47 protein-coding genes and 1 tRNA gene are annotated in these 49,987 nt (G+C 60.1%); 28 read left to right on the top strand and 20 right to left on the bottom strand.

Features of this window, described 5'->3' with window-relative positions; translation table 11 throughout:
- Positions 1 to 20: 20 nt before the first annotated feature.
- Positions 21 to 2,213 carry a phosphoketolase gene (locus tag NW807_RS02600; protein ID WP_414425215.1) on the bottom strand — a complete coding sequence of 731 codons (2,193 nt, stop codon included), beginning with the start codon at positions 2,211 to 2,213 and terminating at the stop codon, positions 21 to 23.
- 519 nt (positions 2,214 to 2,732) lie between these two features.
- On the opposite strand from NW807_RS02600, the gene NW807_RS02595 reads away from it, so the two are divergent.
- Positions 2,733 to 3,203, top strand: a complete 471-nt coding sequence (locus NW807_RS02595; RefSeq protein WP_414396037.1) for a hypothetical protein — start codon at positions 2,733 to 2,735, stop codon at positions 3,201 to 3,203.
- Between the two features lie 70 nt (positions 3,204 to 3,273).
- Here the strand turns inward: NW807_RS02595 and hemE are convergent, their stop codons facing one another.
- On the bottom strand, positions 3,274 to 4,374 hold the full coding sequence (gene hemE / locus NW807_RS02590; protein WP_414425214.1) for a uroporphyrinogen decarboxylase: 1,101 nt from the start codon (positions 4,372 to 4,374) through the stop codon (positions 3,274 to 3,276).
- 230 nt (positions 4,375 to 4,604) lie between these two features.
- Between hemE and crtE the strand changes: the two genes are divergently transcribed.
- From crtE to NW807_RS02570, 4 genes are all read left to right on the top strand, one after another.
- Positions 4,605 to 5,498 (top strand): geranylgeranyl diphosphate synthase CrtE, encoded by an 894-nt coding sequence (gene crtE / locus NW807_RS02585; RefSeq protein ID WP_414405190.1) that lies wholly within the window; start codon positions 4,605 to 4,607, stop codon positions 5,496 to 5,498.
- A 50-nt stretch (positions 5,499 to 5,548) separates the two neighbouring features.
- A complete protein-coding gene (locus NW807_RS02580) occupies positions 5,549 to 6,010 on the top strand; it encodes a divergent PAP2 family protein (RefSeq protein ID WP_414396042.1) in 462 nt (153 codons plus the stop codon).
- 39 nt (positions 6,011 to 6,049) lie between these two features.
- Positions 6,050 to 6,646, top strand: a complete 597-nt coding sequence (locus NW807_RS02575) for a hypothetical protein (RefSeq protein ID WP_414425213.1) — start codon at positions 6,050 to 6,052, stop codon at positions 6,644 to 6,646.
- 280 nt (positions 6,647 to 6,926) lie between these two features.
- Positions 6,927 to 7,754: a DUF1350 family protein gene (locus tag NW807_RS02570; protein WP_414425212.1), complete on the top strand. Its 828-nt coding sequence runs from the start codon at positions 6,927 to 6,929 to the stop codon at positions 7,752 to 7,754.
- Here the strand turns inward: NW807_RS02570 and NW807_RS02565 are convergent.
- The gene (locus tag NW807_RS02565) at positions 7,751 to 7,996 is read right to left on the bottom strand and encodes a hypothetical protein (RefSeq protein WP_414425211.1); all 246 of its coding nucleotides are present in this window, start codon (positions 7,994 to 7,996) and stop codon (positions 7,751 to 7,753) included. The two genes, NW807_RS02570 and NW807_RS02565, sit on opposite strands and share 4 nt — an antisense overlap.
- A gap of 79 nt (positions 7,997 to 8,075) precedes the next feature.
- Positions 8,076 to 9,197 (bottom strand): bifunctional diaminohydroxyphosphoribosylaminopyrimidine deaminase/5-amino-6-(5-phosphoribosylamino)uracil reductase RibD, encoded by a 1,122-nt coding sequence (gene ribD, locus NW807_RS02560; RefSeq protein WP_414396116.1) that lies wholly within the window; start codon positions 9,195 to 9,197, stop codon positions 8,076 to 8,078.
- 127 nt (positions 9,198 to 9,324) lie between these two features.
- Here ribD and NW807_RS02555 point away from each other — a divergent pair, with 127 nt between their 5' ends.
- On the top strand, positions 9,325 to 10,923 hold the full coding sequence (locus NW807_RS02555) for a glucose-6-phosphate isomerase (protein WP_414425210.1): 1,599 nt from the start codon (positions 9,325 to 9,327) through the stop codon (positions 10,921 to 10,923).
- A 96-nt stretch (positions 10,924 to 11,019) separates the two neighbouring features.
- Complete coding sequence (locus NW807_RS02550) at positions 11,020 to 12,171, top strand: glucose-6-phosphate dehydrogenase assembly protein OpcA (RefSeq protein WP_414405194.1); 1,152 nt, start codon at positions 11,020 to 11,022, stop codon at positions 12,169 to 12,171.
- Between the two features lie 147 nt (positions 12,172 to 12,318).
- On the opposite strand, the gene psb35 is transcribed toward NW807_RS02550, so the two are convergent.
- Together psb35 and NW807_RS02540 are read right to left on the bottom strand one after the other, a co-directional pair.
- Complete coding sequence (gene psb35, locus NW807_RS02545) at positions 12,319 to 12,624, bottom strand: photosystem II assembly protein Psb35 (protein WP_414425209.1); 306 nt, start codon at positions 12,622 to 12,624, stop codon at positions 12,319 to 12,321.
- A 98-nt stretch (positions 12,625 to 12,722) separates the two neighbouring features.
- Positions 12,723 to 12,941: a chlorophyll a/b-binding protein gene (locus NW807_RS02540; protein WP_414425208.1), complete on the bottom strand. Its 219-nt coding sequence runs from the start codon at positions 12,939 to 12,941 to the stop codon at positions 12,723 to 12,725.
- Between the two features lie 142 nt (positions 12,942 to 13,083).
- Here NW807_RS02540 and NW807_RS02535 point away from each other — a divergent pair, with 142 nt between their 5' ends.
- The 5 genes from NW807_RS02535 to tpiA all read left to right on the top strand — a co-directional run bounded on the left by NW807_RS02535 (position 13,084) and on the right by tpiA (position 17,811).
- Positions 13,084 to 14,373 carry a cysteine desulfurase gene (locus tag NW807_RS02535; protein WP_414405196.1) on the top strand — a complete coding sequence of 430 codons (1,290 nt, stop codon included), beginning with the start codon at positions 13,084 to 13,086 and terminating at the stop codon, positions 14,371 to 14,373.
- Entirely contained in the window at positions 14,374 to 15,489 is a 1,116-nt protein-coding gene (locus NW807_RS02530; RefSeq protein ID WP_414425207.1) for an aldo/keto reductase, read from the top strand. It abuts the gene before it with no gap.
- Between the two features lie 98 nt (positions 15,490 to 15,587).
- Complete coding sequence (locus NW807_RS02525) at positions 15,588 to 16,265, top strand: hypothetical protein (protein ID WP_414425206.1); 678 nt, start codon at positions 15,588 to 15,590, stop codon at positions 16,263 to 16,265.
- Between the two features lie 3 nt (positions 16,266 to 16,268).
- A complete protein-coding gene (locus NW807_RS02520) occupies positions 16,269 to 16,988 on the top strand; it encodes a hypothetical protein (RefSeq protein WP_414425205.1) in 720 nt (239 codons plus the stop codon).
- Positions 16,989 to 17,046: 58 nt separating this feature from the next.
- On the top strand, positions 17,047 to 17,811 hold the full coding sequence (tpiA, locus tag NW807_RS02515; protein ID WP_414425204.1) for a triose-phosphate isomerase: 765 nt from the start codon (positions 17,047 to 17,049) through the stop codon (positions 17,809 to 17,811).
- Between the two features lie 5 nt (positions 17,812 to 17,816).
- On the opposite strand, the gene treY is transcribed toward tpiA, so the two are convergent.
- Positions 17,817 to 20,618 (bottom strand): malto-oligosyltrehalose synthase, encoded by a 2,802-nt coding sequence (gene treY / locus NW807_RS02510; RefSeq protein WP_414425203.1) that lies wholly within the window; start codon positions 20,616 to 20,618, stop codon positions 17,817 to 17,819.
- Between the two features lie 446 nt (positions 20,619 to 21,064).
- Between treY and NW807_RS02505 the strand changes: the two genes are divergently transcribed.
- From NW807_RS02505 to NW807_RS02495, 3 genes are all read left to right on the top strand, one after another.
- Positions 21,065 to 21,703, top strand: a complete 639-nt coding sequence (locus NW807_RS02505) for an HD domain-containing protein (RefSeq protein WP_414396067.1) — start codon at positions 21,065 to 21,067, stop codon at positions 21,701 to 21,703.
- Between the two features lie 37 nt (positions 21,704 to 21,740).
- On the top strand, positions 21,741 to 22,178 hold the full coding sequence (locus NW807_RS02500; protein WP_414405202.1) for a peroxiredoxin: 438 nt from the start codon (positions 21,741 to 21,743) through the stop codon (positions 22,176 to 22,178).
- A 174-nt stretch (positions 22,179 to 22,352) separates the two neighbouring features.
- Positions 22,353 to 22,940, top strand: a complete 588-nt coding sequence (locus tag NW807_RS02495) for a D-alanyl-D-alanine carboxypeptidase family protein (protein WP_414425216.1) — start codon at positions 22,353 to 22,355, stop codon at positions 22,938 to 22,940.
- A 47-nt stretch (positions 22,941 to 22,987) separates the two neighbouring features.
- On the opposite strand, the gene NW807_RS02490 is transcribed toward NW807_RS02495, so the two are convergent.
- A tRNA-Gly gene (locus NW807_RS02490) sits at positions 22,988 to 23,059 on the bottom strand.
- 137 nt (positions 23,060 to 23,196) lie between these two features.
- On the opposite strand from NW807_RS02490, the gene zds reads away from it, so the two are divergent.
- The 3 genes from zds (at position 23,197) to NW807_RS02475 (ending at position 26,930) form a co-directional block, all read left to right on the top strand.
- Positions 23,197 to 24,654: a 9,9'-di-cis-zeta-carotene desaturase gene (zds, locus tag NW807_RS02485; RefSeq protein ID WP_414425202.1), complete on the top strand. Its 1,458-nt coding sequence runs from the start codon at positions 23,197 to 23,199 to the stop codon at positions 24,652 to 24,654.
- Positions 24,655 to 24,784: 130 nt separating this feature from the next.
- Entirely contained in the window at positions 24,785 to 25,732 is a 948-nt protein-coding gene (locus NW807_RS02480; protein WP_414405204.1) for a sugar phosphate nucleotidyltransferase, read from the top strand.
- Between the two features lie 67 nt (positions 25,733 to 25,799).
- Entirely contained in the window at positions 25,800 to 26,930 is a 1,131-nt protein-coding gene (locus NW807_RS02475; protein ID WP_414396075.1) for a citrate synthase, read from the top strand.
- Positions 26,931 to 27,155: 225 nt separating this feature from the next.
- On the opposite strand, the gene NW807_RS02470 is transcribed toward NW807_RS02475, so the two are convergent.
- From NW807_RS02470 to NW807_RS02460, 3 genes are all read right to left on the bottom strand, one after another.
- On the bottom strand, positions 27,156 to 28,133 hold the full coding sequence (locus NW807_RS02470; RefSeq protein WP_414405205.1) for a protochlorophyllide reductase: 978 nt from the start codon (positions 28,131 to 28,133) through the stop codon (positions 27,156 to 27,158).
- A gap of 535 nt (positions 28,134 to 28,668) precedes the next feature.
- On the bottom strand, positions 28,669 to 29,958 hold the full coding sequence (locus NW807_RS02465; protein WP_414425201.1) for a recombinase family protein: 1,290 nt from the start codon (positions 29,956 to 29,958) through the stop codon (positions 28,669 to 28,671).
- A gap of 104 nt (positions 29,959 to 30,062) precedes the next feature.
- Positions 30,063 to 31,043, bottom strand: coding sequence for a 30S ribosomal protein S1 (locus tag NW807_RS02460; RefSeq protein ID WP_414396080.1), 981 nt, complete (start codon positions 31,041 to 31,043; stop codon positions 30,063 to 30,065).
- Between the two features lie 210 nt (positions 31,044 to 31,253).
- Between NW807_RS02460 and obgE the strand changes: the two genes are divergently transcribed.
- From obgE to NW807_RS02440, 4 genes are all read left to right on the top strand, one after another.
- Positions 31,254 to 32,393, top strand: coding sequence for a GTPase ObgE (gene obgE / locus NW807_RS02455; RefSeq protein ID WP_414405207.1), 1,140 nt, complete (start codon positions 31,254 to 31,256; stop codon positions 32,391 to 32,393).
- Positions 32,347 to 32,703, top strand: a complete 357-nt coding sequence (locus NW807_RS02450) for a hypothetical protein (RefSeq protein WP_414396082.1) — start codon at positions 32,347 to 32,349, stop codon at positions 32,701 to 32,703. Before obgE ends, NW807_RS02450 begins: the two co-directional genes overlap by 47 nt.
- 9 nt (positions 32,704 to 32,712) lie before the next feature.
- On the top strand, positions 32,713 to 33,408 hold the full coding sequence (locus NW807_RS02445) for an L-threonylcarbamoyladenylate synthase (RefSeq protein WP_414396083.1): 696 nt from the start codon (positions 32,713 to 32,715) through the stop codon (positions 33,406 to 33,408).
- A gap of 69 nt (positions 33,409 to 33,477) precedes the next feature.
- The gene (locus NW807_RS02440) at positions 33,478 to 34,095 is read left to right on the top strand and encodes a PAP/fibrillin family protein (protein WP_414405208.1); all 618 of its coding nucleotides are present in this window, start codon (positions 33,478 to 33,480) and stop codon (positions 34,093 to 34,095) included.
- 22 nt (positions 34,096 to 34,117) lie between these two features.
- Here NW807_RS02440 and NW807_RS02435 read toward each other — a convergent pair whose 3' ends face one another.
- The 6 genes from NW807_RS02435 to trpC all read right to left on the bottom strand — a co-directional run bounded on the left by NW807_RS02435 (position 34,118) and on the right by trpC (position 39,902).
- Positions 34,118 to 34,747, bottom strand: coding sequence for a hypothetical protein (locus NW807_RS02435; RefSeq protein ID WP_414405209.1), 630 nt, complete (start codon positions 34,745 to 34,747; stop codon positions 34,118 to 34,120).
- Positions 34,748 to 34,821: 74 nt separating this feature from the next.
- A complete protein-coding gene (locus NW807_RS02430) occupies positions 34,822 to 35,850 on the bottom strand; it encodes a sirohydrochlorin chelatase (protein WP_414425200.1) in 1,029 nt (342 codons plus the stop codon).
- Between the two features lie 195 nt (positions 35,851 to 36,045).
- Entirely contained in the window at positions 36,046 to 38,361 is a 2,316-nt protein-coding gene (locus NW807_RS02425; RefSeq protein WP_414425199.1) for a heavy metal translocating P-type ATPase, read from the bottom strand.
- A 90-nt stretch (positions 38,362 to 38,451) separates the two neighbouring features.
- A complete protein-coding gene (locus tag NW807_RS02420; protein ID WP_414425198.1) occupies positions 38,452 to 38,646 on the bottom strand; it encodes a heavy-metal-associated domain-containing protein in 195 nt (64 codons plus the stop codon).
- Between the two features lie 58 nt (positions 38,647 to 38,704).
- Positions 38,705 to 38,944, bottom strand: a complete 240-nt coding sequence (locus tag NW807_RS02415) for a DUF5340 domain-containing protein (protein WP_414396092.1) — start codon at positions 38,942 to 38,944, stop codon at positions 38,705 to 38,707.
- A gap of 40 nt (positions 38,945 to 38,984) precedes the next feature.
- The gene (gene trpC / locus NW807_RS02410) at positions 38,985 to 39,902 is read right to left on the bottom strand and encodes an indole-3-glycerol phosphate synthase TrpC (protein WP_414396094.1); all 918 of its coding nucleotides are present in this window, start codon (positions 39,900 to 39,902) and stop codon (positions 38,985 to 38,987) included.
- A gap of 228 nt (positions 39,903 to 40,130) precedes the next feature.
- Here trpC and hmpF point away from each other — a divergent pair, with 228 nt between their 5' ends.
- On the top strand, positions 40,131 to 41,861 hold the full coding sequence (hmpF, locus tag NW807_RS02405; RefSeq protein WP_414425197.1) for a pilus motility taxis protein HmpF: 1,731 nt from the start codon (positions 40,131 to 40,133) through the stop codon (positions 41,859 to 41,861).
- Positions 41,862 to 41,958: 97 nt separating this feature from the next.
- Positions 41,959 to 43,497 carry a lysine--tRNA ligase gene (gene lysS / locus NW807_RS02400; RefSeq protein ID WP_414396097.1) on the top strand — a complete coding sequence of 513 codons (1,539 nt, stop codon included), beginning with the start codon at positions 41,959 to 41,961 and terminating at the stop codon, positions 43,495 to 43,497.
- Positions 43,498 to 43,528: 31 nt separating this feature from the next.
- Here lysS and groL read toward each other — a convergent pair whose 3' ends face one another.
- Both groL and NW807_RS02390 read right to left on the bottom strand, forming a co-directional pair.
- On the bottom strand, positions 43,529 to 45,151 hold the full coding sequence (gene groL, locus NW807_RS02395; RefSeq protein WP_414425196.1) for a chaperonin GroEL: 1,623 nt from the start codon (positions 45,149 to 45,151) through the stop codon (positions 43,529 to 43,531).
- 214 nt (positions 45,152 to 45,365) lie between these two features.
- Positions 45,366 to 45,695 carry a 30S ribosomal protein PSRP-3 gene (locus NW807_RS02390; RefSeq protein ID WP_414396119.1) on the bottom strand — a complete coding sequence of 110 codons (330 nt, stop codon included), beginning with the start codon at positions 45,693 to 45,695 and terminating at the stop codon, positions 45,366 to 45,368.
- Positions 45,696 to 45,868: 173 nt separating this feature from the next.
- Here NW807_RS02390 and cutA point away from each other — a divergent pair, with 173 nt between their 5' ends.
- Both cutA and coaD read left to right on the top strand, forming a co-directional pair.
- Positions 45,869 to 46,204 (top strand): divalent-cation tolerance protein CutA, encoded by a 336-nt coding sequence (gene cutA, locus NW807_RS02385; protein ID WP_414425195.1) that lies wholly within the window; start codon positions 45,869 to 45,871, stop codon positions 46,202 to 46,204.
- 22 nt (positions 46,205 to 46,226) lie between these two features.
- Positions 46,227 to 46,706: a pantetheine-phosphate adenylyltransferase gene (coaD, locus tag NW807_RS02380; protein WP_414390724.1), complete on the top strand. Its 480-nt coding sequence runs from the start codon at positions 46,227 to 46,229 to the stop codon at positions 46,704 to 46,706.
- Between the two features lie 16 nt (positions 46,707 to 46,722).
- Here the strand turns inward: coaD and psbQ are convergent, their stop codons facing one another.
- Positions 46,723 to 47,121 (bottom strand): photosystem II protein PsbQ, encoded by a 399-nt coding sequence (psbQ, locus tag NW807_RS02375; protein WP_414425194.1) that lies wholly within the window; start codon positions 47,119 to 47,121, stop codon positions 46,723 to 46,725.
- Positions 47,122 to 47,282: 161 nt separating this feature from the next.
- Here psbQ and NW807_RS02370 point away from each other — a divergent pair, with 161 nt between their 5' ends.
- Together NW807_RS02370 and trmFO are read left to right on the top strand one after the other, a co-directional pair.
- Positions 47,283 to 48,461, top strand: a complete 1,179-nt coding sequence (locus NW807_RS02370; protein ID WP_414425193.1) for a TRC40/GET3/ArsA family transport-energizing ATPase — start codon at positions 47,283 to 47,285, stop codon at positions 48,459 to 48,461.
- Between the two features lie 55 nt (positions 48,462 to 48,516).
- Positions 48,517 to 49,872, top strand: a complete 1,356-nt coding sequence (trmFO, locus tag NW807_RS02365) for an FADH(2)-oxidizing methylenetetrahydrofolate--tRNA-(uracil(54)-C(5))-methyltransferase TrmFO (RefSeq protein WP_414396104.1) — start codon at positions 48,517 to 48,519, stop codon at positions 49,870 to 49,872.
- The last annotated feature ends 115 nt before the right edge of the window (positions 49,873 to 49,987 follow it).

Genomic DNA, 49,987 nt, shown 5'->3' with positions numbered 1-49,987 from the left:
ACCAAGCTAAAAGCTCGCCCTTAGCCTAGCAATTGCTTTGCCCTCTCTGCCAGCGCCTGGGCTGTCAGGCCGTTGTAGTCCATGAGCTCAGTAGGGGTGGCGGTGGTTTCGCCACGTTTCCAGGCAAAGATGTCGCGCGGGCCAGTGTAGCGCAGCAACAGGGGCTCCAACATCAGGCTGGATCCGCCGGTTACGCCAATAAGGGCCTCGCCAGCAAACCAGGCAGCAAACTCCTGGTCAGACATGAACTCCCCATCAGCTTGGGCACAGGTGGACCAGGCCACGTCGACGGGGCGATAGAGGCGGCGGGGGTTGACCACAGAGACAATTTTGCTGCCGATCCCCTGGGCCTTGAGCTGTTCAGCGGCGGCAAAGACGGGCAGGAGGATCATATCTCCCACCACGGCAAAGACCACGGTGCGGGAGCCAGGTAGTTCCTGCAGCACAGTGCAACCCTGCTCCACTGCCTGGCGGGCTTGTTCTAGGGTGGTGCGGATGGGCAGGGGGGTTTTGCTGGCAAAGATCGGGATCCCTTTGTTGAAGGTCGATAAGGCCCACTCGTAGGCAGCTTGGGCGCAGTTGGCGTCGGGGGGAAAGAGGGGGAAGATGTTGCCGTTGCGCATCATGGCCGCTAGGTAGGCCTCAATTTCCGGCCGCTGGTGGGTCCAGCCGTTGCGTCCCTGTTCCAACGCTCCAGCCGTGAAGAGGGCAACAGCGGAAGGGGTGGGGCGGCGCAGCTCCGCCATCGCCTGGGTTACCGTCTGCCAGATGGGCAAGCCGTTGACGGCAAAGGCTTCGTAGGAGCACCAGAGGGAGCGCCCGCCAAAGAGCGCCAGGCCCCCTGTCAAGCCAGCGCAGGCATCTTCGCTCAGGGGTTCGTAGACCCGCCCTTGGGGCTGTTGGTTGTAGAGAGGATCCACCGTGGGGTGGATGACTTTCAGGCCCTGGTTGACATTGGCAAGACCAGAGGCCTCGTTGCCATCGGCATTGGCCACCAGAAAGTCAGGGTCTTTCTGCCCCACCTGCACCACCAAGGCGCCGATGGCAGTGGTGGAGACTTGCTTATCGCCGAGGGGGAACTCGGTTAAGTTCAGGGATCCCAAAGGCGGCAAGGGCCGGACGGACTCCGTGACAACTACCTTGGCGGCTGGTCCACCGGCTGCCCGCTCGCAGTTTTGGCGCACCAAAGCCCAAGCGGCTGGGTGCAGGGCCCGTGCCTGCAGAGCGGCCACGATGTCGGGGTGATCCAAGGTGTGGTGGGCATAGAGGTTGTGGGATTTGGATCCCTTGGCGTGTACGCCCGCTCCTTTGAGTTGTTTGAGGATGAAAACTGTCAGATGTCCGCTCAGCGCTGACTGGATGGCCCGCTCCATCTCGGTCAGTACCCTCTGGGCAAAGGCCAGACGGGCTTCCAGAGAAAATTGGGTGCTATCCACATAGGGACCGGGCTGCTGGGCATCGTCGAAGTCTTTGGCGTCGACTAGCACCACTTCCTCAAAGCCATTGCCCCGCCAGTACTCGACCATCTGAGCGTTGGTGAAGGTCGAGATCATGCTGTGGTGCTCTTGGCTATAGCCGTTCCAGACCAGCACCGGCAGGAAGTTGGTGCGCTGCGGGAAGGCGGTGTGAAAGTGGAGCATAGAGCTCATCACGTAGGGCTCCCCCAAGCCCCCATCGCCGATGGTGACGGGGAAGAGCCGATCCGGGTAGAGCAAGGCTGCGGCCATGGCAAAATGCTGCCCCTGCCCGAGGGGCCCTGCTGGCGCTAGCAGGCCGGGGATGTAGCCAGAGAGGTGACCCAGCAGCCCTTCCCGTTCCCGAAAGCGAGCCTGCAAGTCGGAGACAGTGTGGATGCCCATCTCCGCCAGCGATCCATCCAAGAACATGGCGGCATAGAAGCCGGGCGCGTGGTGGCCCACCTCGGTAGGGATGTTCTTTTGGCCCAGGTACACCAAAGCGGCATAGGCTTCCGCTTGGCTGGCAAATCCGCCCGGGTGGCCCGAGGCTTTGCTGGCGGTCATCTGCAGGGTGAGGTAGCGCAGCGCATCGGCATAGAGCAAGGTCTGGTAGGCGGCCATACGGCTGCCGGGATCCCGCAGCTTGCCTGTGGCAGCATCCACTGCAGGTTCCTGGCCCAGGCGGTCGAATTCCGGCCAGGGATCGCCAAAGTAGCGGATCCCTTGGCAGAAGGCGGGAATTGGGGCAGTTGTCATCGGCCAAGCCTCACTCTTGTCAGGTCAATCCTCACTTTAAACCGGATAAGGCTTTTCGGAGGTTTTAAGCCGAACTCTTCTAGCCGCCACTCTCCCTTGCGCCTCTGGCTTGGGCAGGCAAAAGGTTGCGCGGTCTATCTTCCTCATCGACGACAGAGACTGGGGCAGAGATGGGCTGTTCTTGCTGTTGCCTACAACATCTAGTGTCTCAAACTCCTTGGCCGCTTATTTTTCCACAATATGTAGATCAAAGACGGCAGATGCTCAACCAGTTTGCTTGACCTTATATCGTGGAGACATCTTGAAAGCGAAGACCCATGTCCCTTTTGGAAAAGCTGTGATACATTCAAGGGAGGCTAGAGCGGGATCTTTAAGGAGCCTGCAGCCCTTGGCGAACAAAGGGAGAGTTCATCCTGCGGTAGCTTGAGTTTCGCAAAGTCTTTGGATTTTCTTTGCCCTAATTGAGGATTCAACACAACTTCCCGGCCCACCTATTTGTGCCTCAAGACTAGCTGCCCTATGACCGAGAGTCGTCCTTGTGCCCCCTGCATTGTCGACAGCGGAATTTTGGTTAACAAGCGGGATATTTACCGTCTTTTGGCGGATTTGGGGCGGGTTCGCTACTTCGATATCGTCGAAGGTCAGGTGCAAAGGCAGGGGGAGGGCTATGTGATGGAGGTATTTCAGGATGCAACAGCGGCCACCTTGGTGGCCAATCGCAGCCTCTACCTAAACCTAAACAGCTTCGACTACGCCTGCTTGCGGGATCCCTCCCCCGCTGAGGTGGCAGAGGTGGGCACGGAACGGCCTAGCGTGGTGATCGATCTGGTGCAGGAGCACCGCATCTTGCGTTTGGTTCCCCTGTCGGATCCGCTGTCGGATCCCGCGCAACTGTGGGCAGATACTCGCGCGCTGCGGGCGGCAATGGCGGACGCCTTGGCAGCAAGCTGGAGCCTAGAAGAAGAGGACGGCTCTTTCGAGCCTGATTGAGAGTGAGGACCCTCGCGCAGCGTTTCGGCAGGCTGGAGAGAAAAGGGCACCGGAGCCTGCTGGGCTTCAGTCAGGAAGCTGGGGAAGCGGCCCTCAGGAGTTCCGGCGACTGGCGCACCGTCTCGAAGAAGTAGTGGACATTGGCCTCAGGGGTGGCAGGGTGAACCCCATGCCCCAGGTTCATGATGTGCCCCCGCGAGCCCGCCTTCTGAATCACCTCCAGGGTGCGCTGGCGGATCAACTCCCGCGATCCCAGCAAGACCATTGGATCGAGGTTGCCCTGGACAGCCAGGGATCCCAGACGGGCCCTGGCTTCTGCCATGTCACTCATCCAGTCAAGGCTGAACACGTCGATACCAGCTTTACCCACCCGCTCTAGCAAGCCGGCGCTGCCGTTGATGTAGAGGATCAGCGGCACTTGGGGATACCGAGCCTTGACCTGATCCACAATCTGCTTTTGGTAGGGCAAAGCCCAGGTCTCGTAGTCGCTGGGGCTGAGCTGGCCAGCCCACGTATCAAACAACTGCACCGCTTGGGCACCGCTCTCAATTTGGTAGATCACGTAGCGGGCAATGCTATCGGCCAGCTTGCCCAGCAGCTGGTGCAAGAGCTGCGGCTGGGTGAAAGCCAAACTCTTGATGTAGGCATAGTCTTTGGAGCTGCGCCCCTCGACAGCGTAACAGGCCAAGGTCCAAGGTGAGCCAACAAAGCCCAGCAGGGTCGCCTTCCCTTCCACCTCACGGCGCAAGGTCGTGAGAATGGTTTTGATGAAGGGCAAGCTTTCTTCTGGCTCTAACAGTCGGATTTGCTCAATCTGGGCTTGGGAGCGAATTGGCGGGTCGATAATCGGCCCCTGGTTCTCCACCAGCTCAAAGGTAATGCCCATGCCCTCGAGAGGAGTGAGGATGTCGCTGAACAGGATCACGGCGTCGGGGGCAAAGGCGCGAAAGGGTTGCAAGGAGATCTCGATGGCTAGCTCCGGGATCTCGCAGCGCTGCTTGAAGGTGTACTTGCTCTGCAACTCGCGGTAGGCCGCCATGTAGCGGCCCGCCTGGCGCATCATCCAAACTGGGGGGCGATCCACCACTTCCCCGCGGGCTGCCCGTAGCAGGCGGTTGCCATCGCCATCGGGAGGAGGAGAAGCGCTGAGGTAGGCAGGTGAGTGGGACATGAAAAACTCAGCCAGTGAAGACCCTTAGTGCATCCTGACATCGAGATGACAAACGGCGCAAGCTTGCACTCCAAAGATCCCAGTACTTGCAATCCTCGCCATAAGCCAAAGCAAGCCTTGGCAGGAGGGATCCGGAGCTCGGGCGAACATGCGATAATGTCAGCCTGTGGGCCTTGTTGTAGAGCTGCCCGCCAGGGATCCTCTGGGGCTGAGTTGAGAGGAAAACCAGCTTGGTTGCCCAAACTTTCGACCTAGAAACCTACCTAAGCCAGCGGCAGCAACAGGTGGAGGAAGCCCTCTCTGCCGCGGTTAGGCCTGCTTATCCAGAACGCCTCTATGAGGCAATGCGCTATAGCCTCCTGGCAGGGGGGAAGCGCCTCAGGCCCATCCTCTGTCTAGCAGCCTGTGAGTTGGCCGGCGGCTCGGTGGAGCAGGCCATGCCTACGGCCTGTGCGCTGGAGATGATCCACACCATGTCGTTGATCCACGACGATCTGCCGGCCATGGACAACGACGATTTTCGCCGCGGCAAGCCCACCAATCATAAGGTGTTTGGTGAGGATATCGCCATTTTGGCAGGCGATGCCCTGCTGGCCTACGCTTTTGAGCATATCGCCAGCCAAACGCGGGGGGTGCCGCCGCAGCGGATCCTGGAGGTGATTGCCCGCATTGGCCACGCGGCTGCGGCAACTGGCTTGGTGGGAGGCCAGGTGGTGGATCTGGAGTCGGAGGGCAAGGCCATTTCCCTGGAAACCCTGGAGTACATCCACCGCCACAAAACCGGCGCCCTGCTAGAGGCCTCAGTGGTCTCAGGAGCGATCCTGGCCGGGGCCGATGAGGAGCTGCTGGGGCGGTTGAGCCACTATGCCCAGGATATTGGCCTAGCCTTCCAGATTGTCGACGATATTTTGGATGTCACTGCCACTAGCGAACAGTTGGGCAAAACAGCAGGCAAAGATCAAGTGGTTGCCAAAGCCACTTACCCCAGCCTGCTGGGTCTAGAGGCCTCTCGGCAGAAGGCCGAAGAGCTGATCCAATCGGCTAAGCAGGCGCTGCGCCCCTATGGATCCCAGGCTGAGCCCCTGTTGGCCCTGGCAGATTTCATCGCCCGCCGCCAGCATTAACCTGCCCCCCTTGGAGGCCTTGCTCCCCCCTTCCTCTGCCGGAGAGCCCTATGCTGCAACAGTTGATGGCTAACCACGTTCTCTGGGTTGCCCTGCTGGCCAGTGGGTTAGCCCAGGCCATCAAGCTCATCCTGGCCTATGTGCGCTCGGGCAAGCTCAACCTGCGGGTCTTGCTGGAGATGGGGGGGATGCCCAGCTCCCATGCGGCCCTGGTGACTGCTTTGGCCGTGGGCGTGGGGTTAGAGGAAGGTTGGGATAGCCTCCTGTTTGCAGCAACGGTGGTCTTTGCCCTGGTGGTGATGTATGATGCTGCCGGGATCCGCCAGGCTGCTGGCAAGCAGGCGCAGGTGTTGAACCGCCTCCTAGAAGAATGGTTGGAAGAGAAAGGCGCCGATCGCTTCCAGGAGCCCTACCTGCGAGAGCTGCTGGGCCATACGCCCATCCAGGTGCTCGCCGGGGCAGCCCTAGGGGCGGCCTGTATTACCCTCTCGTTTGCTTTGGGCATTAGCTAAAGCTTGAGGCATCCTGGAGCAGCCGCATCAGGGATAACCATGGCCTCCAATTCCCAACCTCGTCTCCAACGCTGCCCGGCCTGTGGTAAGCCCATCCCAGCCTACCGGTACAAGTCTCCCTACTGTGACCACTGCGGTTGGCGAGCTGGGGCAAAGCCGATCCCTCGAGAAGGCGGATCTGGGGGCAAGAGAGTTGAAGCCCGGGGGAGTATTCAGAGCCTCAACCTACCCCCCCTGCTGCGGCCACTGCTGAACTTCAACTTTTACCTCTATCTGGGCTGGGGGATCAGCCCTCTGTTTCCCCTGGTGGTGGATCGGCCGCTGCTGGCCGAGTCCAACTATCTGATGCTGATCCCGCTTCTATTGAGCTGGGGGCTGCTCTATCTGGCGGTGCGCGATCGGCCGCTACCCCAGGATCTGCGGCTGCCGCGTCTATTGCTGGATGTGGCATTTATCCTGCTGCCTTTCTTTCAAAGAATTAACGTCTCCAAAGCCCCTAACCGACCCTACTGGAATGCCCTGCTCATCTGGGTCATCGGGATCCTACTGCTTGCTGCGGTGTGGCTGTGGAGCTTTAGCCTGCTTCTGACGGCATTGACACTGCTGTTGACCAGCTTCTGCACGCTGCTGTTCTAGCTACGTCCCGTGGGCATAGCGCTTCATCATCGATTAGCTCACAAGCCCAGAATACAAGAAATACTTGGCATAACCACACGTATTTTGGCCAAAGTCCAGGGCCGTTCGCGCTAACTTTGCCCCGGGAAACTACTAGTGGTACTTTCACAAGGCCTCGCCAAGGCTTTCCTAGGAAGGCTTGTCCAGTTTGCCCTTCCCCTTGCAAAGAGGGGGCAATTAGGATGAAGGGGGATCCCGTTGGGAGGAATCTCAGTCAAATGGCAGGTGAGGTTGCTGCGCCATGAAACCGACTTGGCAAACGGATGGAGAGACTTGGTTTCTTCTGCCTCCCCAACCCCGCGCCGTAATCCACTTTCTAGGCGGAGCGTTTGTGGGATCTGCGCCGCAGTTTTTCTACAGCCGTCTGTTGGAAGAATTGGCCCGCATGGGCATGGCCGTTGTAGCCACTGCCTACGCCACCGACCTCGATCACGCCCAAATAGCTTTCAAGGCAGCACGATCTCTCCATAGAAGCCTGCAGAGCAAAGGCTTGATGGACTTACCCCTCTTTGGCTTGGGCCACAGCCTTGGCGGTAAGCTGCAGATCCTCTCCTGCCTAGCCCTCCCTTCTTTGGGATCCCAGCGGCGCGGCAATATTTTTTTGGCCTACAGCAATGCCGGGTTGGAGCGGGCGCTGCCGCTGTTGCAGGTGTTGGTGCAAGCGTGGCCTCAACAGCAACTCAGCGATCTGTGGCGGATGTGGATGGGATCCTCGTCACCGCCGGTAAACCTGTGGTTGGAGTTTGAGCCCTCTCCGGCAGAGACCAATCGCCTCATTGAGGAGCGGTATCCGGTGAGAAACAACCTGCTTGTAGAGTTTCAGCAGGATGATATTGACGATATTCCACTGCTCTATCAGCAGCTTTCTCGCAAGTACGGGGAGCACACCGAATGGCAGCGTCTAGAGGGGGATCACCTAACTCCTCTGGGCTTTAGCTATCCTTTCCTGGTTGGGCAAGAGTTTAGCCCTGTCGACGCTCTTGCACAGCTTCTCTACCAAAACTGGCTTGCCCCCAACTACCTCCTGATCCAGCGCATCAAAGCCTGGTTGTCAGCCCAACTGGCCTAGTCGAGCCAGCTGAGATCCGAGAGGAGATCTTGGGCATAGGAGGAAGAAGAGTGGGCTTGCAGGTAAAACAACAGGCGTAGGATGTCGCTCATCAGGAAGTAACAGGTCAAGAGGCCACCAGCAGCCGTAGCCACTAAGGTTCCCGCCAGCATGCGCGAGAACTCCTGCCGCTGGAAAGCCTGCTCCATCAGGCGCAGCGCCCAAAATCCCAGCAAGACAACAATAGCAAGGATGATCGACATATCGTAATCTATGCTGTAACTTAGTGTAACATCGCTGCTGCTTACCTACCATGGGCAGGAGGCTAAGGGGTCCCAAGCCTCAGGAAGAAGCTAACCCTGCCTCAGCGGCCAGAGGGAAGGGAGCCAGCTTCCCGCTAATTAGCCAGTTGTCTCCCAAGGTCTGCAGTTGCGGCTCCAGCAGTTGCCAGCTCTGGTTGACCTCAGGGATCCCTTCCCCTTCTACGGGAGTTGGTGCGTTGGCCCCTCCCAGGATCTTGGGAGCGATGAAGGCGGCCACCTTCTGAATGGCCCCATCCTTGAGGGCTGCCCAGGCCAGGGTGCCGCCGCATTCCCAGAGGGCGCTTAGACAGCCTCGCTCAAAGAGAACCTGCGCTGCTCGAGCCGGGGTTACTCGATCCAGGTGCAGCAGCTCCACCCCTTGCTTGGCCAGGGCTCCCCAGAGGGGATGGGCCTCAGTGGCTTCGGTAATCACCAAAGTTGGCGCCTCCTCCACTTGCCACAGGTGGGCCACTGGGGGGAGGTTAAGGGAGCGGCTGAGAACCACCCGCAGAGGCTGGGATCCCTGAAAATCCGGCAGGCGGCAGGTGAGGCGGGGGTTGTCGTGCCAAACGGTTTGGGAGCCAACGATCACGGCGTCGTGCCAGGCCCGCTGGCGGTAAACCCACTCTCGTGCCAAGGGGTTGCTAATCCACTGGCTGTGGCCAGTGGTGGCCGCGCTCTTGCCGTCTAGGGTCATGGCGTATTTGAGCAGGCCAAAACACTGCTTTCGCACAATGGCAAAGGCAAAGCCCTCGTTGAGCTCTTGGCAGTCCTGCTCCAGCACCCCCACTGTCACCTCGACTCCTGCCTCTTGCAGGCGACGGATCCCTTTGCCGGCTACCAGCGGATTGGGATCCTGCATCCCCACCACCACCCGCCGGATCCCAGCCGCCAGAATGGCCTCAGTACAAGGGGGGGTGCGCCCATAGTGGTTGCAGGGCTCGAGGTTAACGTAGAGGGTGGCGCCCTTGGCCAGGGATCCCGCCTGCTGCAGAGCCAAGACCTCGGCGTGGGGCTGGCCGGCTCCCAGATGAACACCTTCCCCCACCACCTGATCCCCCCGGACAATGACGCAAGCTACCCGCGGGTTAGGGGAGGGGCGCTGCGGTGTCGAGCGGGCCAAGGAGAGGCAGCGTTCCATCCACTGCCGGTCGGCGTCCAGGTTCATGGGAGGCGCTTTCGGGGAGCACTTTAGCAGGCGGTGTTTTGGATCCTAGCTGCTTCTTGGCAGGGAGCCGGCTGCGGCGCGGCTTTGGTAAGCTGGTTACGGCTTTGGCGGCAGGGATCCCATGGACAGCCTTCAACTTTGGCAGCGCTACTGCGATTGGCTCTACTACCATCCCGAGCTGGAAATTTTTGTGGATATCAGCCGCATCCGTTTTACCCCTGCCCAAGTGGAGGCGCTGCGGCCTCTCTTTGCCCGGGCTTTTGCTGAAATGCAGGCCTTAGAAGCCGGGGCCATCGCCAACCCAGACGAAGGTCGCCAGGTGGGCCACTATTGGCTGCGGGCGCCGGAGCTGGCTCCCACTGCCGAAATCCGGCAGGCAATTCAAGACTGCGTTGAACAGGTGGAGAGCTTTGCCAAGAAGATCCACGGCGGCGTGATCCCGGCAAGTGGAGGAGGGCGTTTCACCGAGCTGCTCTGGATTGGCATTGGCGGCTCGGCCCTGGGGCCGCAATTTGTGGCGGAGGCCTTGGCTCCGCTGCAGCCGCCCTTGAACATCCACTTCATCGACAATACGGATCCCGACGGGTTTGATCGGGTGCTGGGACGGCTAGCGGGCAAACTGGGACAGACCCTGGTGGTTGTCGCCTCCAAATCTGGTAACACGCCCGAGTCGCGCAACGGCTTGGTGGAGGTGGCGCTGGCTTACCAAAAGGCCGGGATCCCCTTTGCCAGCCAGGCAGTAGCCGTTACTGGTCCCGGCAGCCAATTGGAGCAGCAGGCGCAGCGGGAAGGGTGGCTGGCGGTCTTCCCCATCTTCGACTGGGTGGGGGGGCGCACGTCAGAAACTTCGGCAGTAGGCCTGTTGCCGGCAGCGTTGCAGGGGATCGACATCCGGGCTTTGCTGGCCGGGGCCGCCACCATGGACGAGGCCACCCGCGTGCCCCACCTAGAGCGCAACCCCGCTGCCCTCTTGGCCATGGCTTGGTACATCGTCGGCGAGGGGCGGGGGCGCAAGGATATGGTGGTTTTACCCTACAAAGACCGCCTGGCCCTGTTTAGCCGCTACCTGCAGCAGTTGGTGATGGAGTCCCTAGGCAAGTCCCACGACCTGCAGGGCAACCTGGTGGAGCAGGGCCTAACCGTCTACGGCCACAAGGGCACCACCGATCAGCACGCCTACGTGCAGCAGTTGCGGGAGGGCTTGAACAACTTCTTCGTCACCTTCATCGAGGTGCTCCAGGATCGCGAGCCCGGTATCCCTTCCCCCTTCGTAGAGCCACTGGTAACCAGCGGCGACTACCTGGATGGCCTACTGCAGGGCACCCGCCAGGCCCTCTACGAAAACGGGCGCGACTCCATCACGGTGACGCTGCCGCGGGTGGATGCCCGCTCCGTGGGGGCCCTGATTGCCCTCTACGAACGGGCAGTGGGCCTCTACGCCTCCTTGATCCAGGTCAACGCCTATCACCAGCCGGGGGTGGAAGCCGGCAAGAAAGCGGCTAGCGCCGTCCTGCAGCTCCAGCGTCAGGTGCTGGAGGTGATGCAAGAGCAAAAAGGATCCCTGACCCTAACTCAGTTGGCAGAAAAACTGGGCTGCCCGGAGCGCATCGAAACGCTGTACTGGATTGTGCGGCATCTACACGCCAATGGCCGCGGTTTGGTGCTTGTGGGGGATCCTGGCCGACCCTTGGAGCTGAGCATCCAGCCGCGTCTGGCCTGAGGGTTTACCTGAAGATCTGTACCTTACCTTAAACCCCTCCTGCGCAGCCGGCCTGTCTGCCTAGAATCGAGCAAGAGCCCACTGCAGGAGGAGACGATGGATCAACCTGCTGCCGTCCTGCCTTTGCAAGCCCCAAAAGACGTCTCCCTGGAGGAAATCGAGCAGGAGCTAAACAAAATCTGGTCCTCCAAGGAAGAGAGCGTTGCCGCCCGGGCTGCCACCTTTACCCTGGTGGTGTATGAGTCGCTAGACGATGCCCTGCTGCTGCCTTCCCCCACCGTCGAGGCCATTGCTAGCCAAAACCCCTGCCGCGTCATTGACCTGCGGGCCAAACGGGAGGGAGCCACAGACGACACCCTCGAGGCCCAGGTAGCTGCCTACTGTCCGGTGACGCGCGAACAGCGCAGCTCGCTGGTGTGTTGCGAATACATCACCCTGAAGGCACCGGAATCGGCTCTTGTGCGGGCTTGCAGCACCGTTGCCTCGCTGTTGATCCCCAACTTGCCCACCTTCCTGTGGTGGCAAGGCAACCTGGACTTGAACAGCTTGCTGTTTCAGAAGTTGGTGGCTCTAAGCAGCCGCGTCATCGTTGACTCGCGGGGCTTTGTCAATCCCGAGGAAGACTTGCAGGAGATGAATCTTCTCGTCAGCGAGGGACACCACTGCGGGGATCTCAACTGGCGCCGGCTGCTGCCCTGGCAGGAACTCACCGCCCAAGCCTTCGACCCGCCAGAGCGGCGGGAGTCTTTGTACTGGATAGATCAGGTAACCATTGACTACAAAGCCGGCAACCCCTGCCAGGCCCTTCTTTTCCTAAGCTGGCTGGCCAGCCGTCTGGGGTGGACGCCCACCGAGCGAGCGCAGACCCGGGAACAGGACTATGAGATTGACTTCATCCGCTTCCAAACTCAAGCTGGAGGTGAGGTGAAGGCAGAGTTGGCCGCCGTACCCCTGGTCTCGGAGACTAGCCAGCCGGGGGACCTCATTGGGCTGCGCCTCACCTCGAGCAACCAGGAAGCCAACGCCTGCACCGTGCTCTGTTCGGAAACCACCGGCTGCATGCGCATGGAAGCCAGGGGAGGTGCCCAGAGATGCGTGGTTCGCCAGGTGGCACCCCTGGAGCAGGATTCCTTGGAAACGCTGCTGGCTGCCGAGTTGCAGCGGCCTGGCCCTGACTATCTTTACGAAGAAACCCTAGGCGTGGCGGCCCAGATCCTCAAGTTGAGCAAAAGCGCAGCAACGGGGTAGAGTCTTGAGCCTGCTGGAAGAAAATCGGTCTTGGGGAGACGGATCCCGTTTTATGTTCAAGCTCTACCCAACCCACCGCTTGGCCAACGAAAGCCTTGGCTGCTCAGGACGTCCCAGGAGACCTGCTCAAGAAATCCGGGCCGGCTGTTAGCGCAGGCCTAGGACAAAGGCCAGCACACTGTGGCCCACTAGTGCTTCCACTGCGATGCTAATGGCAAACCCCAGCATGGCCAGCCGCCCGTTCCAGCGCTCAGCTTGCTCCGTCCAGCCAATTTCCCATGCCGGTGGAGCTTCGCCCTCTTGCCCATACTGCGGCACATAGGGTGGACGAACAGCACCCTCCCAGCCTGCAGGGCGCTTGGAGTTAAAGAACGCTATCGAACCCAGGGCAACGGCAGCCACTAGGCCAGTTACCGTCACAGCGATGTAGGGGAGGAAGGGGTTGTCAAGCATTGCTGTCTAGTGTCGAAGTGCTAAGCCAACAAGCTGGCGGGAGAAGAACTGGGATCCTAGCGGCCCGCCGCCGCTTTTTCTAGCTTGCCTTGCCAGAGCTACTGCAGTCCCAGCCACTGGGCGAGGGTGCTGGCGAAAACACTGTGGCCCACTAGCGCCTCGGTGGCGATGCTGATGACAAAACCCACCATAGCCAGGCGGCCATTCCAGCGCTCCGCCTGCTCCGTCCAGCCTGGGATCCAGTCGTTGGTGGTGTCGTAGTACTTAGCTACGGAAGCAGAATCCAGGCGAGAAGGGATCCGGGGAGAGGGTTGCATGGTTAATACCTCATAACCTTTCTCAAAGAAAATTAACATCAAATTACAGTTTGTGACAACTCTCTTCTGCCGGCAAGGGAGAGTTTTCGGGGTGGATCCTAGAGCGATGCCATACTGAGGGAGGTAGGCTTCTGCGCAGACTATGGCGGTATCCCCTCTTTCTTCCCCCAAGCTGGGCCAGGCTTTTGATGCCGCTGCCGACCTAGCTGCCCAGGTGCGGCCGGATTTTCCAATCCTGCAGCGCCAAATCAACGGCCAGCCGCTCATCTACTTCGACAATGCGGCCACTTCCCAGAAGCCGCTGGCGGTTTTGCAGGCCATGGATCTCTACTATCGGCACAGCAACGCCAACGTGCACCGGGGGGTGCATACCCTGGGCAACGAAGCCACTGAGGCCTATGAGGGGGCGCGGGAGAAGATTGCCCGCTTGGTCAATGCGCCCTCCCCGCAGGAGATCATCTACACCCGCAACGCCAGCGAGGCCATTAACTTGGTGGCCTACAGCTGGGGCATGAGCACCCTAGAGCGGGGAGATGAGATCATCCTGTCGGTGATGGAGCACCACAGCAATTTGATCCCGTGGCAATTCGTGGCTCAGAAGACGGGGGCCTGCCTTAGGTTTATCCAGATCACGCCCGAAGGCGAGCTGGATCTGGAGCACTACCGCTCTCTGCTGGGCAATCGCACCCGCCTAGTGGCGGTAGCTCACGTCTCCAACATGCTGGGATCCATCAACCCGGTTCGGGAGGTGATTGAGTTAGCCCATCGCTACGGGGCTAGGGTGTTGCTGGATGCCTGTCAGAGTGTGCCCCACATGCCTGTGGACGTGCAGGCCCTAGATTGCGATTGGCTGGCCTTTTCTGGGCACAAGATGTGCGGCCCCACTGGGATTGGGGTGCTCTACGGCAAGCGGGAGCTGCTGCGGGCCATGCCGCCCTTTTTGGGTGGGGGCGAGATGATTGCTGAGGTGTACTGGGATCACGCCACCTACGCCGATATCCCCCACAAGTTTGAGGCGGGCACGCCGGCCATTGCCCAAGCGGTGGGTTTGGGGGCAGCCGTAGACTACTTGAGCCAGATTGGGCTAGAGCGCGTGCATGCCCATGAGCAAAAGTTAACCGCTCGCCTCCTGGAGGGGCTCCAGCGCATTCCAGGCCTGAAGATCTATGGCCCCAAGGATCCGGCGCGCCGGGCAGGACTGGTCAGCTTTTCAGCGGAGGGCATCCACCCCCACGACCTGTCTACGCTGCTGGATGAGCAGGGGATCGCCATCCGGGCTGGCCACCACTGCACCCAGCCGCTGCACCGCCACTTGCAGGTGCAATCGACAGCGCGGGCCAGCGTCTACCTCTACAACACCCTGGCCGAGGTGGATCGCTTCCTCGAGGTGCTGGCGGAGGCAGTGGCGTTTTTCAGGGAGGCCTTGGGCTAGATGCTCTACCGCCGCTTTGGACGCACCCAGCAGCTTATGTCGGCTTTTTCCCTGGGCAGCATGCGGCTGGTCAACGTGCCGCCGGAGCAGGCCCAGGCCACGGTGGCAGCGGCGCTGGAGGCAGGGATCAACCACCTGGAAACGGCGCAGGCCTACGGCCATGCAGAGGTGCTCTTGGGGGAGATCCTGCAGAAGCTGGCAGTGCCGCGGCAGCGCCTGATCCTGACCACCAAGCTTACGCCCGGCGAGAGGCTGCGGGAACGACTAGAGGGATCCCTGCGGCGGCTGCAGGTGGAGTATCTGGATCAGTTTGCCTTCCATGGCATCAACCTGCCCGAACACCTGGAGTGGGTACTGCGGGAAGGGTTGCCGCTGCTCAGGCAGGCGCAGCAGGAGGGGCTGGTGCGCTACGTCGGCTTTTCCACCCATGGATCCCTGAAGCTCATCCTAGAGGCCATCCAGACCGGCCAGTTTGACTTTGTTAATTTGCACTACCACTTTTTCCAGCAGCGCAATGCACCGGCCCTAGAGGCGGCGGCCCAGCAGGATATGGGGGTGTTCATCATCTCCCCCGCCGACAAGGGGGGAATGCTCTACCGCCCACCCCAGCGCCTGCAGGAGAGCTGTGCGCCCTTTAGCCCCTTGGAGTTTGCCTACCGCTTTTTGCTGGCGGATCCCCGCATCCACACCCTCAGCCTAGGCATCACCCATCCTGACGAGTTACAAACAGCCCTGGTGGCCCTGCAGGATCCGGAGCGCTGGTGGACGGAGGGCCTAGCGGTGCAGGAGCGGCTGCGCCAAGCAGAAGAGGAGCGCCTGGGGTCCAGCCGCTGTGCCCAGTGCTATGCCTGCCTACCCTGTCCAGAAGGGATCCACATCCCAGAGGTGCTGCGGCTGCGCAACTTGGCCATTGCCCACGAGATGACGGAGTTTGCCCAGTATCGCTACAACATGTTTGGCCAGGCGGGGCACTGGTTCCCGGGAGTACCTGCTGACCGCTGCACCGAGTGCGGCGACTGTCTGCCTCGCTGTCCCGAGCACCTGCCGATCCCGGGCTTGTTGGCTGAAGCTCACCGCCTTTTGCACCGCTCTCCCATTCGGCGGCTGTGGGAGTGAAGAAAATGGGCCACCTGCTGTCTGACCCCGGAAACTTGCCCCAGAGCCTCTCTGCCTCATTCTAAGATGGGGTCTGGTTCTTTCGAGGATCCCGGGGCATGTTGTTGGAGCTTACCCCAGAAGAGTGCGAGTCGGTGATCCCGCTAGTGCCTACGCGGCTCCAGTACACCGCTTACTGGAGCGATGCCCTCAACAGCGTAGGCCGGATCATTACGGCGATTTTGGTGGGCGTAGCGCTGCTGGTGCTGTCTCGCGCTTTTGGCGAGGGATCCTTCCTGGGGGCAGTCTCCTTTCTGGCAGGGTTTCTCTCGTTGCTCTACCCCTTCCTGTGGGGGCCCCTCTACACCATCTCCCGCCGGCAGATGGCTTTTCGCGAGATCCCTTACGGAGGGCTCTTCTTTGGCCAGGTGTTGAGCACCCGCCGCTACGAGGTGGTGGTGGAAGAGCGGAAAAAGCTGGATGAGGACGGGGAGCTCTACATCGAGGAGGTGCGAGAGCGCCAGTTTGAGATGGAAATTGGCGATGAGACAGGGGTTACTTACCGCGTGCGGGCTAGGGATGATCCCCGCTACCGGCGAATTGTTAAGAAACAATCGGTGTTGGCGTTGGTGAAAGCCTATTCGCGCGATCTGCGGCGCCGGCCGACTTTGAGCGAAGTCTACGTGGTCAAGCTAGGGGAATGGGTAGGGGATGTTTCCTATTTGGATCGGGAGGCGTTTCTGCAGTTGGCCGATGAGCTGTTGGCGCTCGAGCTAGGCCCGGAGGCAAAAGCCTAAGCGATGTCGGAAGCTGGAATCACCCGCGCGGCTTGGATCGTGGCGGCCTTGGTGGCTTCGGCAGCTCTGGGGCCGTGGCTAGCTCTGCCTTTGGCTGGGATGGTGGCCTTGGGAATTGTCGAACAGGTGGCCTTTGGGGGGCGGCTGTCGGGGTTGCTGGGCGCGCTCCTGGATTGGGCTTCTCCAGCCTATCGGCAGCGGGTCATCCGCCACGAGGCGGGACACATTTTGGTGGCTCACCTGCTGGGGATCCCCTTGCGCGGCTACGTGCTCAGCCCTTGGCAAGCCTTTCGACGAGGGATCCCAGGCTACGGCGGAGTGGAGCTGGATCCGGCCCCCATGCACACCTGGGAAGCCCAGGGGGGCATCTCCTGGGCAGATCTGGAGCGCTACGGCCTGTTTTGGATGGCAGGGGCTGCCGCAGAGTCTCTGCACTATGGCCAAGTGGTGGGAGATGAGGAGGATAGGCAACAGTTGGCTAAGCTCCTGTCAGGGATCCGGGCTGCCCCGCCTTTGGCCTCTGCTGCTCAAGTGAGGGTTCAAATGAACCGCTTCTTGCGCCAGAGCCGGGCATTGTTGCAAGCCCACCCTGAAGCCTATGCCGTTGCCGTCCAGCACCTGGAGCGGGGCTCCCCCCTGCAAGACTGCCTAGCTGCTATAGCAGCCAGCTTGGAAGAGCGCAGCCAGCAAGCTCCTCCGCCCTCTTTTGGAACCGCTTGCTGATACACTCGAAATCGGGATTCCCCTTTGGGATCGTTGTGTCGCTTAGGGAGGATCTAGCTTGCGTCCCATCCTCATCGCGGGCAACTGGAAAATGCACAAAACCCAGGTGGAGGCCCGCCAGTTTCTCCGCGAGTTTGGCCCAGCCCTGCAAGCGTCGTCTTCAGGGGTGATGCCGCAGCGGCAGATCATCCTGTGCGTGCCCTTTACAGACCTGGCCGTGGTGGCAGAAGAAACGCGGGGATCCGGCATAGCTGTGGGAGCGCAAAACCTGCATTGGGAGGATCAAGGGGCGTTTACGGGAGAGATCTCCGGCCCCATGCTGGTAGAGCTGGGGGTGCGCTACGTTATCGTTGGCCACAGCGAGCGACGGCAGTACTTTGGCGAAACGGATGAAACCGTCAACCGGCGCTTGGCGGCGGCCCAGCGGCATGGGCTCACCCCTATCCTCTGTGTGGGGGAAAGCTTGCAGCAGCGGGAACAGGGGCTAACCGAGTCTTGGGTTGTGGGACAGTTGGATCGCGCCTTGACAGGGATCAATCTGCAAAACCTTGTGATTGCCTACGAGCCCATCTGGGCCATTGGCACGGGAAAAACCTGTGCAGCCGCTGAGGCCAACCGCGTCATTGGCCTTATTCGCCAGCATCTGGGCGCTGACCATCTACCCATCCTCTACGGTGGCTCGGTCAAAGCCAGCAATATCGACGAGCTGATGGCCCAGCCGCAGATTGATGGCGTACTGGTGGGGGGTGCTAGCCTCGATCCCCAAGAGTTTGCCCGCATTGTCAACTTCCAGGCCCTGACTCCTGCGGCAGCGGCTCCCTAGGCTCCTCAGCGAGATTGCCCCCATAGCAGAGCCACGGGGAAAGACTTGAGGACGGCCCCCACGGGCAAGCTGTCGCCACCAGGGATCCCTTCCTGGGTTAAGCCATTCACCCAGTCCAGCCGCTTCCAGCGCGGCAGTTGAATTTCCGTATCTTTCCAAACCGATTCCCCCAGGGGATCTTGAGTTTCATCAATTAAGGAAGTTAAAAAACGGGGCGCCACCACCAGCACGACTTGTTTATCGTGCTGACGGGCAAAGGCTATGACGTGGTTGGCATAGGAGCCGCTCACCTGTAGAGGAATATAACTGCCTTCCAGAAACAGCTGCGGCTGTTCCTGACGGGCCTTGAGCACCAGGTGGATGAGAAACAGCTTAATGCGGCCATCGTGGCGGTGGAGCAGAAGGTCTTGGATAAGTTGCAGGGGATCCTGCTTGATCCGCCGCTGGATTTCTTCGAGGTAAGCTAGGCGACGGGAAAAGTCCACAGGTCGGCGATTGTCGGGATCCACCATGCTGAGATCCCACAGCTCCGTGCCCTGATAGATATCCGGGATCCCAGGGCTGGTGAGCTTCAGCAGAGTTTGAGAGAGAGAGTTAAAGATGCCAAAGTGGGCAATTTTGCGCTGAAAGGGCAGGAAAGACTCCAAGAAGGGGCTTGAGGGCTGCAGGATTTGATCGATGAAAGCAAGGGTAGCTTCTTCGTATTCGGTATCGGGGCGAAGCCAGGCAGTATGGACTTTAGCTTCCCGAACTGCTTTGATGGCGTAGTCTTTAACTCGCTGGACAAAGGTCGGAACTTCCTCTGGTTGAAAAGGATAGGAGCCGATCAAAGTCTGATAGAGAAAATACTCATCGTTGCGATCTGGCAGCTCCGAACGCTTGGCTTGCTTGCGGTAAACTTTATAGCCGACATTGAGCTCGTGCCAAAGGTTAATATGTCTCTCCCACTCGGCGGGTATTTCGGAGAGTACGTTCAGGCGGGCCCGCACATCCTCGCCGCGCTTGGTGTCGTGGGTGGAAGAGGCATTTAGGGTCAAAGGCCACTGGGCTGCTCGTTCTTGGTTAAAGCGATGGAACTCCTGGATAGAAATGCCAAAACGACACAGATCGCTGCCTACCTCGTTTAGGGATAGCAGCCTATTGTAAACGTAGAAGGCCGTGTCCTCTACCCCTTTGGCCATGAGAGGGCCGGCCAACTGTTGCAGCCGCATGGCAAAGTAGATTTGCTCGTTCTTCTCCTCCTCCGAGATGTTTTCGGGGAACTCAAGACAGAGAAAGCGCTGTAGGAAATTCAACTCGTTGACTAAGATGGGCAGGTTCTCCTTAGCTTTCTCTACAGCTTGGCGGATAGCCTGCTGACCTTCTGGGCTGAGAACCCCTTCATGGATGTAGACTCGGTAAACTGGGAAACACACCAAAACCTCTGCCAGAGCTCGGCGCAAGCTGTAGAGAGTAAAGTCGTTGGCATAGCGGTGATGGCTGGTAATTCGCTTAAGCAAAAAGGCAAGGTTGTCCATGTCCCCCGCTAGGTTGCGCTCAATGATTAGGCGTTTTTTGTCTTCGATTACCTGTTCGGGAGACTGCCTTAGATCGGTAAAGTTCTGATATAGCCTTTCAAACGCCTCCTCGTTCTCAGAGCAGCAAAAGAGGCCGTTCAGCTTAGCCAGGAAGTCATAACCTGTTGTGCCCTGTACCGGCCACTGAGGAGGCAGCTTCTCGTCAGGCCCCAGTATTTTTTCTACAACGATGTAGAGATCTGGACAGCGCTCACGGAGGCGATGGAGATATTCCTCCGGGTTAAATAGGCCATCAATATGGTCAATGCGCAAGCCCGTAAAGCGCCCTTGCTCTGCAAGCTTAAAGATGAGCTGGTGCGTTTTGCGAAAGACCTCCCGGTCTTCTACCCGCAGCGAGATCAAGTCATTGATGGTAAAGAAGCGACGGTAGTTGATCTCTTCAGCACCTACCTTCCAGAAGGAAAGGCGGAAGTTTTGCCGGGCCAAGAGACTGTCCAGCAAGTCAAAGCTTGAGGGATCTCCTGGCTTGCCATTAAAGATGGCAATGTTCTCATCAAAAAAGCTTTGAATATGCGGGCTGGAGGTATAAAGCTCCCACAGAGAGTGCTTAGCAAAATTGATTTGGTCAGTGCGCTCTAGGAGGTCTTCTTTGCTAGGAATGAACTTGAGGCTGAAGAGAATTCCCAGTAGCTTGACGTAGTCAGGGTGGCTGCGTCCTAGTTTTCGCCGCAGCTTGCCTAAGTTGTAAGTAAAAACATCGGCATAGGTGTCGATATTAAGAGGAAACCTCAAGTTGAAGTAGTTAATGCTAAGGCCATCGGCATCGTAACGAAGCTGGATTTGTCCGGACTCTAAGCATTTGTTATAGAAATCCCCTAGAAAGGGTGCCAAAATTCTGCCCTTGATGCCAAGGTAGGAGTGATCCCAGTCAACATCGAAGTAATCGATAAAGTCTGAGTTGGGGCCGCTTTCCAGAACATCCATTAGCATTCGATTTTGGCCGTCATAGGCCATGTGATTGGGAACAATGTCTTGGATCCAGCCAATTCCCTGCTGGTGGAGAGTTTCCCATAGAACTTCAAATTTTTCGATCCCTCCCAGTTCGCAGTTGATCTGGGTGGGATCCACCACGTCGTAGCCGTGGGTACTGCCTTTGCGAGCCTGAAAGATGGGAGAGGCGTACAGATCGCTAACACCCAGCAACTTTAGGTAGGGGACGATTTGCCGTGCTGCCTCGAAGTCAAAACCGGCGTGAAACTGGATGCGATAGGTGCAAGTCGGGATCCGCATGGTGACCTCCAACTAGAAAGGGTTTTTCCAGGTTGACATACTCCCTGCAGCTGCAGCTGGCTTCTAGGCAGCAGCTAGCAGAGCCTTGGAGCTGCCAATGAGTCCCGAGCTTGTCTCTAAGCCGTCATGGCCTTCTGACGGTAGCATGCTGTCCCATTTTCAGGCTCTACCCGACACAACCTCAGCCAGCGCCGTTTGCAGCTGCAAGGCCAATTGGGAGGGGAGGCTATCTTGCCTCCAAAACAGAGCTGCTGCTGAGCGGCAATGGGGATTTCCTGCCAGCCCTCAAGTAGAGGTGGCCGCCTACCAGCCAAATCACTCCGAGCTCCTTCGCCTAGCAGTACACTTGGCAGGGGGCTGGGATCTGAACCTCTGAGGTTCCGACCAGGTGCTAACGATCCCCGCCCCATCTCCTCAACTTACCAACCCCGACTGGAGAGAGACCGATGTCCACCCACTTGACGCCGCGGTTTGCCGAGGCCATGCGCTACGCCTACCGATGGCACGCTGCTCAAACCCGCAAGGGAACCAGGATCCCTTACCTCAGCCACCTGTTGGCCGTAGCCTCCATTGCCCTAGAGTACGGTGCCGATGAGGATGAGGCCATTGCTGCTTTGCTCCACGACAGCCTGGAAGATGGCCCCCGCTACAGTGGCGAGCCACGAGCCCAGATTGAACAGCAACTGCGGGAGCGCTTTGGAGAACGAGTGCTGCAGATCATCTTAGGGTGTACGGATACTGAAAGCGATAGCTCCCGGGGCGAGCCCAAAGAAAACTGGAAGGAGCGGAAAACGGCCTACCTGAAGCATTTGGAAACCGCAGACGCTTCGGTTCTGCTGGTGGCTGCCGCTGACAAGCTGCACAACGCCCGCTGCCTCCTACGGGACTTTCGCCAGCTAGGGGATCAGCTTTGGGAGCGCTTCTCCGGCGGTAAGGAGGGATCCCTATGGTACTACCGCTCGCTGGCGGAGATCCTGGGACGACGGCTACCTTCGGGGTTAGCTGCGGAGCTCCAGGAAGTGGTGGCCGAGTTGCAACGGACAGCCGAGCCGAATCCGGCGCTTGACAGGGAGGAGGGGGGCTGAAGAAAATGCTGAGGGCAGTCCTATAGGTCACCCGTCTATGGTTCTTGCGGTCGGTACCCCTGCTCCTGGCTTTAACACCGTCGACGCCCACGGCAACCCGGTTTCCCTAGCCGATTTTGCTGGGAAAACGGTGATTCTCTACTTTTACCCCAAAGATGACACCCCTGGCTGCACCAAAGAGGCCTGCGGCTTCCGTGATGCCTACGCGGACTATCAGAGCAAAGACTTGGTGGTGCTGGGGGTAAGCATGGACGACCAAGCTTCCCACAAGAAGTTTGCCGAAAAGTACAACTTGCCCTTCCCTCTCTTGGTGGATAGCGACGGCGCAATTGCCCGCGCCTACGATGTGGACGGAGGCGGCTATGCCAAGCGAGTAACCTACGTCATTGATGGCGAGGGCAAAATTGCTAAGGTCTACCAAAACATTAATACGGAAACTCACGCCCGCGATATCTTGGCGGACTTGGGCCGGTGAGGAGGCTGAACCTGAGGGCTTGCCTCCCAGCCTTTGGGTATGAACGACGACATTCCAGTTGCGCGTCGCTACCCTCCCCCTCCAGCAAAAGCGCAAGGCTCCTCAGGTCCCTGGAGGCTAGGCTTAAGGCTAGGTCTAGCCTTGCTTACGCTGCTGCTCTCAACGGTGTGGGCAGTGGGCGGGTTGCCAGGATCAAAGGAAAGAAGAGAACCCCTGGCGCAAGATCTCTCTGTTTCTCAGCAAGGAGAGGGCAGGCCCTCTCTGCTGGGCCACTATGCCTATGCTGAAGCTCCGCCAGAGACCCTCCAGGTAGTGGGCTATTACCACGGGCGCGAGGTGCGCCTGCGCCACGCCGCTGCCGAGAGCTACCGGCGAATGAGCGCAGCGGCTCTAGCCGACGGGATCCGCCTTGTCCCCATCTCTGGGTTTCGCTCGATAGCGGAGCAGGAGGCTTTGTTTTTTCAAGTAGCCCAAGCGCGGGCTCTGCGGCCAGGAGAACGGGCTGCAGTCAGCGCTCCCCCGGGATATAGCGAGCATCACACCGGCTACGCTATCGACATTGGGGATGCCCAGTTTCCGCAGTGGGATCTCCAGGAGGCTTTTGAAAAGACTCCTGCCTTCCGCTGGCTGGAGAAGAACGCTGCTCGTTTTGGCTTTGAGCTGTCCTTTCCCCGCAGCAACCCCCAAGGAGTAAGCTACGAGCCCTGGCACTGGCGCTTTGTGGGCGACCGCCACAGCCTAGAGACCTTCTACAAGCGCTAGGCGACTCCTCTCTTCGTTTGGTAGAGGAGCTGGGGGAATGTTCAAGAAGCGGATGACGCGATTCGAACGCGCGACCTTCTCGTTGGCAACGAGAAGCTCTACCACTGAGCTACATCCGCACTAGCTAGCAGTGTATGGTGACAAACTTTGCCGCTGTCTGTCAAGGGGGGAAGTGGGCGGCATTTTGTTCCAGAATGGGAGCAGTTCATCTTTCTTTGCAGTTGCGTCAGCCCCTGGCGGGGCCTAGGAAATCGCGATGCGGGTAGCCATTATTGGAGCAGGGTTGGCCGGCTTGGCAACGGGGGTTTACTTGGCTGAGGCGGGCCATGAAGTGCAGATCTACGAGGCGCGGCCCTTTGTTGGCGGCAAGGTGGGATCCTGGCAGGATGCCGAGGGCAACCACATTGAGATGGGATTGCACGTTTTTTTCTGCAACTACAGCAACCTGTTTGCCCTGATGAAAAAGGTGGGGGCCTACGAGAATCTGCTGCCCAAGCAGCACGTCCACACTTTTGTCAACCGCGGCGGGCGGGTGGCCAGCCTCGATTTTCGCTTTCCCCTAGGAGCGCCCTTCAATGGCCTCAAAGCTTTTTTTACCACCAACCAGCTCTCCTGGGCCGATAAACTGCGCAACGCCTTGGCGCTAGGCACTAGCCCCTTGATTCGCGGCCTGCTGGACTACGAAGGGGCAATGCAACAGATTCGCGCTTTGGATCGGGTAAGCTTTGCCGAGTGGTTCCGCCAGCACGGCGGGTCTGAGGGTAGCCTGAAGCGGATGTGGAACCCCATTGCCTATGCTCTGGGCTTCATCGACACGGAGCAGATTTCTGCTCGCTGCATGCTGACCATCTTTCAGATGTTTGCCAGCAAAACAGACGCCTCTAAGCTCAATTTCCTCAAGGGATCCCCGGACAATTACCTTACCCAGCCCATCGTCCGCTACCTACAAGCCCGCGGCGGTCAGGTTCATACCCGGCGGGGGGTTAGCCGCATTGAAGTCAGCGACTCCCCCCCCTACGCGGTAACCGGCCTGGTTTTGGCCAACGGCGAGCGCGTGGAGGCGGATGTGTATGTATGTGCAACGGCGGTAGAAGGGGCGAAACGCTTGATCCCCCAGGTGTGGCGGCAGTGGCCCCAGTTCGACAACCTCTACAAGCTGGACTCGGTGCCGGTTGCCACGGTGCAGTTGCGCTTCGACGGCTGGGTGACGGAGCTAAATCCCCAGGGCCAAGCCAAACGCGCCGTCGACTACCCCCAGCCGCTTGGCATCGACAACCTCCTCTACACTGCCGATGCCGATTTCTCCTGCTTTGCCGATCTCGCCCTCACCAGCCCTGCTGACTACTACAAACCCGGCCAGGGATCCCTGCTGCAATGCGTGCTTACGCCCGGGGATCCCTTTATCTCCATGTCCAACGAGGCCATTGCCCAGCACGTGCTGCACCAAGTGCATGAGCTCTTTCCCTCCTCGCGGCAACTGAACCTGACCTGGTACAGCGTGGTCAAGCTGGCCCACTCTCTCTACCGCGAGGCGCCAGGCATGGAGCCCTATCGGCCGCAGCAGAAAACTCCCGTGCCCAACTTCTTCCTTGCCGGCAGCTACACCGCCCAGGACTACATCGACAGCATGGAAGGAGCCACCCTCTCTGGCCAGTTGGCTGCCCAGGCCATCCTGGCCGCCTGCCGGGATCCCCAGCCGTCGCCGCCAGCCTAGCGGGCCTTCGCTGCCCAGCAGAACGGCGGCAAAGGGAGGCTCTCCCTGCCTCTGGCTCAGCCAGTTGGCTCTGGCAAGCCGGATCCTTTTCCCCTACCATCTAGGCTGGGAAAATGGGTTGGGGACAGCTATGCAGGCGGTAATTCTGGCAGGGGGGCAGGGAACTCGCTTACGGCCTTTGACCTTATGGCAGCCAAAGCCGTTGCTGCCCTTGTTGGAGGTACCTTTTTTACACTGGCTCATTGGCCGCTGCCGTCGAGCTGGCTTGACGGACATCCTGTTGAGTGTTGGGTACTTGGGCAGGCAGATCGAGGCTGCCCTAGGAGATGGCGCTGCCTGGGGGGTAAAGCTTCGCTACATCGTCGAGGAAACACCGCTGGATACGGCGGGATCTTTGGTGTTGGCCCAGCCCTATTTCAGCGGGGATCCCTTGGTGGTCTTCAACGCCGATATCCTCACCGATTTGGATCTGGCGGCATTGGTGCGCTGTCATCTGCAGAGCGGGGCTGTTGCCACCCTTACCCTTGCCCGCGTCGAGGACATCACCGCCTACGGCCTGGTGGAAGTGGGGGAAGGCGGCCGGATCCAATCCTTTCGGGAAAAGCCCACCCCTGCCGAAGCCCTCACCCTGACCACCAACACCATCAACGCCGGCACCTATGTCCTCGATCCAGCCATCTTCAAGGACTACCCCAGCGGGGATCCCCTCAGCTTTGAGCGGCGCGTCTTCCCCGACCTGCTCCAGCAAGGGCAGCGGCTGCAAGCCTACCTGCACACGGGCTACTGGCGAGATCTGGGCACGCCGGCCAGCTACTACCAGGGTCAACTGGATATTCTCCTAGGCCGGATGAGGGATTTTCCGCTCGAGGATGTGGAAGAACGGGCGCCCGGGATCTGGGTTCACAAGACGGCTGAGGTCCACCCTGCTGCCCAACTGCACGCCCCTTGCTACATCGGCGCCTATACCCGCCTAGGGCCCCAAGCCCAGATCCCTGCTGGCACTATCCTGGGCAGCTACAGTTGGGTCAATGGCCCCCTGCAGCCAGGGGCTTACGGGCCAGGCCTCCTCGTGGTTTAATGTAGCGGATAGCAAGCAAAGTAGCGCCCTTGTTCTCTCGTTTTGGGGAGCACATAGGCATCCAGCTATGGCGGAATACAGGCCTGGGCTAGAGGGCGTTCCGGCCACGCGATCCAACATTAGCTTTGTCGACGGCCAGGCAGGGATCCTGGAATACCGCGGCATCCCCATTGAGGAGCTAGCGGCCCACAGTACCTTTCTGGAGACAGCTTATTTGCTGATTTTTGGCAAGCTGCCCACCCAGTCGGAGCTGGACAACTTTGATCAGGCTGTCCGCAGCCATCGGCGGGTCAAGTACCGTATCCGCGACATGATTAAGTCGTTTCCCGACTCGGGCCACCCGATGGATGCCCTACAGACCTGTGTCGCCAGCCTGGGCATGTTCTACCCGGTGCAGGAGGCAGATCCCGACTACGTTTTTGTCACGGTTACCCGCCTGCTGGCCAAGCTGCCGACGATGGTGGCCATGTTTCACCAGATGCGGCAGGGCAACGATCCCATTCCCCCTGACGACAGCCTGGATCATGCCGCCAATTTCCTCTACATGCTCTCGGGCAAAAAGCCAGATCCCTGGCTAGCTCGCGTTTTCGATACCTGTCTCATCCTGCACGCCGAGCACACGGTTAACGCTTCAACCTTTGCCCTTTTGGTGAGCGCCTCGACCCTGGCTAGCCCCTACAGCAGCCTGGCCACAGCGGTGGGCACCCTTTCGGGGTTGCTGCACGGCGGGGCCAACCAAGAGGTAATGAAGCTGTTGCGGCAGATTGGCTCAGTGGAGAACGTCCGCCCGTTTATTGAAGAAAAGCTGGCTAGAAAAGAGCGGATTATGGGCATGGGGCACCGCGTCTACAAAGTGAAGGATCCGCGGGCCATCATCCTGCAAAAGCTTGCCGAGGAGCTGTTCGAGCGCCACGGCCACGATAAGTACTACGACATTGCCCTGGAGGTAGAGCGGGTGTGTGCAGAGCTGCTGGGACCTAAGGGCATCTACCCCAACGTGGACTTCTACTCAGGCTTGGTCTACGCCAAGCTGGGGATCCCAGAGGATTTGTTTACACCGGTGTTTGCCATTGCCCGGGTAGCCGGTTGGCTGGCCCATTGGCGGGAGCAGTTGGCGGATAATCGCCTCTTTCGCCCCACCCAGGTCTACACCGGCAAGCGCCAGCAGCGCTACATCCCCATTTCGGAGCGGAGCTAAGGTTAACCCCGTTGGACAGGGTGCGAAGATCCCCTGGCTTGCGTCGGGCTGGCTTTGGCCAAGATCCCTTGCCCCTGCGGGACCCGAGGTCCTCTAGATCCACCTTGAGGATCCAAGGGCATAGGTGCCAGGCCCGACAAGGGTGCTGGGGTTGCGATCCCCAAAAGTTGGGGGTGTAGACTACGCAACCAATTGGCGAGCAGTGGTTCCTAGAAACTGGCAAAGCTAGAGGGCCGCCAACTGGGGCACACCCACCAGTTTCTCGCTCAGCTCCCAGAGCAACTTGGCTTTGGCCTCATCCTTTGCTTCGTCAGAAACCTCCTGGTTAAAGGGCCTGGCATTCTTCCGTTGCCGGTTGCCCCAGCTCCAGTAGAATCCCGACTGGCGAAATTCGGGATCGGCCACCACCTGCGCCACCCGCTCGCCGGCCAGCTCCTGGGAGACATAGCCACCGGTGATGTATTTTTGAAACCAGGGGAAAAGCTTTTGGAACAAGGGATAGTGATGGCGGAAGAGGCCGCTTTCCGCCACACAGCCGGGGTAAAGGGAGAGAAAGGTGATGCCGGTGCTCTCGTGGAAGCGGCGGTGCAGCTCCCGCATGGTGATGATGTTGCAAACTTTGCTGTCTTTGTAGGCCTTGACGGGATCGAACTTGCCGCCGTCGGCCATGCTGATGGGTTCCTTAAAGCCCTGGGCAAAGCCCCGCAGATCCCCCAGGTGAGGTTGGGGTGGGATCTTGCCTCCCAGCTCTTTGGGGTTGTGGGTAACCGTTCCTAAGATTACCAGCCGCCGATCCGGGTAAGGGGAGCGCTTGAGATCCTCCAGCATCAGGTGGCAGAGGAGGAAATGTCCTAGGTGGTTGGTGGCCATGGTTAGCTCATAGCCCTCGGGGCTGCGCAGGGGCTGCTTGAGCAGGGGCATGTAGATGGCGGCGTTGCACACCAGGGCATCCAGAGAACGGCCCGACTGACGGAACTGCTCGACAAACTGCCGAACACTGGCCAGGCTGGCCAGATCAATTGGCATCAGGCTGTAGCTCCCCTCTGGGATCCCCACCTGCTGGGCCATCCGCCGGCCCTTGTCCAGATCCCGACAGGCCATTACCACGTGCCAGCCCCGCTTGGCCAAAGCCAAGGAGGCATACAGGCCAACGCCTGAGGAAGCACCAGTAATCACGACGGTGGGTTGCATTTGTCCTTCCATATCCAACTCCTAGACGGTTTCCTGAGGGGGGATCCCTCAGATCCCTGCAGGATCCATCTTGGAGTGGAAAGGGGCCTAGACAAGGAATTGATAAGGTTTGCGACGCTTTTCCGGGCCATTTCCTTCATTTTTAGATACAAGCTTGGCCTTGCCAGCTCAGGTAGATCCAGGTGGGCAAAGCCGCACCGCTGTTGCGAACGAGGACTAAAGAAGGCCGCTAGGGCTTCCCAGCACAATGGGCAACCTCGCCAACGCACCTTCTGCCTTGACGTGGGTTAGCTAAGCTCGTAGGCGAGCAGGTACGTTTCTTCGGGTAGGCATTTTGCCTAGGCTAAAGTTGGCTCCGCCTTTGGCCTGTGTGATCGCTCAAGAGCAAGGAGCAACTACCGTCAGCTCGACGGGAAGTGACGCCTGTGGAGATCCCTCTAGTGGGGTAGTGGAGGTGAACTCTGCTGCTAGCTATGGGTCGTGGAAGCAGGAAGAAAGCCTCAACCTGGAGCACAAGTCCGCTTTTGTCCGGGGTTGTAGAAGTCTTTCAGAGCGGATCAAAGGCAAAGGTAATCTGCACAGCCCCCGTGGAATCCACCTCAACCTTGCGCAGGACTTCCCGCAGGTAGGCGCGGCGCTCGCTTTCGCTGAGATCCTGCCAGAAGGGCGGGAGGGAGAGGGTTTGGACGGTCTGGGTGAGGTTGGCAGGGGGGAGCTGCTCTAGCTTTTGGGCCAAGCGGGCTGTCTCTGCTCGCAGCTGGTAGCAGCGCTGGGCTAGCGAGGGCTCGTCCAGCAGGCCGGCTTGTCGCAGCTCTTCCAGTTGCCGCAGCCGCTCGGCGTTGGCCTGGAGTTGGGCCTGGAGCTGTTGGCGAGTTTGGGCTAGAGCCTGCCGATCCAGCGTCTGGAGCCGTTGGGGCAACTGCTCACAGACCTGTCGAATCACCTCCTGCAGGACTTCAGCGTAGCGGAGGCTATAGCGGCAGGTTTGGCAGCGCAGGTAGAGGTAAGAAGAGCCGTTCCTTTTGCCCTTGCTGGGGGTTGTTTGCACAATGCGTAGCAGGCTGCCACAGGCCCGGCAGTGGACGAGTCCGGCCAAGGCGCGGGAGGCGCTGGCGCTGCGGCGCGGGATCCCTTGGTTGCGTTTCAGCCAGCGATCGATCTGGGCGGCTTCGGTGCGGCTGAGGAGAGCTGGGTGAGTATCGCGCAGAACAGTACCGTCGGCGTAGGCCAGATCCCCCCGGTAGACCGGGTTGAGCAGCCAGTTGCGCCCGGTGGCTACTGAGATGCGCTTGTGGTGCTTCTCCGCAATGAAGCGCACCGCCTGGCGCAGAGATCCGTAGAGGAGAAAGTGCCGGAAAAAATCCTGAACAATGGGGGCCTGGCGGCAATCGGGGATATAGCGACCCCCTTCGCGGCGGTAGCCAAAGGGAGGCGGCCCGGGGGGAGGCTTGCCTGCCAGACGGCTTTGAGCCTGGCTTTGACGGCGACGGCGGCTTTGCAGGTGATGGGGAACCTCAGCTAGCAGCGGGATCCACTCGCCAGCAGTGCTAGGGGTTTGTAGGCCATCTGCCCTGACCAGGCTAAGGCGGACCCCAGCCTGTTGGATTTGCAGCAGCCGCCCGTGCACCTCATCCAGCTGATCTCCCAAATCCGCCAGGCGCACCAGCAGCACCTGCTGCACCGAGCCACTGGCCACGCCCTGCAGCAGCTCCTCCAGGTAGGTACGGGATCCCCAGTCGTGCCAGAGAGGATCAGCCCCGTGGGCTTTTAGCCAAGCCAGCTCCTCTTCTGGCCAAGGAGCATAGGCCGGCGTGTAGAGGTAGCCGCAGACGCCCATGGACAAATCTCCTGCCACCGCCGCTGCCCTCCTGCTCGGCTGCCCCCCCGCGATCCCAGGTGAAGGCCGCGACGGCCAGGCCAGCGCGCCTCAGGCCGCCTGCCCTATTCCGCTGCTGTTGCCGCATATTCCAGCTCTTCTTCTGCCACCCTCAAGGGTGCCTCCTCGACCTGTTCCGCCTGTCCTTGCTTGGCAGCCCGCAGTTGCTCGCGGTACTTGGCTGCCATTTCCTCGGCTTTCTCGTAAACCAGCTTGGGATCCCGCAGCATATCGCCGGGATTGGGCTCCAGCTGCTTAGTTGATAGCGAGATCCGGCCCCGCTCCGCGTCCAGGTCGATGATCATCACCTTCACTTCGTCGTTGACGTTAAAGACGCTGTGGGGTGTGTCGACGTGCTCGTGGGAGATCTCGGAAATGTGCAGCAAGCCGGAAACGCCGCCAATGTCAATGAAAGCACCGTAGGGCTTGATGCCGCGCACCGTGCCAACCACCACCTCGCCCACCTCTAGCTTGTTCATCTTCCGCTCCACTAAAGCCCGGCGATGGCTCAACACCAAGCGGTTGCGGTCTTCGTCCACCTCGAGAAACTTCAAGGGCAGCTCCTCGCCCACTAGCTCTTCCTTGGGCTTGCGGGTGCTGATGTGGGAGCCGGGGATAAAACCGCGCAGCCCCTCGATGCGCACCAGGGCGCCCCCGCGGTTGGTGGCAAAAATGGTGGCCCGCACCGTGGCATCCTCTTTTTGGAGCTGGCGCACCCGTTCCCACGCCCGCATGTACTCAATGCGGCGGATGGAGAGGGTCAGCTGCCCCTCCTCGTTCTCTTCAGTAAGGATGAAGAACTCGCGCGTCTCTCCGGGCTGGAGTACCTCGTGGGGATCTTCCACCCGGCTGATAGACATCTCCTGCAGCGGCAAGAAGGCAGCGGTTTTGGCCCCAATGTCGATTAACGCGCCACCCGGTTCCACCGAAAATACTGTGCCGGTTACAATTTCGCCGGGGCTGAAGCGATAGTCGTACTTGTCTAGGAGAGCGGCAAAGTCCTCGGTGGTAAAACCCACGTCGGCAGCAGCGGTAACTCGAGTCATAGGGGCTTACTAGCAGAGCAGTTGCGCAAGTTCAAACCACAGCCAGACCTAGACTAGGAGAAGGCATGGGCATGCCTCCACCTTCACACCCAAAAGGGTAGGTCCTGGAAACACTATCCTAGCTCAAGGAAGAAGCTTTTGTAGCAAATTTCCTCGCCCTCCTGCCAAGCTAGTAAGAAAGTGGCCCAGGGAGCGTTAGGAGAAAGGCAGTTGCATTTCATTGACCAGGTGGAGATTGAGGTGCAGGGGGGAAATGGGGGGGATGGCATTGTGGCCTTCCGCCGCGAGAAGTACGTGCCTGCCGGCGGACCCTCGGGCGGCAATGGGGGGCGGGGCGGCTCGGTGATCCTAGTGGCAGATCCGGGGCTGCAGACTTTGCTGGACTTTCGCTTCCAGCCAGTCATCAAAGCCGAAAACGGCTCAAAAGGAGGGCCCAACCAGCGCACGGGGGCCAGCGGGGCGGATCGGCTGGTGCGGGTGCCCTGTGGCACGATGGTGTTCAACGCGGAAACGGGCGAGCTCCTTGGAGATCTGGTGCAGCCAGGGGATCAGCTGCTGGTGGCCCGGGGCGGCAAAGGGGGCTTGGGCAACGCCCACTTCTTGAGCAACCACGATCGCGCCCCCCGCCGTTTTACTAGGGGCCAGCCGGGGGAGCGGGTGCGGCTGCGCCTGGAGCTGAAGCTCATTGCTGAAGTGGGGATCGTCGGCCTGCCTAACGCCGGCAAGTCAACCTTGATTTCCGTGATCTCCTCCGCCCGGCCTAAGATTGCCGATTACCCCTTCACCACGCTACAGCCCAATTTGGGGGTGGTGCCCCATCCCTCGGGCGATGGGGTGGTGTTTGCCGATATTCCCGGCCTCATTGAGGGAGCCCACCGAGGGGTGGGACTGGGGCATGACTTTTTGCGCCATGTGGAGCGCACGCGGCTGCTGATTCATTTGGTGGACGGCGCGGCGGCCGATCCTGTCAGGGCTTACCAAGTTGTGCAGCAGGAGTTGCGCGCCTACGGCCACGGGCTCATCGACAAGCCGCAGATTGTGGTTTTAAACAAAATCGACGCCCTCGAGCCGCAGGAGGTTGTCGAGCGCACCCAGCGGCTTGCAACCGCCGTCGGCGCTCCAGTCTTGGCCATCTCGGCAGTGGCCAGGCAGGGTTTGGATGCTCTCCTGCAGCGAGTGTGGCAGAGTCTGGGCCGGGATCCAGAGCCCCCTCGACCTGGGGGCAAGATCCAGCTAGCGGCGCCTCAAGAGAAGCCTAGAATAGGAGTGCCCCCGCTTCCCCCAAGCCCAGAGATGAGTGGCTATGTACGTCTCCGAGGAGGATCTGCCACCCGACTTGCGCCAGATTAAGCGGGCCGTTGAGCAGGCGACGCAGGCAAGGGCAGGATCCTGTCTGGAGCTGGCAATGCTGCTGCGCCTGTTGGAGGATCTGCACCGCACCATTTTGGAGGGAGCCTTCCAAGAAGCTTTGCCCAACACCCGGCAAGAGCTCTATCAAGTGCTTCAAGAACTAGAGGAGGCAGGTGACTGGCCCTACCTGCCGCGTTTGCACATCCAGGCGCTGATGCAGCAGCTCAAAGACTGGCCGCAGAGCTCCCTGTCGGTGCCGCCCACCCCTCGTCCTGTGGTGGAGGTCTCGGAAAGCCGTTCTGAGTCTTGATGTTTTCTGATGGCCGAATACTTCAAGCTCCATCCCCAACACCCCCAGCCCCGCTCCATCCAGCGCATTGCAGCCGCGCTCCGCGAGGGGGCGGTCATGCTTTATCCCACCGACACGGTCTATGCCATCGGCTGCGATGTCACTCACAAGCAGGCAGTGGAGCGGGTGCGGCACATCAAGCGGCTTTCTAACGACAAGCCTCTTACCTTTCTGTGCCCTTCGCTTTCCCAGATTGCTCAGTATGCCCAGGTGAGCGATCCCGCCTATCGGCTGATGCGGCGGCTGATCCCTGGCCCGTTTACGTTTTTGTTGCCAGCCACCAAGCTGGTGCCTCGGTTGGTGATGGATCCCAAGCGAAAGACCACTGGCATCCGCGTGCCCGATTCGGCCATCTGTCAGGCGCTGTTGGCCGAGTTGGGTAACCCCATCGTCTCCACCTCGGCCAAGCTGGGCAGGGATCCCATCGGCTCGTTGGAGGTGGGCTTTGATCCGGCAGCGGATTGGGAGGAAGGGGGAATCTTTACCGCCGAGGAAATGCGCCAGTTGGAGAAGCAAGTGGATCTGATAGTGGATGACGAGGCTCCCTATCGGGCCCAGGTCTCGACCGTCATCGATCTCACAGGGCCGGAGCCGCTGCTGGTGCGGGCCGGGCTGGGCTACAAGCAGGTGGCGGATCTGCAGTGGGCAAAAGAGCCGGGCAATTGAGGCACAGACCCTGGGTTTTCCGCCTAGCTGCTTGCTCCTAGAATAGGGTCGTCCTGCCGGTGTGGTCCCATGCCTGAAACCTTAGCTGAAAAAAAGTCGGCGCTGTTGCAGCTTTTGGAGACGACCGACCGGGGCCGCAGGGTTTCCCCTAGCCAAAAAAACCAGATTCTGGCTCACATTGCCGCCCTAGAAGTCCTCAACCCTACCCCTAACCCCCTAGCAGCTCCTGAACGGTTGGAGGGGACTTGGCTGAACCTGTTCACCACTAGCGCCGCTTTGTTGCGTCTGGCCCCTTTGCCCCTTTTGACCACCGGCGAGATCTATCAGTGCATTCGAGCCCAAAAGAGCCAAGTCTTTAACGTGGCCGAAATCCAGGGATCCGGCTGGCTGCCGCGGGGGATCTTGGCGGTGGCAGCCCGCTTCTATCCGGCATCGGAACGGCGGGTCAAGGTGCTGTTCGAGCGGCTGCTTGTGGGACTCCAGGCGTTGATGAGCTACGAGATCGAGAGTTTTCTCTATCTGCTCGAACGGGATCCCGACCGGATCCCGGCTATCAAGATTGACCTGGGTTGTCGCAAGCCAACGGGCTGGCTGGATATCACCTATTTGGACGAGGATCTGCGGATTGGCCGTGGCAGCCAAGGGAGTCTCTTCGTGCTCAGGCGGGTGGGCGAAGGCAGTAGCTAGCTGGAGACGCACTACCCCACGGCTAAAGCCGGGGGTCTTCACCTCGCGTTTTCTCGATGAGAGCGAAGCTGATCTCACAGAGGGTCTCCAGGGCCCGGTAGGACGCTTGCAACGCCTGCAACTTCTCTTGGGACTGTTCCAGTTGCCGGGCCCATTCCTCTTGTTGAGAGTGCAGCTTTTGGTTTTCCCATTTGGTGCATTGCAGAAGGCGCTCGAGTTGCTGCTGCCGCTGCTGGAGCTGGGCTTGCTCTGCTTTTGCCTGCTGTAGTTGGATCCCTTGGCGTTCCAATTCTGCCTCCAGGGCAGCAACTTGGGATTGCAGCTGGCGCAGCGCTTGCTCTGGGCTAGGCTTGGGTCGTAGTCGCGGCTGGCCGCCGTGATCGGCAGGATCAAACGGAGATAGAGCTTCTAGCAGCGCTTCTCGGAAGCTGCCCCAAGAGGTCGACTGCAACGCCAGCCGGGCCAGCCACCAAACCCCATAGGCAGCCCCCAGCCCAGCCACTAGGCCAGGGATCCCAGCCAAGGAGAGGGAAATCTTGGGCAGAGTCGGCAGGATCTGATCCAGCAGAGCCACCACCCCGGCGAAGACGAGGAGCCCGCTCCCTGCAGCAGCAGCACCGGAGATCCAAAAGGAGCGGACCAGCTTCGTCATCGGGTAGGCCAAGACACTAGCCCTGAGGGACTCATACAACGCCTGCCACCCCCCAGTTTATCTCGTCGCTCTTGCTAGGGCACCTGCCAAGCTCGTTGGTGATAGCTCTCCAAGGAGGCCCAGGGATCCGCTGCCCCTGCGGGGGCATGGTGGTGTTCAGAGTGATGGTGGTGAGGACCGTGCCCATGGGAGTGATGGTCATGGTCGTGGGGATGAGGATGGAAATGTCCTGCTCCCAGCTCTGCGCTCACCGCCAGGCGAAACTTGCAGAGGTGGCAGTTCCCTGGAGTTTGGCCCTGGAGAGCCTCCTGCTCCAGTTGCTGCAGGGTGTGCAGCACCGTATCCACTATGCCCAATTCTGGCAGCATCAGCCAGTCAATCTCGGGGTGGCAGCGCCGCTGCTCCTGCACTGCTGCCTCGATTCTTTTCACCAGTACCCCTGTAAAGAGAAAATAGGGCAACACGAGAACCCGGCGCGGCTGCCAAGAGAGGGCTCGCTGCAACCCCACGGGCAGGCGCGGATGGGTAATGCCGATAAAGCAAGTCTCCACGGCCGCAAACCCCGACCCTTCCCAGAGCAGTCGAGCCAGCTTACAGGCTTCGGCGTTGGCTTCGGGATCGCTGGAGCCGCGGCCGACAAAGAGCAGCACCGTCTCCGCTTCCGGGATCCGCTGCGGCTGGGCGGCCAGCAAAGTGGCCATTCGCTCCCGCAGCATTTGCAAGATCTCAACGCGGATCCCCAGCGGCGCGCCGTAGTGGACGCGCAACTGCGGGTGGAGGGCCTGGAGGCGATCCAGCTCTGTGGTCACGTCGAACTTGTTGTGGCGCGCCCCAAACAGCAATAGCGGCAGAGCCACGATCTCCTGCCACCCCTGGGCCAAGCAGTGTTCCACCCCTTGGGCAATGGTCGGCTGGGCCAGCTCCAGAAAGCAAGGGATCACCGGCCGATGGGGGGTAAGAGCTTGGTAGGTCTGGGCCAGCTCCAGGAAGGCTTGCTGTCCCTCCGGGTCACGGGATCCGTGGCCGATGAGCAACAAGGGCAAGGACGCAGAAGGGGACTGCCCAACGGTAGGGGAAGGAGAAAAACTGAGGGTACTCAACACGAAAACTCCGTTCCTTGGGAATTGCAAAGGTCCAGGAAAAAGCAGGTGGGTGTTTTCGCTGAGGGAGCGGATTGGCGCCCCACTTTCCCCAGCCTGCCTGGGCCTTTTAGGCTAGCCTGCCGCTAGTTGTTCACCAAGGCCCCCCAGGGGGATTGCCGCCTCCAGGGAGATAATTCCAAACCCTTGTCCTGATCCCTAACTTCCTTCTCTCCGAGCAAGAGGGGCTGGGGGTGAGGGCTGAAAGTGCCGCAGGCGCAGGGCATTGGCCACCACCGAGACAGAGCTGAAGGCCATGGCTGCCCCCGCCAACATGGGGTTGAGCAGCCAGCCGGTGAAGGGATAGAGCGCCCCGGCAGCAATGGGGATCCCCAGGACGTTGTAGATAAAGGCAAAGAAGAGGTTTTGGCGAATGTTGGCAAGGGTAGCCCGGCTAAGTTGGATGGCGGCAGCCACACCCCGCAAATCGCCCGATACCAGGGTAATGTCGGCGGTGGCCATGGCCACGTCCGTGCCCGTCCCCATGGCGATCCCCACATCGGCCTCAGCCAGGGCCGGCGCATCGTTAAGGCCGTCTCCCACCATCACCACCCGCCCCTGAGGCCGCCTAAGCTGGCGAATCAAGGCTGCCTTCTGCTCAGGACGGACTTGGGCAATGACTCGCCGGATCCCGACCTGCCGGGCAATGGCTTGGGCAGTGGTGGGGTTGTCGCCAGTCAGCATAACCACCTCCAGCCCCATCTGGTGCAGCTGCTGCACAGCTTCAGCGGAAGTGGGCTTTAGCGGATCGGCAATGGCCAGCAGTCCCAGAAAACTCTCCCCTCGAGCCACGCCAATGACCGTTTTGCCCTCGTTCTCCCAAGCTTGAGCCCGCTCCTTGCTGGCGGGATGGCAAGGGATCCCCATCGCCTGCAGCCAGCTCAGCCGACCAACACGCACCGGCTGTCCCTCTACCCAGGCTTCTATCCCCTCGCCTACTCTTGCCTGGAAGTTCTGGGCTGGCGGGAGCGCGATCCCTTCTGCTTCGGCTTTTTGCACCACTGCCCGGGCTAGCGGATGTTCTGAGTACTGTTCTGCCGCAGCCGCTAGACGCAACAGCCCTAGGGGAGAGGAGGCTGGAGTCCAGATATCGGTAACAGCGGGACGGCCAGCGGTGAGAGTGCCGGTTTTGTCCAAGACCACGGTGGCGAGGCGATGGGCCAAAACCTCCAAGCTCTCAGGCCGCTTCACCAGGATCCCCAGCTCTGCTCCTCGCCCTATGGCCACCTGGATCGAGGTGGGGGTGGCCAAACCCAAGGCACAAGGGCAGGCAATGACCAGCACCCCAACGGCATTGACCAAAGCCAACGTTGGCTTGCCCGCCAGCCCCCACCAGAGCCCAAACGTTACCGCCGCCACTCCAATGACCGCCGGCACAAACCACGAGGTCACTCGATCTGCCACCTGCTGAATGGGAGCTTTGGATCCCTGAGCTTCCTGCACCAGGCGCACGATCTGGGCCAAAAGCGTATCTTTGCCTACCCGCTGGGCCTTCATGACAAAGCTGCCTGTCTGGTTGAGAGTGGCCGCGATAACCTCATCCCCCACCGATTTGACGACAGGCAGGCTTTCCCCGGTTACCATCGACTCATCTATCGCCGAGGAGCCTTCCAGGATTACACCGTCCACCGGCACCTTCTCGCCGGGGCGCACGCGGATGCAATCTCCTACTTGCACCTCCCCAATTGGGATCTCCTGTTCCACCCCCTGGCGAATTACCCTTGCGGTTTTGGGCTGCAGCCCCATCAGCTTGTGGATGGCCTCGGAGGTTTGGGCTTTGGCCCGCTGCTCCATCCACTTGCCCACCAGCACCAGCGTGACGACCACGGCCGCTACTTCGTAGTACACCTCGGGGCGCAGCCCTTGCCGGTGGAAGAAGTCGGGAAAGAGGGTGGCAAAAAGGGAATGGAAGAAGGCGGCACTGGTTCCCAAGGCCACCAGGGTGTTCATATCGGCCGTTCGCCGCCGCCAAGCCGCCCAGGCCCCGCGATAAAACGGCTGGCCCACCCAAAACTGCACCGGTATTGTCAGCAGCAACTGCAGCCACGGATCCTGCAGGGGCAAGCCGGGGATCTCCCTCCCCAGCATCATCGGCAACGATCCCACTAGCAGCGCCGTGCTGATGCCTGCTCCTATTGCCGCCTTCAGCTTCCACTCCCGTTCTGCCGCCCGTTGGGCAATCCGCTCGAGATCCGTCGGCTCCAGCAGTTGCCAATCGTCTTGGAGGAGGTGGGCCCGATACCCCGCCTGCTCCACTGCCCGGATTAGGGCTTGGGGGCTCACCAGCCGGGGATCCCCTTGAACAATCGCCTGTTCGCTGGCAAAGTTCACCGTTTGCGCCGTCACCCCTGGCACCTGGCCCAGCGCCCGTTCAATGCTGACAGCGCAGGAGGCACAGCTCATCCCTTGGATGGCCAAGCGCCAAGTGCCGGCAGCAGATGGGGCAGAGGGGTTGGGGATACCAGAATCAGACATGGCTGCCCTCCGAGTAAAAGCAACGCCAAAGCCTCCTTCCTCCCAACAATGAGGAAAACCCCAGCCGGGAGCTCTGTCCTGCCGACGTCGCTACGCCGGCGGATAGCCCACTTGGGCAAGCACCTGCCGCCAGTCCGTGTCCGTCTGCGCAGAAACAATCCGCACCTGCTTAGTCTTGGGATCCGCTTCCACTTGGGCCTGGGGATCCCGTTGCCGCACCGCCTGGGCAATGGTCTCCACACAAGCCGAGCAGGCCAGCTTGGGCACCGTCAAAACAACCTGCATCCTGAAAAGCCTCTACACCTCCATAGCTCGATGCTAAACCTTGCAGGAGGCTAGAAGGTCAAGGGGAAGGAGGGGGATCGTCCAGGTTCCAGCGGTAGTCCACTTGGTAGCCCCGCTGGCGCCACTCTTCTTCCAGTTGCAACTGTTGGGTGAGGGCCTTGCGCAAAGAAGTGATCAGCTCCTGCGTGCGGCCGCGGTTGCCAAAATCCTGTTCCTCGACTGCCGGAAACGTCTGCCGCTCCAAAACCCGCAGCAGAAACTCATAGTGGATGTGGGCTGGCACCGGAATCCGTTTCATCGATCTAGAAGGGGATCCATCTTGGTGGCTGGCGAAAAGTTTACGGGGACAACAGGGAGCGCACCCCTTGGCCAGGATCTGGCTGCGTGACCAGCGCTTCCCCCACCAGCACGGCGCGCACCCCCCAGGCCTGCAACTGCTGCAGATCGGCGAAGGTGTGGATGCCAGACTCGCTGACCACCGGCAGATCTCCCAGGCGATCCCGGTAGGCGGCTAGGAGGTTGCGTGTCGTCCTTAAGTCGACTGTAAAGGTTCTCAAGTCGCGATTGTTGATGCCAATCAACACCCGCCCCTTGGCCTGTTGCAGTTGCGGCAAGGCTAAGACTCGCTCCAGCTCCTGAGCGGTATGCACCTCCAGCAAAGCCGCCATGCCCAACCGCTGAACGAGCTTGAGGAAGTAGCCCAAGTCGGCATCCGAGAGAATGGCGGCAATCAGCAGCACCGCATCCGCTCCTAGGCTGCGGGCCCAGAGGATTTGGTAGGGGTAGAGGATGAACTCCTTGCAGAGGATGGGGATCCCTACTGCCTGGCGGATCTGGCGCAGGTACTCGCCGCTGCCCTGAAAAAACCGCTCATCTGTAAGCACCGATAGGCAACTGGCCCCCCCTGCTTCATAGCTGCGGGCAATGGCCACTGGGTCAAAGGGATCCCGGAGGATGCCGCGGCTAGGAGAGGCCCTTTTCACCTCAGCGATGAGAGAGACGGGGTGGGGGGATTGGGTGAGAGCGGCCACGAAATCCCGCACGGGGGGAGCCTGCTCCAGTTGCCGTTGCAATTCCTTGAGGGGAAGCTGCTCCCGCTGGCGCTCCACCTCCTGCTCTTTGTGCCAGACAATGGCTTCCAAAATGTGGCGCGGCTCAGCCTCGGGCGCTGCTATCTGGTAGACCTGCGAGGCGACCACCACCGCTGGGGCAGGGGAACGCCGACGAATAGCAAGCGGTTCACTCTGCAGCTCCATATCGCCCCTGACCAGAACCTTTCACCTCACCCTAGATCACTCTAGGGCTAAGCGGCCAGTTTGAATAGCTACTCCAGGTTTCCCCAAGCAGCCTCTGGCAAAGGCGTTTTTTTTACCCTATCGTTGAGGTTGGGATCAGCAACCGAGATGGCGGGTTAACCTGCAAGTCGAGCGGCGGCCCTAAAGCAGGATTGAGGTTATTGCGGTCCACGTTTGAGGGGGTTAGGCGTGCTGTACCTAGCAGAGCTCTCCAAGCCACTTGGATTTGCCAAGTCGTCTCTGCAACTACTAGCTAAGCAACAGCAGGACAACACCTGGGTGGCCGTCAACGAAGAATCCATCACCCTGGATGGCCGCATTGCTCAAGAAGCCGGGCGCTTCAAGGATGGGGCGCTGGTGCTAGCAGAGGTCTCTGGCAACCGTCAGGTAACTCGCATCAGCGAAGCTGCTCGCCAAGTGGTAACCTACCTGCAAAGTTTCAGCCAACTTCAGCAAAAAGTCCGCAGCCAAGAGGAAGAGATCGAGAATTGGCGCAAGTCCCTCACCTTTCAGGCCCAAGAGCTCACCCGCCGCGAGATGGAGCTGGCTGCCCAAGAAGAGGAGGTGCAGCGGCTGGAAGAGGAGGTGCAGCGGCTGTACGAGCAATACAAAGCAGTCGAGGAGGAGCGCAAACTTCTGGAGAGTCTCAAAGAGGAGCTGACCAACCAGCAAGCCTATCTGGCTGAGCAACAGCGCCTGATTGGAGAGCAGCGAGAAGCTCTCAACCGACAGCGGCAGGAACTGGAAGCTCGCTCCAGCCGCCTCAGGGAAGCTGAAGCAGCCCAGCTCCGGGCTTTGTTGCAAGAGGTTCAGGAACATTTAAGTTTCCCTACGGCGCCCCTGGATCTTCTGCAAAGCTTGAAAAGCCAGGTTCAGCAGCAGCAGGAGCACTTCCACCACCAGATGGCCCAACTGGAGCAGGAGCGACAGCAAGCCCAACTTTGCCAGGAGGGGCTGGAGCGGGACTACCAAGCCTGGCGAGAGCGCCGCGCTGCCTGGTGGGGATCCCGCCATGCCCTCGAGCAAAGCCAGGCTAGCTGGCAGGTTCAGCGGCGATCCCTGCAGCTTTACCAAGAGCAACTGCAGAGGATCCTCCAGCAGTTGCACTCTCAGGAGAGCCTCCAGCAAAAAGCCTACCGTTTGGTTCAGGAGTACGACTTCATCGTTGACGGTAGCCGCAACGGAGGGGAGGAGGTGGCAGTCTCAGTGGAGGAGCTGGCGGCTTTGGTTAGCCAAATGCGCCGAGACTACGAGCAGCGGGCGGCCCAGGTTAGCCAGCAGCGGGCTGAGCTGGAGCAGAACCGGCAAACCTTACAGGGGTTACAAGCGCGGCTGGCCACCGCCTCTCCCGAGGAACGGTTTGACCTCGAAATGGAGATCGACTACGCCCAGGCTGCCTGTAGCGCCCTAGAAGAAGCTCTGCTGCCCCAAGAGAAAAACCTGCAGCGGGAGTACGAGGAACTAGCCCGCCACGAGGCTCGCCTCAAGCAGCTACAGAATCAGGCTGCCGCTCCGGTTCGAGTGGATATTGGCCCCCTCCTGGGACAGATGGCCGAGCAAAAGCAGGAGCTGCTCCAGGAAAAAGACCGCCTGCAAACGCTTGTCCACCAACTGGAAGCTTCTCTCTCAGCTCAACAGGAGCAACTGGCCCGCCAACAGCAGGACCTGGAGCAGGCGTGGCAACACCTAGAGCAAGAGGAGGAGGCCCTGCGGGCCCGGGCCCGGGCAATGGCCGAAACCTGGGGGCGCCTCAACCAACTGCAAGCTGCGCTTGCTGCTGAGCAGGAGCGCTGGGCAGAGTGGGCAGGGTATCTGGGGCAGTTGGAGGCGGAGCTGAGTCGATACCAAGAAGGGAGCTCCAGCGCCTGGGCTCACCTCCAGCAGGTGCAGGCCCTCTTGGCTGGCCTTGCCCAGGGATAAGCCTTAAGCCTGTCCTAGAGCCTAAGCTCCTTCTAGGGAGCGCGGGGGCAAAGCCGGGATCCTCTTCCTCGCTTGTTGGTTTCAGCAGTTTTTACTTATGTCCACCCCTTCCACTAGCAGCGAAGCCGCTCAACGGGCTGCCCGCCTAGAAAAGGTCCGCCACCTGCAGGAGCAAGGGATCCTGCCCTATGCCTATTCTTTTCCCGTTACCCACCTAGCTGCCGAGTTGCAGGCGCAATTTGCTGACCTGGAGCCTGGCGGGGAGCGGGAGGATGTCCAGGTGGCCGTGGCTGGGCGAATCCGGGCGCGGCGAGTGATGGGTAAACTCGCTTTCTTGACTCTGCAAGATCGCTCTGGCACCATCCAGCTTTACCTGGAGAAGCAGCGGCTAACAGAGCGCATGGGGGAGGTGGCTTTCAAGAACCTAGACAAGCTCATCGACGTGGGCGACTGGCTGGGGGCCAGGGGCTGCCTCAAGCGCACCGAAAAAGGGGAGCTGTCGGTGTGGGTGGACGAATACCAGATCCTGACCAAGGCCCTGCTGCCTCTGCCTGACAAGTGGCACGGCCTGCGGGATGTGGAAAAACGCTACCGCCAGCGCTACGTCGATCTCATCGTCAACCCCGAGGTCAAACAGACCCTGCTCGACCGCGCCAAGATCATCCGCTCCCTGCGGCAGACCCTGGAAGAGCGAGGCTTTGTGGAAATTGAAACGCCGGTGTTGCAGGTCATCCCCGGGGGGGCAGAGGCGCGGCCTTTTGTAACCCACCACAACGCCCTGAATCTAGATCTCTACCTCCGTATTGCCACCGAGCTGCACCTGAAGCGGCTGGTGGTAGGCGGGATCGAGCGGGTTTACGAAATTGGGCGGGTCTTTCGCAATGAGGGGATCTCCACCCGCCACAACCCGGAATTTACCTCCCTGGAGGCCTACCAAGCCTTTGCTGACTATCACACGATGATGGAGCTCACCGAAACCTTGGTGTGCAACGCCGCCCTGGCTGTGCGGGGATCCCTGCAGCTTACCTACCAAGGGGAAGCCATCGACCTCACCCCCCCCTGGCGACGGGTGACGATGCAAGAGCTGGTGGAAGAGGCCACTGGCATCTTCATCGATGTAGAAAAAGAGTGCTCTGAGGAGCTCTTGCCCGCCTTGGCCGCGCAAGGGATCCCCAATCTCTCACCCCAGGACTCTCCTGGCCAGTTGCTGGTCAAGGCCTTTGAGCACTGCTGTGAAAGCCGCCTACGCCAACCCACCTTTGTCCTGGACTATCCCCTGGAGGTATGTCCGCTCACCAAGCCTCACCGCAGCAAGGCGGGGCTAGCCGAGCGCTTTGAGCTGTTCATTGTTGGGCGGGAGACCGCCAACGCCTACTCGGAGCTCACCGATCCGGTGGATCAGCGGCGGCGGCTGGAGGCCCAGGCAGCCCTAAAGGCAGCTGGCAAGGAAGAAGCCCACTTTCTTGACGAAGACTTCCTCACGGCTCTGGAATATGGCCTTCCTCCCACGGGCGGTCTTGGCCTAGGCATTGACCGCCTGGCGATGCTGCTCTGCGATGCTCCCAGCATTCGGGATGTCATTGCCTTTCCCCTGCTGCGGCCCGAAAGCTCCGCCCAAGAAAAAGCCCCCGAATAGGGGCCTAGGCTTGCAGAAGGGCTTTACATCATTACATCATTCCCGGCTTACTCGGGCGGCCTTTGGCCGGCTTGGGCTCCGGCTTCTCGACGACCACGGCCTCCGTGGTGAGGTACATGGCGGCAATGGAAGCCGCATTTTGCAGGGCCAAGCGCACCACCTTGGCCGGGTCTACAATCCCGCGGGCAAACATGTCCACATACTCGGCGGTCAGGGCGTCGAGGCCGTAGGGCATCTCTTGCTCCAGAACCTTTTCCACCACTATTGATCCCTCCAGCCCAGCGTTGTGGGCAATCTGATAGAGCGGCGCCCGCACGGCCTGGTAGACGATGTCTGCCCCCACCTGCTCTTCGGCATTCAACTTGGCCTTAAAGTCTGGGATCCCCTTGGAAAGGTGGAGCAGTGTCACCCCCCCGCCAGGGACGATCCCTTCCTCCACGGCTGCTCGCGTGGCGTTGAGAGCATCTTCAATGCGCAGCTTGCGGTCTTTGAGCTCGGTCTCGGTGGCAGCTCCCACCTTGATGACCGCCACTCCGCCAACCAGCTTGGCAATTCGCTCCTGCAACTTCTCGCGGTCGTACTCAGAATCGGTGGTCTCCAGCTGCTTGCGGAGCTGAGCTACCCGCTTTTCTACGGCCGCCTTAGTACTGCCATCGGTAACAATGGTGGTCTTGTCGCGGGTAACCGTGATCTTGCGGGCCGACCCCAGCATGTCCAGAGTGACATTCTCCATCTTGACGCCAATTTCCTCCGAGATGAGCCGGCCCCCGGTGAGGATGGCAATGTCCTCCAGCATGGCCTTGCGCCGCTCCCCAAAGGAGGGAGCCTTCACCGCCACCGCACTCAACACTCCCCGCAGCTTGTTGACCACTAGGGTAGCCAGGGCTTCTCCCTCCACATCTTCGGCAATCACCAGTAAGGGCCGCCCCTCCCGGGCCAGCCGCTCCAGCAGAGGCACCAGCTCCTGCACGTTGGAGAGCTTGTTGCTCGTGATGAGCAGATAGGCGTTTTCGTATTCCGCTACCATCCGCTCGGTATCGGTGATGAAGTAGGGAGAGATGTAGCCGCGGTCAAACTGCATTCCCTCCACTACTTCCAACTGGGTTTCCATCGACTTGGACTCTTCGACCGTGATCACCCCCTCTCGCCCCACCGCATCCATGGCCTTGGCGATCATCTCGCCTACCTCGCTGTCGTTACCGGCAGAGATAGTGGCCACCTCGGTGATGGTCTTGCGATCCTCCACCCGTTTGGCCTGGGCGGCAATTTTCTCCACCAGGTAGGCGGTGGTCTTTTCAATGCCGCGCCGCAGGGCTACAGGGTTAGCTCCTGCCGCAACGTGCTTTAGCCCCTCCTGGATCATGCTCTGGGCCAGGATGGTGGCTGTACTGGTGCCATCCCCGGCCGCGTCGTTGGTTTTGCTGGCCACCTCCCGCATCAACTGGGCACCGGCATTTTTCAAGGGATTGGCCAACTCAATTTCTTTAGCAATTGTTACTCCGTCGTTAACAATCTGAGGAGCGCCAAATTTCTTCTCTAGAACCACATTGCGCCCCTTAGGGCCAATCGTAACCTTGACTGCGTTTGCTACTTGATTGATGCCCTCTTCTAGAGCCTTGCGGGCCTCTTCCTTAAACAAAATCTGCTTTGCCATAGAATCCCTGATCCTCGCTATCTCAACTAGCAACTAGGCCACTTGTTCTAAGTGCTACCGGGCAGAGCGGGATCCTGCGAGGTCGACAGCGATCCCTTCCCTTGGCTAGGTCAAGAGTTAGCACTCTGGAACCTCGAGTGCTAATCTAGCCCAAAGGCGGCAGCCTCAGCAAGATGGCCTGGATGCAGAGATAGCAGGCGGAAGCAGGGAACACTCACGAACTGTCGCTGATGAGGATGTCAGGAAACTGGGCTTGGGCTTCGCTAATGGGGCGGTCGCGCCCACCATTTTGCCAGTAGTTGATGAGCTCAGTGGCTTGGTTGAGCAAGTTGATGCGATCTTCTTCACTAATCCAGCTTTTGCTTTCCAGTTCAGCCTTAAGCTGTTCCCAAGCATCATCTCGGGGCCAGAAGAAGTAGCGGGTGAGAGGACTGCGGTTTTTGGCCACTACTTGATCCACTGCAATGGCCAAATCGTTTTGCAGCCACAAAGCTTTTAGGGCAAATTTCGGCAAGGCTTGTTTCTCCCTAGATAACGACAAGATACAAGCCCGACCTGAGCCGGGCAGAGTTCTATTGTAAACTACCCGCCCTCAGGTAGAAGGCGGTGCTCCCTCCCGGCTGGGTGGGGCTATTGAGGAGCTGGCCTAGCTCTGCCCTTTTTCTTGCGGAGCCTGAAGGGTAGGATGGGGGAGAGGAATGCCTACAGCCAGCTTTAATGGACGACAAGACCGCCCTAGAAACCCTCTCCGTGGTCATGACCACCGTGGGCTCCGAAGCCGACGCCCATCGCCTGGCCCACACCTTAGTGGCCGAGCGCTACGTGGCCTGTGCCCAGGTGCTGCCCCCGATGACCTCCTACTACCGCTGGCAGGGATCCCTGCGGACAGAGAAAGAATACTTGCTGCTGCTTAAGTTGCCCAGCAGGGCTTATCCCCGCCTGGAACAGCGGCTGCGGGAGCTCCACCCCTACCAGGAGCCGGAGATCCTGGCTCTGCCGGCTGCTCAGGTAAGCGCTACCTATCTGGCGTGGGCCCGAGAGCAGGTAGGCTAAGAAGAGCGGTACCCTCTCTAGCATGATTGCCCTCTACCCCGGCAGCTTCGACCCCATCACCTTTGGGCACCTCGACATCATCGAGCGGGCCAGCCGTCTGTTTTCCAAAGTCATCGTTGCAGTCCTGAAAAACCCCAACAAAACGCCTCTGTTTACTCCTGAGCAGCGGCAAGCCCAGATCCTCCTCTCTGTTGCCCACCTAAAAAACGTTGAGGTCGACACCTTTTCCGGCCTGACGGTGGCCTACGCCCGTCAGCGAGGGGCAAAAGTCATTGTGCGCGGCTTGCGGGTGCTATCTGACTTTGATGTCGAGCTGCAGATGGCCCACACCAACAAGCTCCTGGCTCCTGAATTGGAAACCCTTTTCCTTGCTACTGCTAGCGAGCACAGCTTTGTCAGTAGCAGCTTAGTTAAGGAAGTGGCCAAGCTAGGCGGCCCCATTGACCACCTGGTACCCCCGCCGGTGGCTCAAGATCTGCGGGAGCGTTTCCCCTTAACTTGATCCGCTCTGTCCCCAACTACGAAAACAGGGCCTTGAGCTCTTGCAACGTCTTTCTCACCTTGGCCTGGGCAGCTTCCACCTCTGGTTGGTCGTAGGCTTTGGCGGCAAAGTCCAGTTCTTCCAAGCTGCGGCCCATTTCCTTGACCAAGCGCAGCATCTCCCGCTTTTGCTGCTGGGGCAAGGTGTTTGCCAGGCTGGTTAGGGTCTTGCGGGTCAGGCCCATCGGCCCGTGAATGTAGGAGCGGATCTCCAGCCAATCCTCAGCGTCCACCAGGCTCTGCAGCCGCTCTACGTGTTGCTCTAGCTGCTGTAGCTCTCGGGGCAAGGCGGCAGCCGCCTGGACAGGAAGGGATCCCAGCCACAGGCCCAACGTTAGGATGGCAAGTAGCAGCAAACTGCGCCAGCGACGCATCATCCTCCACCTCTCACCTGTCTTCACCGGCTTGACTCTTGGCCATTACTTTCCCAGCAACCATATAGTGTACCTGTTGACTGCCCTCCAGCCCTTGGCTGCTCGGAGGAGAAAAGAGCAAATCGGTTAGCCTAGAACTGTAAAAGAATGTAAACGGCGCTCCCATGCAACGCATCATCCTCATGACTGGCAAGGGAGGGGTCGGCAAGACCTCGATGGCAGCGGCGACCGGCTGGCGTTGTGCCGAGCTTGGCCTAAAAACCCTGGTGCTGAGCACCGATCCGGCCCACTCCCTGGCCGACAGTTTCGACCAGCCCTTGGGCCACGAGCCGGTGGAGGTCAAACCCAACCTCTGGGGAGCGGAGCTGGATGCCCTGCAGGAGCTGGAACTGAACTGGGGATCCGTCAAGGCCTACATCACGCAGGTGTTGCAGGCCCGCGGGCTGGACGGCGTGCAGGCGCAGGAGCTGGCGGTGCTGCCGGGGATGGACGAGATCTTTGCCCTGGTGCGGGTCAACCGCCACTACGACGAAGGCAAGTTCGATGTGCTCATCATCGACTCAGCCCCTACTGGCACGGCTTTGCGCCTCCTCAGCTTGCCCGATGTTTCCGGCTGGTACATGCGCAAGTTCTACAAACCTTTACAGGGGCTGGCGCGGGTGCTGCGCCCTATTGCCGAGCCGATTGTTAAAGGGCTAACCGGGATCCCCCTGCCAGATGACCAGGTGCTAGATGCCCCCTACGAGTTCTACCAGAAGATCGAGCGGCTAGAGCGCATCCTTACCGACAACCGCATCACCTCAGTGCGCCTGGTCACCAACCCCGAAAAAATGGTGATCAAGGAGTCCCTGCGGGCGCATGCCTACCTTAGCCTCTACGGCGTCGCCACCGATTTGGTGATCGCCAACCGCATTTTGCCAGAAGGGGTGGTGGATCCCTACTTTGCCACCTGGAAGGCTGCCCAGCAGAAGTATCGCCAGCAGATCCACGAGGACTTTGCTCCTCTACCGGTGGTGGAGATCCCGCTTTACCCCGAGGAGCTGGTGGGGTGGGACGCCCTGGCCCGCCTGAAAAAGGATCTCTGGGGAGACCGCAACCCGGCGGAGGTGTTCTACGCTGAGCAGACAATGCAGGTGGTTACCGACAACGGCCAGTACCGCCTAGACCTCTACTTGCCCGGGATCCCCAAAGAGCAGGTGGAGCTGAGCAAAACTGGCGACGAGCTCAACATCCGCATTGGCAACCACCGCCGCAACCTGGTGTTGCCCCAGGCTCTAGCGGCCATGAAGCCGGCACGAGCCAAAATGGAAGAGGACTACCTGCGCATTCACTTTGCCGCCTGAGGGAGCTGCTAGCGGGGAGTACCTAACTGGCTGAGCGTTTTCTCTGGAGGCTGTGATGCACCATCCCGCGCATCCATCGCCAACCGTGGCCCCCATCCATGTGGTGGGCGGGGGGCTGGCAGGGACAGAAGCCGCCTGGCAAATCGCCCAACTGGGGGTGCCTGTTATCCTCTCGGAGATGCGCCCTGTGCGGCAAAGCCCGGCCCACCATACGGATCTACTGGGAGAGCTGGTGTGCAGCAATTCCTTCGGGGCCATAGCCAGCGATCGAGCGGCAGGGCTGCTTAAGGAAGAGCTGCGCCAACTGGGATCTCTGGTGATCGCCACCGCGGATCGCCACGCTGTGCCGGCAGGGGGGGCCCTAGCTGTGGATCGGGCTCGCTTTAGCCAGGCCCTAACAGAAGCCATTGCCAACCATCCTCTCATCACCCTGCGCCGGGAGGAGGTGACCGAGATCCCAGAAGGGATAGCTGTCCTCTGCACCGGCCCCCTGACCAGCAAGCCCCTAGCCAAGGCGCTGCAAGCCTTCACCGGCCTGGAATACCTGAGCTTTTTTGACGCTTCCAGCCCCATTGTTACCGGGGATTCCCTCAACCGCACAGTGGTGTTTCAGGCTTCTCGCTACGACAGAGGAGAGGCGGCCTACCTCAACTGCCCTATGACAGAGGCGGAGTACGAGCGCTTCTGGCAGGCGCTGGTGGAGGCAGAACAGGTGCCCCTTAAGGATTTTGAAAAAGAGGAGCGCAAGTTTTTCGAGGGCTGCCTGCCCATTGAAGAAATGGCCCGCCGCGGCAAAGACACCCTCCGCTTTGGGCCCTTGAAGCCGGTGGGGCTGGTGGATCCCCGCACGGGATCCCGGCCCTATGCGGTGGTGCAGCTACGCCAGGAGGACAGAGCAGGCAAGCTGTGGAACCTGGTGGGCTTTCAGACCAATTTGAAGTGGGGAGAACAGCAGCGGGTCTTTCGCCTCATCCCCGGCCTGGAAGCAGCGGAGTTTGTCCGCTTTGGCGTGATGCACCGCAACACCTTTTTGAACTCGCCGCAGCTTTTGCTGCCTACGTTGCAATTTCGCCGCCGTCCGACCCTGTTGGCTGCCGGCCAGTTGGTGGGCACTGAAGGCTACGCCTGCGCCGTGGCGGGGGGGTGGCTGGCCGGACAGAACGCCGCCCGCCTGGCTCTGGGGCTGCCTTTGATCACGTTGCCGCCGGAGACGATGATGGGATCCCTGTTTCAGTTCATCAGCAGCGCCGATCCCAAGTACTTCCAGCCCATGCCAGCCAATTTTGGCCTCTTGCCGGAGCTGGAGGGGCAAAAGGTTCGCAGCAAACAAGAGCGCTATGGTCGTTACCGGGATCGCGCCTTGGCTGCTTTGGCGGCAACGGGGCTGGTGCGCCAGGTGCAAACTGCCTGAGTTCCTTACCCTCCAAGCGCAAACGGCTGGCTAGCCTGGATTGACATACTCCCCGCCCTAAAGGGCATTCGCGACAGCGGGCCGTAGGCCGGGGATTCTCGTTCTTGGTTCCACG

The sequence above is a fragment of the Synechococcus sp. R70.1 genome, from assembly GCF_047461675.1.
In the GTDB taxonomy this organism is placed as follows: Bacteria; Cyanobacteriota; Cyanobacteriia; order Thermostichales; family Thermostichaceae; genus Thermostichus.
The sequence above is the reverse complement of the archived record's forward strand: the minus strand, read 5'-3'. Positions and strand labels throughout refer to the sequence as shown.

Bases quoted from the DNA above. Each gene is read 5' to 3' on its own strand.
- NW807_RS02475 (WP_414396075.1), top strand. From the start codon at position 25,800: ATGGCGGAATACAGGCCTGGGCTAGAGGGCGTTCCGGCCACGCGATCC.
- groL (WP_414425196.1), bottom strand. From the start codon at position 45,151: ATGGCAAAGCAGATTTTGTTTAAGGAAGAGGCCCGCAAGGCTCTAGAA.
- NW807_RS02580 (WP_414396042.1), top strand. From the start codon at position 5,549: ATGCTGCAACAGTTGATGGCTAACCACGTTCTCTGGGTTGCCCTGCTG.
- cutA (WP_414425195.1), top strand. From the start codon at position 45,869: ATGGACGACAAGACCGCCCTAGAAACCCTCTCCGTGGTCATGACCACC.
- NW807_RS02500 (WP_414405202.1), top strand. From the start codon at position 21,741: ATGGTTCTTGCGGTCGGTACCCCTGCTCCTGGCTTTAACACCGTCGAC.
- NW807_RS02595 (WP_414396037.1), top strand. From the start codon at position 2,733: ATGACCGAGAGTCGTCCTTGTGCCCCCTGCATTGTCGACAGCGGAATT.
- NW807_RS02505 (WP_414396067.1), top strand. From the start codon at position 21,065: ATGTCCACCCACTTGACGCCGCGGTTTGCCGAGGCCATGCGCTACGCC.
- NW807_RS02445 (WP_414396083.1), top strand. From the start codon at position 32,713: ATGGCCGAATACTTCAAGCTCCATCCCCAACACCCCCAGCCCCGCTCC.
- NW807_RS02550 (WP_414405194.1), top strand. From the start codon at position 11,020: ATGGATCAACCTGCTGCCGTCCTGCCTTTGCAAGCCCCAAAAGACGTC.
- zds (WP_414425202.1), top strand. From the start codon at position 23,197: ATGCGGGTAGCCATTATTGGAGCAGGGTTGGCCGGCTTGGCAACGGGG.
- NW807_RS02420 (WP_414425198.1), bottom strand. From the start codon at position 38,646: ATGCAGGTTGTTTTGACGGTGCCCAAGCTGGCCTGCTCGGCTTGTGTG.
- NW807_RS02460 (WP_414396080.1), bottom strand. From the start codon at position 31,043: ATGACTCGAGTTACCGCTGCTGCCGACGTGGGTTTTACCACCGAGGAC.
- trpC (WP_414396094.1), bottom strand. From the start codon at position 39,902: ATGGAGCTGCAGAGTGAACCGCTTGCTATTCGTCGGCGTTCCCCTGCC.
- NW807_RS02435 (WP_414405209.1), bottom strand. From the start codon at position 34,747: ATGACGAAGCTGGTCCGCTCCTTTTGGATCTCCGGTGCTGCTGCTGCA.
- NW807_RS02555 (WP_414425210.1), top strand. From the start codon at position 9,325: ATGGACAGCCTTCAACTTTGGCAGCGCTACTGCGATTGGCTCTACTAC.
- NW807_RS02440 (WP_414405208.1), top strand. From the start codon at position 33,478: ATGCCTGAAACCTTAGCTGAAAAAAAGTCGGCGCTGTTGCAGCTTTTG.
- NW807_RS02535 (WP_414405196.1), top strand. From the start codon at position 13,084: ATGGCGGTATCCCCTCTTTCTTCCCCCAAGCTGGGCCAGGCTTTTGAT.
- NW807_RS02525 (WP_414425206.1), top strand. From the start codon at position 15,588: ATGTTGTTGGAGCTTACCCCAGAAGAGTGCGAGTCGGTGATCCCGCTA.
- coaD (WP_414390724.1), top strand. From the start codon at position 46,227: ATGATTGCCCTCTACCCCGGCAGCTTCGACCCCATCACCTTTGGGCAC.
- NW807_RS02565 (WP_414425211.1), bottom strand. From the start codon at position 7,996: ATGTCGATCATCCTTGCTATTGTTGTCTTGCTGGGATTTTGGGCGCTG.
- NW807_RS02570 (WP_414425212.1), top strand. From the start codon at position 6,927: ATGAAACCGACTTGGCAAACGGATGGAGAGACTTGGTTTCTTCTGCCT.
- NW807_RS02530 (WP_414425207.1), top strand. From the start codon at position 14,374: ATGCTCTACCGCCGCTTTGGACGCACCCAGCAGCTTATGTCGGCTTTT.
- NW807_RS02540 (WP_414425208.1), bottom strand. From the start codon at position 12,941: ATGCAACCCTCTCCCCGGATCCCTTCTCGCCTGGATTCTGCTTCCGTA.
- psb35 (WP_414425209.1), bottom strand. From the start codon at position 12,624: ATGCTTGACAACCCCTTCCTCCCCTACATCGCTGTGACGGTAACTGGC.
- lysS (WP_414396097.1), top strand. From the start codon at position 41,959: ATGTCCACCCCTTCCACTAGCAGCGAAGCCGCTCAACGGGCTGCCCGC.
- NW807_RS02425 (WP_414425199.1), bottom strand. From the start codon at position 38,361: ATGTCTGATTCTGGTATCCCCAACCCCTCTGCCCCATCTGCTGCCGGC.
- NW807_RS02480 (WP_414405204.1), top strand. From the start codon at position 24,785: ATGCAGGCGGTAATTCTGGCAGGGGGGCAGGGAACTCGCTTACGGCCT.
- NW807_RS02370 (WP_414425193.1), top strand. From the start codon at position 47,283: ATGCAACGCATCATCCTCATGACTGGCAAGGGAGGGGTCGGCAAGACC.
- hemE (WP_414425214.1), bottom strand. From the start codon at position 4,374: ATGTCCCACTCACCTGCCTACCTCAGCGCTTCTCCTCCTCCCGATGGC.
- NW807_RS02575 (WP_414425213.1), top strand. From the start codon at position 6,050: ATGGCCTCCAATTCCCAACCTCGTCTCCAACGCTGCCCGGCCTGTGGT.
- NW807_RS02470 (WP_414405205.1), bottom strand. From the start codon at position 28,133: ATGGAAGGACAAATGCAACCCACCGTCGTGATTACTGGTGCTTCCTCA.
- NW807_RS02450 (WP_414396082.1), top strand. From the start codon at position 32,347: ATGTACGTCTCCGAGGAGGATCTGCCACCCGACTTGCGCCAGATTAAG.
- NW807_RS02465 (WP_414425201.1), bottom strand. From the start codon at position 29,958: ATGGGCGTCTGCGGCTACCTCTACACGCCGGCCTATGCTCCTTGGCCA.
- NW807_RS02600 (WP_414425215.1), bottom strand. From the start codon at position 2,213: ATGACAACTGCCCCAATTCCCGCCTTCTGCCAAGGGATCCGCTACTTT.
- psbQ (WP_414425194.1), bottom strand. From the start codon at position 47,121: ATGATGCGTCGCTGGCGCAGTTTGCTGCTACTTGCCATCCTAACGTTG.
- NW807_RS02415 (WP_414396092.1), bottom strand. From the start codon at position 38,944: ATGAAACGGATTCCGGTGCCAGCCCACATCCACTATGAGTTTCTGCTG.
- treY (WP_414425203.1), bottom strand. From the start codon at position 20,618: ATGCGGATCCCGACTTGCACCTATCGCATCCAGTTTCACGCCGGTTTT.
- NW807_RS02520 (WP_414425205.1), top strand. From the start codon at position 16,269: ATGTCGGAAGCTGGAATCACCCGCGCGGCTTGGATCGTGGCGGCCTTG.
- trmFO (WP_414396104.1), top strand. From the start codon at position 48,517: ATGCACCATCCCGCGCATCCATCGCCAACCGTGGCCCCCATCCATGTG.